The 57,671-nt window shown below is 51.6% G+C and carries 51 protein-coding genes and 1 pseudogene (2 of these 52 running past the window's edge); 10 read left to right on the top strand and 42 right to left on the bottom strand.

The genetic code is table 11. The annotated features are described in order from the left end of the window. A protein-coding gene (locus tag H9Q79_RS02515) for an ABC transporter permease (RefSeq protein WP_118642286.1) crosses the window boundary here: on the top strand, positions 1-601 show its 3' portion. The gene continues 188 nt to the left of window position 1, outside the view; 601 of the gene's 789 nt are visible here — the last part of the coding sequence; its start codon lies off the left edge, out of view; its stop codon occupies positions 599-601. Between the two features lie 63 nt (positions 602-664). On the opposite strand, the gene H9Q79_RS02510 is transcribed toward H9Q79_RS02515, so the two are convergent. The 12 genes from H9Q79_RS02510 to pta form a co-directional block, all read right to left on the bottom strand. Next, positions 665-1,774, bottom strand: coding sequence for a DUF362 domain-containing protein (locus H9Q79_RS02510; protein WP_118642288.1), 1,110 nt, complete (start codon positions 1,772-1,774; stop codon positions 665-667). A 131-nt stretch (positions 1,775-1,905) separates the two neighbouring features. Beyond that, positions 1,906-3,117, bottom strand: a complete 1,212-nt coding sequence (gene ilvA / locus H9Q79_RS02505; protein WP_118642290.1) for a threonine ammonia-lyase — start codon at positions 3,115-3,117, stop codon at positions 1,906-1,908. Between the two features lie 40 nt (positions 3,118-3,157). Next, the gene (gene ftsY / locus H9Q79_RS02500; protein ID WP_118642292.1) at positions 3,158-4,099 is read right to left on the bottom strand and encodes a signal recognition particle-docking protein FtsY; all 942 of its coding nucleotides are present in this window, start codon (positions 4,097-4,099) and stop codon (positions 3,158-3,160) included. A gap of 12 nt (positions 4,100-4,111) precedes the next feature. After that, a complete protein-coding gene (smc, locus tag H9Q79_RS02495; protein ID WP_118642294.1) occupies positions 4,112-7,666 on the bottom strand; it encodes a chromosome segregation protein SMC in 3,555 nt (1,184 codons plus the stop codon). 7 nt (positions 7,667-7,673) lie between these two features. After that, positions 7,674-8,369 (bottom strand): ribonuclease III, encoded by a 696-nt coding sequence (gene rnc / locus H9Q79_RS02490; protein WP_118642296.1) that lies wholly within the window; start codon positions 8,367-8,369, stop codon positions 7,674-7,676. A 75-nt stretch (positions 8,370-8,444) separates the two neighbouring features. Then, complete coding sequence (gene acpP / locus H9Q79_RS02485; protein WP_118642298.1) at positions 8,445-8,675, bottom strand: acyl carrier protein; 231 nt, start codon at positions 8,673-8,675, stop codon at positions 8,445-8,447. Positions 8,676-8,693: 18 nt separating this feature from the next. Then, the gene (gene plsX / locus H9Q79_RS02480) at positions 8,694-9,704 is read right to left on the bottom strand and encodes a phosphate acyltransferase PlsX (RefSeq protein WP_118642300.1); all 1,011 of its coding nucleotides are present in this window, start codon (positions 9,702-9,704) and stop codon (positions 8,694-8,696) included. Between the two features lie 179 nt (positions 9,705-9,883). Continuing rightward, positions 9,884-10,612 carry a hypothetical protein gene (locus tag H9Q79_RS02475; protein WP_118642302.1) on the bottom strand — a complete coding sequence of 243 codons (729 nt, stop codon included), beginning with the start codon at positions 10,610-10,612 and terminating at the stop codon, positions 9,884-9,886. A gap of 153 nt (positions 10,613-10,765) precedes the next feature. Further along, on the bottom strand, positions 10,766-10,948 hold the full coding sequence (gene rpmF / locus H9Q79_RS02470) for a 50S ribosomal protein L32 (RefSeq protein WP_118642304.1): 183 nt from the start codon (positions 10,946-10,948) through the stop codon (positions 10,766-10,768). 2 nt (positions 10,949-10,950) lie between these two features. Further along, complete coding sequence (locus H9Q79_RS02465; protein ID WP_118642306.1) at positions 10,951-11,478, bottom strand: YceD family protein; 528 nt, start codon at positions 11,476-11,478, stop codon at positions 10,951-10,953. A gap of 64 nt (positions 11,479-11,542) precedes the next feature. Beyond that, positions 11,543-12,736, bottom strand: a complete 1,194-nt coding sequence (locus H9Q79_RS02460) for an acetate/propionate family kinase (protein WP_118642308.1) — start codon at positions 12,734-12,736, stop codon at positions 11,543-11,545. A gap of 27 nt (positions 12,737-12,763) precedes the next feature. Beyond that, positions 12,764-13,759 (bottom strand): phosphate acetyltransferase, encoded by a 996-nt coding sequence (pta, locus tag H9Q79_RS02455; RefSeq protein ID WP_118642310.1) that lies wholly within the window; start codon positions 13,757-13,759, stop codon positions 12,764-12,766. Positions 13,760-14,068: 309 nt separating this feature from the next. Between pta and H9Q79_RS02450 the strand changes: the two genes are divergently transcribed. After that, positions 14,069-15,292, top strand: coding sequence for a tRNA(Met) cytidine acetate ligase (locus tag H9Q79_RS02450; protein ID WP_118642312.1), 1,224 nt, complete (start codon positions 14,069-14,071; stop codon positions 15,290-15,292). Here the strand turns inward: H9Q79_RS02450 and H9Q79_RS02445 are convergent. From H9Q79_RS02445 to H9Q79_RS02390, 12 genes are all read right to left on the bottom strand, one after another. Then, positions 15,271-15,966: a response regulator gene (locus H9Q79_RS02445; protein ID WP_249329129.1), complete on the bottom strand. Its 696-nt coding sequence runs from the start codon at positions 15,964-15,966 to the stop codon at positions 15,271-15,273. The genes H9Q79_RS02450 and H9Q79_RS02445 overlap by 22 nt on opposite strands. Beyond that, positions 15,959-18,583 carry an ATP-binding protein gene (locus H9Q79_RS02440; protein ID WP_118642314.1) on the bottom strand — a complete coding sequence of 875 codons (2,625 nt, stop codon included), beginning with the start codon at positions 18,581-18,583 and terminating at the stop codon, positions 15,959-15,961. The genes H9Q79_RS02445 and H9Q79_RS02440 overlap by 8 nt, the downstream gene beginning before the upstream one ends. Before the next feature lie 139 nt (positions 18,584-18,722). Beyond that, on the bottom strand, positions 18,723-19,121 hold the full coding sequence (locus H9Q79_RS02435) for a hypothetical protein (protein WP_118642316.1): 399 nt from the start codon (positions 19,119-19,121) through the stop codon (positions 18,723-18,725). A gap of 105 nt (positions 19,122-19,226) precedes the next feature. Next, positions 19,227-19,922, bottom strand: a complete 696-nt coding sequence (locus H9Q79_RS02430) for a response regulator (RefSeq protein ID WP_118642514.1) — start codon at positions 19,920-19,922, stop codon at positions 19,227-19,229. A 14-nt stretch (positions 19,923-19,936) separates the two neighbouring features. Further along, on the bottom strand, positions 19,937-21,340 hold the full coding sequence (locus H9Q79_RS02425) for a DUF4118 domain-containing protein (protein ID WP_118642318.1): 1,404 nt from the start codon (positions 21,338-21,340) through the stop codon (positions 19,937-19,939). After that, positions 21,312-23,582, bottom strand: coding sequence for a DUF4118 domain-containing protein (locus tag H9Q79_RS02420; RefSeq protein ID WP_118642320.1), 2,271 nt, complete (start codon positions 23,580-23,582; stop codon positions 21,312-21,314). The genes H9Q79_RS02425 and H9Q79_RS02420 overlap by 29 nt, the downstream gene beginning before the upstream one ends. Before the next feature lie 2 nt (positions 23,583-23,584). Continuing rightward, positions 23,585-24,187, bottom strand: coding sequence for a potassium-transporting ATPase subunit KdpC (kdpC, locus tag H9Q79_RS02415; protein WP_118642322.1), 603 nt, complete (start codon positions 24,185-24,187; stop codon positions 23,585-23,587). A gap of 22 nt (positions 24,188-24,209) precedes the next feature. Next, complete coding sequence (gene kdpB, locus H9Q79_RS02410) at positions 24,210-26,288, bottom strand: potassium-transporting ATPase subunit KdpB (RefSeq protein WP_118642324.1); 2,079 nt, start codon at positions 26,286-26,288, stop codon at positions 24,210-24,212. Between the two features lie 15 nt (positions 26,289-26,303). Then, positions 26,304-28,124 (bottom strand): potassium-transporting ATPase subunit KdpA, encoded by a 1,821-nt coding sequence (kdpA, locus tag H9Q79_RS02405; RefSeq protein WP_249329684.1) that lies wholly within the window; start codon positions 28,122-28,124, stop codon positions 26,304-26,306. A 205-nt stretch (positions 28,125-28,329) separates the two neighbouring features. Beyond that, positions 28,330-29,295 carry a 4-hydroxy-tetrahydrodipicolinate synthase gene (gene dapA / locus H9Q79_RS02400; RefSeq protein WP_249329128.1) on the bottom strand — a complete coding sequence of 322 codons (966 nt, stop codon included), beginning with the start codon at positions 29,293-29,295 and terminating at the stop codon, positions 28,330-28,332. 14 nt (positions 29,296-29,309) lie between these two features. Beyond that, entirely contained in the window at positions 29,310-29,648 is a 339-nt protein-coding gene (locus H9Q79_RS02395) for a cyclic-di-AMP receptor (protein WP_118642328.1), read from the bottom strand. Between the two features lie 144 nt (positions 29,649-29,792). Beyond that, positions 29,793-30,437 carry a potassium channel family protein gene (locus H9Q79_RS02390; protein ID WP_118642330.1) on the bottom strand — a complete coding sequence of 215 codons (645 nt, stop codon included), beginning with the start codon at positions 30,435-30,437 and terminating at the stop codon, positions 29,793-29,795. A gap of 190 nt (positions 30,438-30,627) precedes the next feature. On the opposite strand from H9Q79_RS02390, the gene H9Q79_RS18260 reads away from it, so the two are divergent. Continuing rightward, complete coding sequence (locus H9Q79_RS18260) at positions 30,628-30,759, top strand: hypothetical protein (protein WP_283245093.1); 132 nt, start codon at positions 30,628-30,630, stop codon at positions 30,757-30,759. Between the two features lie 90 nt (positions 30,760-30,849). On the opposite strand, the gene H9Q79_RS02385 is transcribed toward H9Q79_RS18260, so the two are convergent. From H9Q79_RS02385 to H9Q79_RS02325, 13 genes and pseudogenes are all read right to left on the bottom strand, one after another. Next, positions 30,850-32,214, bottom strand: a complete 1,365-nt coding sequence (locus H9Q79_RS02385) for a PFL family protein (protein WP_118642332.1) — start codon at positions 32,212-32,214, stop codon at positions 30,850-30,852. A 25-nt stretch (positions 32,215-32,239) separates the two neighbouring features. Further along, a complete protein-coding gene (locus H9Q79_RS02380) occupies positions 32,240-32,512 on the bottom strand; it encodes an ACT domain-containing protein (RefSeq protein ID WP_118642334.1) in 273 nt (90 codons plus the stop codon). 29 nt (positions 32,513-32,541) lie between these two features. Then, positions 32,542-33,339 (bottom strand): MBL fold metallo-hydrolase, encoded by a 798-nt coding sequence (locus H9Q79_RS02375; RefSeq protein ID WP_118642336.1) that lies wholly within the window; start codon positions 33,337-33,339, stop codon positions 32,542-32,544. Continuing rightward, positions 33,326-33,925: a dephospho-CoA kinase gene (gene coaE, locus H9Q79_RS02370; protein WP_118642338.1), complete on the bottom strand. Its 600-nt coding sequence runs from the start codon at positions 33,923-33,925 to the stop codon at positions 33,326-33,328. The genes H9Q79_RS02375 and coaE overlap by 14 nt, the downstream gene beginning before the upstream one ends. A 23-nt stretch (positions 33,926-33,948) precedes the next feature. After that, positions 33,949-36,585 (bottom strand): DNA polymerase I, encoded by a 2,637-nt coding sequence (polA, locus tag H9Q79_RS02365; RefSeq protein WP_249329127.1) that lies wholly within the window; start codon positions 36,583-36,585, stop codon positions 33,949-33,951. A gap of 19 nt (positions 36,586-36,604) precedes the next feature. Beyond that, entirely contained in the window at positions 36,605-36,955 is a 351-nt protein-coding gene (locus tag H9Q79_RS02360) for a zf-HC2 domain-containing protein (RefSeq protein ID WP_249329126.1), read from the bottom strand. 5 nt (positions 36,956-36,960) lie between these two features. Beyond that, positions 36,961-38,349, bottom strand: coding sequence for an alanine/glycine:cation symporter family protein (locus H9Q79_RS02355; RefSeq protein WP_249329125.1), 1,389 nt, complete (start codon positions 38,347-38,349; stop codon positions 36,961-36,963). A 128-nt stretch (positions 38,350-38,477) separates the two neighbouring features. Beyond that, positions 38,478-39,464, bottom strand: coding sequence for a 2-hydroxyacid dehydrogenase (locus tag H9Q79_RS02350; protein ID WP_118642346.1), 987 nt, complete (start codon positions 39,462-39,464; stop codon positions 38,478-38,480). Positions 39,465-39,532: 68 nt separating this feature from the next. Continuing rightward, entirely contained in the window at positions 39,533-41,362 is a 1,830-nt protein-coding gene (locus H9Q79_RS02345; RefSeq protein ID WP_118642518.1) for an ATP-dependent helicase, read from the bottom strand. Next, positions 41,352-42,809: a glutamate--tRNA ligase gene (gene gltX / locus H9Q79_RS02340; protein ID WP_249329682.1), complete on the bottom strand. Its 1,458-nt coding sequence runs from the start codon at positions 42,807-42,809 to the stop codon at positions 41,352-41,354. The genes H9Q79_RS02345 and gltX overlap by 11 nt, the downstream gene beginning before the upstream one ends. A 216-nt stretch (positions 42,810-43,025) precedes the next feature. Beyond that, a pseudogene (locus H9Q79_RS18460) lies at positions 43,026-43,589 on the bottom strand (Sir2 family NAD-dependent protein deacetylase); the annotation flags it as partial. A 36-nt stretch (positions 43,590-43,625) separates the two neighbouring features. Beyond that, a complete protein-coding gene (gene acpP / locus H9Q79_RS02330; protein ID WP_118642350.1) occupies positions 43,626-43,859 on the bottom strand; it encodes an acyl carrier protein in 234 nt (77 codons plus the stop codon). A 100-nt stretch (positions 43,860-43,959) separates the two neighbouring features. After that, a complete protein-coding gene (locus tag H9Q79_RS02325) occupies positions 43,960-45,168 on the bottom strand; it encodes an FtsW/RodA/SpoVE family cell cycle protein (protein WP_118642520.1) in 1,209 nt (402 codons plus the stop codon). 230 nt (positions 45,169-45,398) lie between these two features. On the opposite strand from H9Q79_RS02325, the gene H9Q79_RS02320 reads away from it, so the two are divergent. After that, complete coding sequence (locus H9Q79_RS02320) at positions 45,399-46,244, top strand: YitT family protein (protein ID WP_118642352.1); 846 nt, start codon at positions 45,399-45,401, stop codon at positions 46,242-46,244. Positions 46,245-46,264: 20 nt separating this feature from the next. On the opposite strand, the gene H9Q79_RS02315 is transcribed toward H9Q79_RS02320, so the two are convergent. Then, positions 46,265-48,070: a glycerophosphodiester phosphodiesterase gene (locus H9Q79_RS02315; RefSeq protein WP_249329124.1), complete on the bottom strand. Its 1,806-nt coding sequence runs from the start codon at positions 48,068-48,070 to the stop codon at positions 46,265-46,267. Positions 48,071-48,514: 444 nt separating this feature from the next. Here H9Q79_RS02315 and H9Q79_RS02310 point away from each other — a divergent pair, with 444 nt between their 5' ends. The 6 genes from H9Q79_RS02310 (at position 48,515) to H9Q79_RS02290 (ending at position 53,561) form a co-directional block, all read left to right on the top strand. Beyond that, on the top strand, positions 48,515-49,567 hold the full coding sequence (locus H9Q79_RS02310) for an inorganic phosphate transporter (RefSeq protein ID WP_249329123.1): 1,053 nt from the start codon (positions 48,515-48,517) through the stop codon (positions 49,565-49,567). A gap of 27 nt (positions 49,568-49,594) precedes the next feature. Continuing rightward, positions 49,595-50,218 carry a DUF47 domain-containing protein gene (locus tag H9Q79_RS02305; protein ID WP_118642358.1) on the top strand — a complete coding sequence of 208 codons (624 nt, stop codon included), beginning with the start codon at positions 49,595-49,597 and terminating at the stop codon, positions 50,216-50,218. Between the two features lie 242 nt (positions 50,219-50,460). Further along, positions 50,461-50,754, top strand: a complete 294-nt coding sequence (locus H9Q79_RS18315; RefSeq protein ID WP_330596890.1) for a spore coat associated protein CotJA — start codon at positions 50,461-50,463, stop codon at positions 50,752-50,754. After that, positions 50,751-51,035 carry a spore coat protein CotJB gene (locus tag H9Q79_RS02300; RefSeq protein ID WP_118642364.1) on the top strand — a complete coding sequence of 95 codons (285 nt, stop codon included), beginning with the start codon at positions 50,751-50,753 and terminating at the stop codon, positions 51,033-51,035. Before H9Q79_RS18315 ends, H9Q79_RS02300 begins: the two co-directional genes overlap by 4 nt. Then, positions 51,036-51,665, top strand: coding sequence for a manganese catalase family protein (locus H9Q79_RS02295; RefSeq protein WP_118642366.1), 630 nt, complete (start codon positions 51,036-51,038; stop codon positions 51,663-51,665). It abuts the gene before it with no gap. Positions 51,666-51,827: 162 nt separating this feature from the next. Continuing rightward, entirely contained in the window at positions 51,828-53,561 is a 1,734-nt protein-coding gene (locus H9Q79_RS02290) for a glycoside hydrolase family 2 protein (protein ID WP_249329122.1), read from the top strand. Between the two features lie 58 nt (positions 53,562-53,619). Here the strand turns inward: H9Q79_RS02290 and H9Q79_RS02285 are convergent, their stop codons facing one another. The 4 genes from H9Q79_RS02285 to H9Q79_RS02270 form a co-directional block, all read right to left on the bottom strand. Further along, entirely contained in the window at positions 53,620-55,383 is a 1,764-nt protein-coding gene (locus H9Q79_RS02285) for a L,D-transpeptidase family protein (protein WP_118642368.1), read from the bottom strand. A 74-nt stretch (positions 55,384-55,457) separates the two neighbouring features. Then, positions 55,458-56,324 (bottom strand): EamA family transporter, encoded by an 867-nt coding sequence (locus H9Q79_RS02280; protein WP_118642370.1) that lies wholly within the window; start codon positions 56,322-56,324, stop codon positions 55,458-55,460. A gap of 156 nt (positions 56,325-56,480) precedes the next feature. Next, the gene (locus H9Q79_RS02275) at positions 56,481-56,888 is read right to left on the bottom strand and encodes a DUF6483 family protein (RefSeq protein WP_118642372.1); all 408 of its coding nucleotides are present in this window, start codon (positions 56,886-56,888) and stop codon (positions 56,481-56,483) included. 24 nt (positions 56,889-56,912) lie between these two features. Next, positions 56,913-57,671 carry the 3' portion of a ZIP family metal transporter gene (locus tag H9Q79_RS02270; protein WP_118642522.1) on the bottom strand. 24 nt of this gene lie beyond the right edge of the window, so 759 of the gene's 783 nt are visible here — the last part of the coding sequence; its start codon lies beyond the right edge, outside the window; its stop codon occupies positions 56,913-56,915.

Genomic DNA, 57,671 nt, shown 5'->3' with positions numbered 1-57,671 from the left:
GTGCCGGGATCAGGCGCTCTTTTCCCACATCGGTATCACAGTTGCAGAAACAGCGCTGAGCTTTCTTCTGGTGCTGGTTTTCTCCGTTCTGTTTTCTGTGCTGCTATGGATGTTCCCTAAATTCGCCGCAGTCATGGAACCCTATATGGTAGTTCTGAACAGCCTTCCGAAATCAGCGCTGGCTCCCCTCCTGATCGTATGGCTGGGCGCCAACATGAAAACGATCATCGTCGCCGGCATGTCCGTTGCCATCTTCGGCTCCATCATCAGCCTGGACGCCGGTTTTCACGCTGTGGATCCTGATATGCTGAAGCTGATCCACACCCTGGGCGGCAAGAAAAAAGACTGCCTGACCAAGGTAGTCCTTCCCTCTTCCATACCATATCTTCTGAGTACGTTTAAAGTCAACATCGGTCTCTGCCTGGTTGGCGTCGTCATCGGAGAATTCATCGGGGCCCGCAGCGGGCTGGGATACCTGATCATCTATGGCTCACAGGTATTCAAACTGAATATGGTAATCATGTCCATTGTAATACTGTGCGTGATAGCAACCATGTTCTACGGGATTCTCAACATTATCGAAAAAAAATATAAATATTAAAAAAAGATCTGAGGCTGCAGCGGGGGGATCATCTAACCGGATGCTCCCCCGCCGCCAACAGATCTATTTTACTGTTACCAGTTCATATTCCATAGTGCCTAACCCCAGCTTTTCTGCGTGTCCCAGGCAAACCTTCCAGTTAGTAACTGGAAATACGGCGCTGAAATGATCGTGTCCCTCATGATCTGCCTCTCCCAGCACACTGTTCTGAATTGCCGGCTGGGCGTTCACAGCGTCTGCGCAGGCTTTATCCAGCGCTACAGGATCAAAAGAAGCAAACATGCCCACGTCCGGCACAATGGCCGCGTCATTCTCCGGATGACAGTCACAGTAGGGAGACACGTCCGCAACAATACTGATGTGGAAGCAGGGACGGCCGTCCAATACCGCTTTGGAATACTCCGCAATCTTCCTGTTCAGGATATCCAGAGACTCATCGGAAGCCGGAAGAATGGCGTCCTGATGACAGACTCCGATACATCTCCCGCAGCCCACGCATTTGCTGTGATCAATGGACGCTTTTTTATCCTCAACGGTAATGGCATCATGGGCGCATACCTTTGTGCACAGTTTACAGCCAATACACCGTTTCTGGCTTACATGGGGCTTTCCGGCGCTGTGCATCTCCATCTTTCCAGCCCTGGAGCCGCACCCCATTCCAATATTCTTCAGTGTCCCGCCGAATCCTGTACCTTCGTGGCCCTTGAAATGCGTCAGGCTGATAAACACGTCCGCGTCCATGATGGCCCGCCCGATTTTCGCGCTCTTCACATATTCGCCGCCCTCCACAGGGACTTCAATATCATCGGTACCCTTCAGGCCGTCGCCGATCAGGATATGACAGCCTGTGGAGAAAGGCGAAAAACCATTAACATAAGCGCTGTCCAGGTGATCCAGCGCATTCTTTCTTCCGCCCACGTACAGCGTATTGCAGTCTGTCAGATAGGGGTTCCCTCCCATGGATTTTACCACATCCACAACTGTCCTGGCATAGTTCGGACGCAGGTAAGCCAGATTGCCCGGCTCTCCGAAATGTATCTTTATCGCCGCATACTTCCTGTCAAAATCAATGGTTTCTATTCCTGCCTTCAGCATCAGGCGCTCCAATTTTTTCTGTATGTTGGTTCCGGTGCCCGTTCTGAAATCTGTAAAATAAACTTTAGCTCGTTCCATCCTTTCAACCCGCCTTTCTGCAGCCCTCCCTCCGAATGGCCGCTAAAACCTGCCCTGTAAACTACACTGTCTATACCGGAATTTCCCTCTGCCTATTTTCCGCAGCCAGGCCTGCGCATGGCTGAATCGGATTACAGGTTCGCACGCACCTGTTTGGGCCGGTATCCTGCTTCTTCCAGGGCTTTTATGATCTGTTTCTTGTGCTCTGTTCCAAATGCTTCCATTGTGATCCGCAGCTCTACAGCCGCATTCCGGTTTGTGCTGTAGAACTGGTTATGCTCCAGCTTTACCACATTGCCTTTCTGCTCTGCAATGACGGAGGATACTCTCACCAGCTCACCCGGCTTGTCGGGAAGCAGTACGGATATCGTAAATATCCTGTCTCTGGCTATCAGGCCGTTCTGCACCACGGAAGACATGATGATGACGTCCATGTTGCCGCCGCTTAAGATGGAGACAATCTTTTTCCCCTTCACATCCATATGCTTCAGGGCAGCTACCGTCAGAAGCCCGGAGTTCTCCACGATCATCTTGTGATTCTCCACCATATCCAGGAATGCCACGATCAGTTCGCTGTCTTCCACGGTAATGATGCCGTCCAGATTCTCCTGGAGATAAGGGAACGTCTTCTCGCCGGGACGTTTGACGGCGGTGCCATCGGCAATGGTATTAACCTCCGGGAGAGTGGTCACTTCGCCTTTTTCCATGGATACCTGCATACAGTTGGCTCCCGCAGGCTCCACTCCGATCACCTTGATCTTGGGATTCAGAAGCTTGGCCAGGGTGGAGACGCCTGTGGCCAGGCCGCCGCCGCCTACAGGAACCAGAATGTAGTCCACCAGCGGCAGCTCCTGGAAGATTTCCATGGCGATCGTACCCTGCCCCGTGGCTACCGTCAGGTCATCGAAGGGGTGGATAAAGGTATAGCCCTTTTCATCAGCCAGCTTCAGCGCATATTCACAGGCCTCGTCATATACATCGCCGTACAGGACAACCTCCGCCCCGTAATTTTTAGTCCTTTCCACCTTGATCAAAGGGGTGGTGGTCGGCATTACGATCACTGATTTCGCTCCAAAGCATTTTGCCGCATAGGCCACTCCCTGGGCGTGATTGCCGGCGGATGCGGTGATCAGTCCCCTGGACCGCTCCTCCTCGCTGAGCGTGCTGATCTTGTAATAAGCTCCCCTCAGCTTATAGGCCCCGGTAAACTGCATGTTCTCTGGCTTCAGATATACCTTGTTTCCCGTCTGCTCACTGAAATAATCACTGTAGATCAGTTTCGTCTCCTGGGTTACTTTTTTCACAGCTTCTGAGGCTTCTTCAAATTTATCTAATGTCAGCATCTTTTTTCTTCCTTTCACCTTTGCGTTTTATTTTTTACATCTATTCATGATCCGGAGAAACGTCAAAAAGTGCATTGACAAATTGGTCTGAATCAAATTTCTGTAAATCGTCGATAGACTCGCCCACCCCGATATATTTTACCGGAATGTCCAGCTCAGACTGGATAGCTACGGCAATGCCGCCCTTTGCAGTCCCGTCCAGCTTGGTCAGGATGATTCCTGTCACATTGGCTACCTCGTTAAACTGCCGGGCCTGGGCCAGAGCGTTCTGCCCCGTGGTTCCGTCCAGAACCACCAAAGTTTCCAGATATGCTTCCGGATATTCTTTTTCCAGAATCCGGTAGATCTTTCTCAGCTCTTCCATAAGATTCTTTTTATTGTGCAGGCGTCCGGCCGTATCGCACAGAAGCACGTCGGCATTCCTGGCCTTGGCGGCGGCTACCGCATCGTAGACCACAGACGCCGGATCCGCCCCGGACTGGCCGCCGATGATCTCAACGCCCGCCCGGTTGGCCCATTGGGCCAGTTGTTCTCCGGCCGCGGCGCGGAACGTGTCCGCCGCCGCCAGGATCACTTTTTTCCCCTGGTCCTTCAGCTTACCTGCCAGCTTACCGACGGAGGTTGTCTTGCCCACGCCATTCACGCCGATCACCAGCACCACTGATTTTCTGTTCTCAAATTCATAGGCGGTGTCCCCTACGGCCATCTGCTTCTTGATGCTGTCAATCAGCAACTGTTTGCACTCTGACGGTTCCTTGATATGGCGGTCCGCCACTTCCATCTTCAGGTTCGAGATGATCGCCGTTGTGGTATTAATCCCGATATCTCCCATCACAAGGATTTCTTCAATCTCTTCGTAAAAATCGTCATCGATGCTGGAAAAGCCTCTGAAAATAGAGTCAATTCCGGATACAATGCTCGCTCTGGTCTTGGATAGTCCATTTACCAATCTTTTAAAAAAGCCAACTTTCTCCTCCGCCAATCAGGCCACCTCCTATTTGTCCAGTTCACCCTCAATCAGATTCACCGAAACCAGAGTGGAAACGCCTTTTTCCTGCATCGTGATGCCATACAGGCGGTCCGCCGCGGTCATGGTTCCTCTTCTATGTGTAATAATAATAAATTGCGTATTCTTTGTCAACTTGTGCAGATACTTTGCGAAGCGCCCTACATTCGAATCATCCAGCGCCGCTTCAATCTCATCCAGCAGGCAGAAGGGCGACGGCTTCAGGTTCTGTATGGCAAACAGCAGCGCGATGGCTGTCAGCGCTTTTTCACCGCCGGAGAGCTGCATCATGTTCTGAAGCTTTTTGCCGGGCGGCTGGGATATGATCTTAATTCCTGCTTCCAGGATGTCTTCATCCTCCATCAGCTCCAGCGTGCCCCGTCCGCCGCCGAACAGCTGCTTAAAGGCCTTGTCAAATTCTGTGCGGATTTCTTCAAATTTTTCCGCAAATTGCCGGCGCATTCCCTGGTCCAGTTCGTCGATGATCCCTTGCAGAGTTTCTGCCGCCTTCACCAGGTCCCTGTGCTGGGTAGACAGGAAGGTATGACGTTCCTGCAGCCCCTTAAAATCTTCTATGGCATTGACATTTACGTCTCCAAGCCCTTTGATCTCATCCTTCAGGCCTGAAATCTGCTTTTTCAGCCCGGCCCTCTCCGGACGTTCTTCACTGGCATAGCACTCTGTCTGATCGGGCGTGATCTGGTATTCATCCCACAGGTAGGCGACAGCGGCCTCCTTTGTCTCTTCCAGCTTCTCCAATTGGGCGTTCAGTCGGAAGCACTCTTTGTCCATCCGGTTCCTGTGTTCAGACAGCTCGTCTCTTTTCTGGAAGAATGCCTTATGGCTCCTGCCCATCTCTTCCTTCTGCCGCAGATAACCGTTCATGTCCACTTCGGCCGCCTCCATGGTCCTGCCGGCTGCTTCTATGGTTTTCTGAATCTCAAGGATATCTGCCTCTTTTTTGCCCACAGCTCCGCTCTCTTCCAACAGGCTTTGACTGACAGTTTCCTTCTCGTTTTTCAGCCTCTCCAGCTCGTCTCTGACAGAACGTATATTCATCTCCAGGAACTCGCATTTCTGCTGCAAATTCGCATAGGCAAGCCGTTCCCTGTCCTGGGACGCGGCCGCCTCCTGCTCCTGGCTGTGAAGGGCCTCCAGCTCTGCCGTAACGTCAGAAATCATCTGTTCCAGACTGGATTCCTGTTCTCTGGAATGATCCATTTCCCTGCGGATTTCCTGCCTGTTTTGATGAATCTCCCCGATCTGTTTTTCAATCTCACGCCCTTCGCCCTGCAGGCTCTGATAGTCCATCCGCAGGTTTTCTGTTTTTTCCCGGATGGCTTCCAGATTCATTCTGGCTGTATTCTGTTTCAGATACAGGCTCTGTAAGATCTCTGACAGCTCATTCTGCTGGCCGCGAAGTTTGTTCCGGCGGCTCCGGTCTTCCTCAATGGCGGCCTGCATGGCTGTCATGTCCTTTTTCAGGGAACGTACACTGCTCTCCAGCTCCTCAATCTCCCTCCGGCGGCCCAAAAGATTGCTGTTATTCCTGAAAGAGCCGCCGGTCATGGAACCTCCGGGGCTCAGCAGCTCTCCTTCCAGCGTGACCATCCGCAGTCTCTGATGGTACTTCCGTCCAATGCGGATCGCGTGGTCGATCGTATCCACCACCAGCGTGCGCCCCAACAGTTTCCCAACCAAGCCCCGGTAAATGCGGTCGCACTCCACCAGGTCCCCTGCCGAACCGATAACCCCTTCCTCCGCAACTACTTCCGCAGCCGGTGCTTCCCGGCTCATGCTGGTCAGCGGCAGAAAGGTCGCACGGCCGAATCTTCCGCGCTTCAGGTATTCAATCAGATATTTTGCCGTATTTTCATTATCTGTGACAATATTCTGCAGGCTGCCGCCAAGTGCTGTCTCAATGGCTGTTTCATATTTCTTCTGTGTCTTAATCAGGTCTGCCACCACGCCATGGATTCCCGGATTCTGCTCCTTCTGCTCCATGACCTTCTTGATGCTATTTCCGTAGCCCTCATATCGTTCGGTGATATTCTTCAGAGATTCCAGCCGGGATTCCTCTCTGTGATACGCGGTTTGCCCGATTTCCATCTGCCGGTTTTCTTCCTCAATCTTCCGCTGCAGGGCAGAGATCTGGTGCTGGTTCCTGTCCATCTGCTGTTTTTTTTCTTCGGCTTCCCTGCTGACCGCTTCGTATTCCTCCTGATATCTGGCCAAATCCCCCATCTGTTGGGCTTCATCGCTTTTCAGATGCAGCATTTTCTGTGACAGCTCAGACTTCCGGATGCCGATCTGCTCCAGCATGGTATCGTATCTCTGGATCTTCCCTTTAATGGAAGAACGGCGGTTCAGCAGTTCTATGATCTCATTTTTTCCCTGTTCTGCCGCCTGGGTCTTATCCCCGATCTGCGACTGCAGTGCCTGGACGGCTGCCTCGGCCGCTTCCTTCCGCTCTTCTGCTTCCTGAAGCTCCAGCTTCAGCTGAATTTTTTCCTTCTCGTAGCCCTGCTTTACGCCTTCCCGCCGCTCCATATCCTCTGTGACCGCAGCGATGCGGTTCTGATAATGCTCGCTGTTCTGCTCAGCAGCGTGAATCTGCTCCTTCAGCACATCAATCTGGCCTTCCAGCTGCTGCTTCTGCAGCGCGTTCCGGGAAGCTTCTTCCCGGGCGGCCAGAATGGTAGCGTCCAGCGCCTCCATCTGCCGCTCGATTTCCTCGTATTCCTGCTTGGTGCGTTCAAAGGCCTCCGCCGTCCCGCGAAGCTCTTCTTCCGCCGCTTCTTTTTTCCTGCCTGTCTCCTGAAGCTGTTCCTCAATTCGTTCCGATTCCACCAGAAAAAGATTGATGTCCAACGCCTTCAGCTCTTCCTTCTTCTTCAGATAAATTCTTGCCTTCTCCGCCTGCTTTTCCAGCGGGCTCAGCTGTCTCGTCAGCTCTGACAGAATGTCCGTCACACGGACCAGGTTTTGCTGCTCTTCGTCCAGCTTCTTCAGGGTAGCCGCTTTTCTCCGCTTGAACTTCACGATCCCGGCTGCCTCGTCAAAAAGCTCTCTCCGCTCTTCAGGCTTGCCGTTCAGGATCTTATCAATCTGTCCCTGGCCGATGATGGAATAGCCTTCTTTGCCTATTCCCGTATCATAAAAGAGCTCATTGATATCTTTCAGCCTGCAGTTCCTGCCGTTCAGAAGGTATTCGCTCTCTCCTGACCGATAAAGCCGCCTGGTTACAGTCACCTCTTCAAAATCAATGTTCAGCTGATGGTCAGAATTGTCCAGTGTAATCGCTACAGAAGCAAAGCCCAGAGGCTTCCGGGTCTCAGTTCCTGAAAATATGACGTCCTGCATATTGCCGCCCCTGAGCTGCTTCGCGCTCTGTTCGCCCAGCACCCACCGGACGGCGTCGCCAACATTGCTCTTACCGCTGCCGTTGGGCCCTACGATCCCGGTGATCCCGTCATGAAATTCCAATAGAATCTTATTGGCAAAGGACTTGAATCCCTGCATCTCAATGCTCTTTAAATACATAAGCCACCTACTTGTTCTTTATCTGACAGATCGCATGGTATGCCGCTTTCTGCTCTGCCGATTTTTTCGTCCGTCCGGTTCCCTCGCCCAGGGGCCTATCCCCCACGCACACCTGTGCCCGGAAGCTTTTATCGTGATCCGGCCCGATTTCTTCCAGGATCTCATAACGGATTTCTTCCTCCGAGTCCCTGTGTATCAGTTCCTGGAGAAGCGTCTTGCTGTCATGGAACAGCTGCTTATGCTCCACATCATCGAGAATATACCGCAGTATAAACTTTTTGGCCTCTTCAAAGCCTCCGTCCATGAAAATAGCGCCGATGACCGCTTCCATCGCGTCGGATATAACCGAATCCCTCTGCCTTCCGCCCGTGGCCTCTTCGCCTTTTCCCAGGAGCAGATAAACTCCCAGATCCAGCTCCCGGGCATCATACGCCAACGTAGGTTCACATACCAGGCTGGCCCTCAGCTTCGTCAGTTCACCTTCCGCGAGTTCCGGATAGTTTTTATACAGAAACTCACTGGACACCAGTTCCAGAACCGCGTCCCCCAAAAACTCCAGCCGTTCGTTACACTCCAGCCGTGCCATGTGGTGCTCATTCGTATAGGAGCTGTGACGCATGGCCAGTTCCAGCCATTCAAATTTCCTGAACCGGTAGCCCGACTTCTGTTCCAGTTCTCTTAATCTCGCTAATTCCTTCATCATAAACCTCTTTCAATATATGCCGGCAGAAAATAAGGCTGTTCCAGAAGTCCCCCTCTCAGAACAGCCCCACAAATATTATCCGATTGCCAGTTTGATCTGTTCCACTGCATCCCCCACAGACACAATTTTTTCAACTACCTTCGTCGAAATTTCAATATCGAACTCTTCCTCGATTCCCATAATAATCTGGAACAAATCCAGAGAATCTGCCCCCAGATCTTCCAAAAAAGTAGTCTCCGGTGTGATCTCATCGATATCTACATTCAGGACTCCGGCAATCACTGCCTTTAACTTTTCCAGTTCCATAGCTTCTCTCCCCTAGTTTCATTCCTTTTCGGATAAGTGCTCCTGTATCTTACCGCTCAGGTCCTGCTCCTTAAACTGGATGCACTGCAGAATCGAATTTTTGAATTCCACAGCCTTTGAGCTGCCATGCGTCTTGACCACAAGCCCCCGCAGGCCCAGCAACGGCGCACCACCGTATTCGCTCACGTCAAAGCTTTTCAACGTCTGCTTCAGGGCCGGCTTCACCAGAAGGGCGCCGATTTTGCTGCGCAGGGAAGCCATCATACCCGATTTCACCTTGCTGATCAGCACTGCCCCCACACCTTCGTACAGCTTGAGAATGACATTACCGACGAACGCCTCTGTCACAACTACGTCAGCGGCGCCCTTGGGGATGTCTCTCGCCTCTATATTACCAATAAAATTAATATTCTTGTTCTCCTTCAGAAGCGGGAAGGTCTCTTTTACCAACTCATTGCCCTTTTCTTCTTCCGCGCCGATGTTCACCAGAGCAACTCTGGGCTTCTTCACTCCCATGACCGATTCCATGTAGATAGATCCCATCACAGCGAACTGTACAAGATGCGACGGCCGCGCATCTACAGTGGCGCCGCAGTCAATCAGCAGGGCAACGCCTTTCTCTGTGGGAATCAATGGGGCCAGCGGAGCACGCTCCACCCCCTTCACCTTCCGGACGATAGCCTGGCCTCCCACCAGCACGGCTCCAGTGCTCCCGGAAGAAACAATGGCGTCGGCCATGCCCTTGCGCACCATCGTTAGCCCGGCCACCAGAGAAGAGTTCTTCTTGCTCTGAATCGCTTTCACCGGAGGCTCACCGGTCTCAATGACTTCATCGGCCGGAACAATCTCCAGTCTGTCCTTCGGATACGTATATTTAGACAGTTCCTGGCGGATCAGCTCTTCCTTACCCGCCAGATATACAAATATATGATCATTTTCATTCAATGCATCTACAGCGCCCTTAACCGGTTCTGCCGGCGCATAGTCTCCGCCCATGGCATCCACTACAACCCTGACCAGCTCTCCCATCTTCTCTACCTGCTTTCCTGTCAAAATTAATCACGTTCTTCATTCAACAAATCTACTATTTAATATACTAGACATGCGGACAAAATGCAAGCAAAAAGAAGGCATATCCGAAGATACGCCCTCCGCTGTTATCCGGCTGGAAATCATTCAATTTCTTCCGAAACACTTTTTATATATCCTCAGGAAATCATCACTCCGTTCTCATTTACGGTATGTCCGTCAGGTGTGGTTGTATTTCTCTGAAGCTCCCCGCCTTCGTTGAAATAGAACATGTAGTCCCCTTCCTGATACCATCCCACGGCCCGATGGCCTTCACTGTCCATGTGATAGGTAAATCCTTCGATGTCTATCCACATATCCGCCGGATACGTGCCATCTTCCATCACATATTTAAATCCCACCTCATCCTGCTGCCAGGTGCCCAGAGGCCAAACCGTGATTTCCCGCACGGCGCTTGTGGATTTAGCAATCCGGTCACCGTGATTATTAGTGGCTACCGCATAGTAATAGGTAGTTCCTGCTTCCGAAGTATCCACATCATACGATTCTTCTTCCGCCCCTGCTATGATTGTCCCGCCTCCGTTGGAATTCACGTTGTTTTTATACCACTGGTAGGTGACCGTGCCCCCGTCTGATACGGCAGCCGGGGCAGATAACGTACACACGGAACCTGCCGTAACCTGCGTCGTTCCAGTAAGATCCACTGTAAATGCCGGCAGCTCAAGAGTCGGATCTACCGTCTTTACTTCTGCGCTCTCCTGCTTGGAGCTGCTGGAGGAAGAACTTGTCTCCGGCTCGCTTACATTGCCCAGCACCTTATCAAAAAAATCCGAAAAAGAACAACCTGTTAACAGCATCGCACTGCACAGGCAGACCGCAAGTACTGCAGATATTTTTTTCACCTTCATATCAATTACCCCTTTTATATTTTATTACAAATCTTTTGCAATTCCATTTCATAAATCATACGTATTATAGCATGTACCTAATATTCTTGTCAAACGCTTCTAAAGACAAAAAGAGCCGCCACTTCATGTGACGGCCCTCTCATCGTTCACTTATTATTCGTCTACGGCAATAACCTGTTTTTTATTATAAGTGCCGCAAGCCTTGCATACTCTGTGAGGCATCATCAGTGCGCCACATTTGCTGCATTTTACCAAGTTCGGAGCGGACATCTTCCAGTTTGCTCTTCTCTGGTCTCTTCTTGCCTTGGATGATTTATTCTTTGGACAGATGGACATTATTACACCTCCTTATACTTACTGAATATATCTCTGATAGCAGCCATTCGCGGGTCGGCCTGCTCTGTATCACAGTTACAGGCGGTAACGTTCAGGTTCGCACCACAACGGCTGCAGATTCCCTTACAGTCATCTTTACACAGCACTCGAATCGGCCAATTGATTAAAAGCTCATTACGCACCAGCACCTCCGGATTCAACTGCTCTCCTTCCATGAAATTGGTCTCCTCCAGCCGTTCTTCCCGCTCCTCCTCCGACAGCTTCATATCCGCAGTCCGTTCAAAATCCAGAACCATCGGATATTCCACCGGAGTCAGACATCTCGCACAGGGAATCAAAAGCATTACTTCTCCATGGCCTCTGATCTCCAGCACGCGGTCGCCGGTATTGGTCACAGCAACCTGAAGCGGGCTTTTTCTGGCTATGGAAAATTTTCCCATCTGGAAGACAAGCTCATTCATCTCCAGCTCTACGCTGGTTTCGAGAGCTTTTCCATCCTGTAACAGCACTTTTGACAGATCCAGTAACATAATTGTCTCCTAATCACACTTTATATAGTATACATATGGAGATGCCATTTGTCAAGACTTTCTTTTACTTCAACAGTGCGACGGTTTCGCGGCAGATCGCCAGTTCCTCATTGGTCGGAATAACGCAGACAGCCACCTTGGAGTCCTCAGCGGAAATCTTGGTATTTTTGCCGCGAAGCTGATTCTGTTCCTCATCCAGCTTGACTCCCAGATATTCCAGATTCTTGACGACTGCTTCGCGCACGATCGGCGCATTCTCCCCGATTCCTGCTGTAAACGCGATGGCGTCCACTCCGTTCATAGCCGCCACATATGCTCCAATGGTCTTGGTCACATGGTAGCAGAATACATCCAACGCTTTGGTTGCATATACATTGCCGGAGGCAGATGCTTCCTCTAAATCTCTGAAATCGCTGGAAAGCCCTTTGGACAATCCGTATACACCGGACTTCTTATTCAATACATTCATCACGCCTGCCAGATCCAGGTTCTCTTTTTTAGCAATGAACTCCAGGATCGCCGGGTCCACATTGCCGGAACGGGTTCCCATGACCAAACCTTCCAGCGGCGTCATCCCCATGCTGGTGTCCACACATTTACCATCCACCACTGCGCTGACAGAAGCACCGTTGCCCAGATGACATACGATCAGCTTGGAATGATTGATATCTATTCCCAGGAATTTGGCCAGCTCTTTGGATACAAAGCTGTGGGAGGTACCGTGGAAACCATATCTTCTCACCTTGTATTTCTCATAGTATTCATAGGGAAGGCCGTACAGATACGCCTTTTCCGGCATCGTCTGGTGGAAAGCGGTATCGAATACGCCAACCATCGGAACTCCCGGCATCAGCTCCTGGCATACGTGTATGCCGATCAGGTTAGCCGGATTATGAAGAGGAGCGAGCTCCGTGCACTCTTCCAGGGCATCAATCATTGCCGTATCTACGATTGCAGAGCAGGCGAATTTTTCACCGCCATGCACTACACGGTGGCCGATCGCATCGATCTCCGACAGGCTGCTGATCGCGCCGGTTTTCTCATTGGTCAGGGCATCCAGCACCATCTGAATTCCCTCTTTATGAGTCGGCATAGGGGCTTCTGTAATCTCCTTGTCACAGCCGGCTTTCTGATATACCAGCCTTCCGTCGATTCCGATTCTCTCGCAGAGTCCTTTTGCCAGGACTTCTTCTGTATCAGAATCAATCAACTGATATTTCAGAGATGAGCTTCCGCAATTTATGATTAAAACTTTCATGATTTGTTCCCTCCCAACATTCTTTTCTTAATTTGCCGCGCACTGGACTGCGGTAATTGCTACAGCGCCTACGATATCTTCAGCAGAACAACCTCTGGACAGGTCGTTAACAGGGGCTGCGATGCCCTGGGTGATCGGGCCGTAGGCATCTGCCTTGCCCAGCCTCTGAACCAGCTTGTAACCGATATTACCGGCATCCAGATCCGGGAAAATCAGCACATTGGCTTGTCCTGCCACAGGACTTCCCGGCGCTTTGGAGGCTGCTATCTCAGGAACGATTGCCGCATCCAGCTGCAATTCTCCGTCCAGCTGCAGATCCGGATACTGTTCCTTGGCGATTCTTGTCGCCTCCACTACCTTGTCCACATCCGGATGCTTCGCACTTCCTTTGGTGGAATGGGAGAGCATGGCCACCTTCGGCTCCTTCTGTACCAGGAAACGGAAGGTCTCGGCAGATGATCCCGCGATCGCAGCCAGTTCTTCCGGATTCGGATTCTGGTTCAGCCCTGCGTCGGAAAAAATAAACACGCCGTCTTCACCGTATTCACAATCCGGAACAGCTACCAGGAAAAACGCAGATACCAGCTTGGTTCCGGGCTTTGTCTTCAGAATCTGCAGGCAGGGCCTTAAGGTATCTGCAGAAGAATGGCAGGCTCCGGAAACCATTCCGTCGGCGTCTCCCATCTTAACCATCATGCAGCCATAATACGGATAATCATTCAGAAGGATCTCCTTTGCCTTCTCAGGAGTCATTCCCTTCTTTGCACGCAGCTCTACAAATTTATCAATGTATGCTGACGTTCTGTCGGAGGTGGCGGGGTCCACAATTGCAGCGCCGGAAATATCCAGTCCCTCGCTTCCTTTTTTAACTGCCTCTTCGCTTCCGATCAGAACAATGTCCGCAATTCCTTCTTTCAAGATCTGCTCAGCAGCCAAATAAGTTCTTCTGTCTTCTGTCTCCGGAAGTACAATTGTTTTCTTATTTTCTCTCGCTCTCGCTTTAATTGTGTCAATAAATCCCATTGATATTGACTCCTTTCGATATTTATCATTAGACAAATTATATTACGATTATTTTTCATCGACAAGATAAGTTAATTTTTTAACACCGAAATCCTGTATTTTTTAATGTACAATTTGCCAAACCAAAAAAATCCCCTTTTTTTAATGCGAAAACTGGAAATTTCTGCTCTTTTACCTGTTCAACCGACAGAATGAGATGTATAATTATGGGCATAAAATCATAAAAGTCATGTTTTATATCATAGATTGTGATACTTTTGGCAATTATGGAAGGACTAGTCCCTAACCGGCAGATTTCAGGAGGAATTTATGAGAACGGCTGCTATTATCACAGAATACAACCCATTTCACAACGGGCATGCTTATCAGCTGGACAGAGTGCGGCAGCTTTCCGGCGCTGATTTTATTCTCGTCGTAATGAGCGGGGATTTTGTCCAGCGGGGGACTCCTGCCATCTTCGACAAATATCTCCGGGCAGAGATGGCCCTGCGCTGCGGAGCCGATCTGGTCCTGGAACTGCCCTGTGCCGCCGCTTCCGGAAGCGCCCCCCGGTTTGCTTCAGGCGCGGCTGCGCTCCTGGATGGATTGAACGTTGTGGACGAGCTCTGGTTCGGAAGTGAGGAAGGGCGCATGGAGCCTTTCGCGGCTCTGGCAGATTTCCTCTCCCATGAGCCTGAGAATTTCCGGCTGAAGCTGAAGGACTGCCTGAGGTCAGGCGTCTCCTTTCCTTCCGCCCGAATGCAGGCTCTGCTCGCCTTATTTCCTGAGCTTAACCTTCCTTTTGACTCCGCAGAAGCACTGAGAGCTTTCCTCACCTCTCCCAATAACATCCTGGGCCTGGAATACTGTCTGGCCCTGAGACGGCTGAACAGCCCGATCTGTCCCCGAACGCTGAAGCGCGTCGGAAGCGGATATCACCAGGAAGAACTGTCGGCCCGTTTCAGCTCTGCATCTGCCATCCGCCGTTCTCTTCTCCGCCTGGGTCCCGAATCCGTCCGCCGCCAGGTTCCGGAGCAGGTGTATTCTCTGCTGGCTGAAGCATGGAACTCTTCCATCGCCCTGCAGGAGGACGATTTTTCCCTGCCCCTGAGATACCAGTTATTGAAAGAAACCGAATCTTCACTCCGCCAGTACCTGGATGTCCCGGAGGATCTGGCCAGAAGGATTCTGCGGCTCCAGAATGAATATGTCTCTTATTCACAATTTGCCGCACTTCTGAAAACCAGGAATAACACCCGCACCAACATGAACCGGGCTCTGCTCCACATTTTGCTGGGGCTGACTTTACAGGACGCAGAGGCCAGCGTTTCACCCTCCTGCGCCCGTATTCTGGGTCTCGGCTCCTGCAGTGGGCTTCTGACCGCAATCAAGGCAAACGGCAGTCTCCCGCTGATCTCTAAAACAGCGGACCTGCCCGCCGGGCTTTACGAAAAAGAGCTGTTCGCCTCCAACCTGTACGAAACCGTACGTGCCTGGAAAAGCGGACAGCCCTTCATTCATGAGTATTCCCGTCAGATCCGGATCATCCGGTAGCCGACTCCCACATGGGTCTGAATATACTGGGGATGGGTGGTGTCTGTCTCTATTTTTTTCCGCAGGGTCGCCATAAAGACCCGCAGGGACGCCACATCGCTTTCAAAGGCGCTTCCCCAGATCTCTCTGGTTAGATAGGTGTGTGTCAGCACCTTTCCCACATTTTTCGCCAGAAGACACAGCAGCTTATATTCTATCGGCGTCAGGTGCAACTCTTCCTCCTTCAGGTAAGCGCAGCCTGAAGCATAGTCAATTTTCAGCTCTCCATTTACGAACACAGGGTTTTCTTCTGTCAGCCCCTGATTATAGCTGATTCTCCGGATAGATACCCTGAGCCTCGCAAGCAGCTCCTCCACGGAGAAGGGCTTTGTCAGATAATCATCAGCTCCGGCGTCCAGCGCTTCTATTTTATCGGAATCCTCACTTCGGGCACTGACCACGATGATCGGCATGGTAGACCAGGTCCTGATCTTCCGTATGATGTCCACACCGTCCAGATCCGGCAAGCCCAGATCCAGCAGCAAAATATCCGGATTGTGGGTAGCCGCCTCCATGAGGGCTTCTTTTCCTGAGACAGCCGTTTTATAACGGTATCCCTGAGTCTCCAGCGTTGTAACGATCAGGTTGCGTATCGCCGCATCATCCTCCACCACCAGAATCATATATTTATTCATGAATCTTTACCTCCTCAGCCGTCAATGAAAATGTGAAGACCGCCCCGTGAGGACTGTTGTCTGTCACTGTAATCTGTCCTCCGTGAGCCGTTATGATCGATTTGCACAGCGCCAGCCCCAGTCCCATTCCTCTCCTGGAATCAGCCACCGTATTCCCGGCAGTATAAAACATTTCAAACACTCTGCTCTTTTGTTCATCAGGTATACCCGGACCGTCGTCGGCCACAGAAATCAGCACCCGGCCGCCTTCCGCCCGGGAACGGATCACGATCTCTGAGCCCCCGGGCGTATATTTGATCGCATTATCGACCAGATTGATCAGTACCTGTACAATCAGCTTGGAATCCACCCGCACCAGCTGCAGGTCGTCCGGCAGCTCCGCCCGGATCACGTGCTCTTTGCTTTTCCTGCTTACATGTCTCAGAGCCTCCATGACCAATTCCTCCAGCAGCTCCGCCTGCATATTGATATGCATGGTGCCATCTTCCATCCGGGTCACAGACAGCAGGTTTTCCACCAGATTGTACAGCCACATGGAATCGTCATAGATGTCTGTATAAAGCCTCTTTCTGGTTATCTCATCCAGAGGATTGCTCATGAGGATTCCCGCATTTCCGGATATAGACGTCAGTGGGGTCCGCAGGTCATGGGAAATTGACCTGAGGAGATTAGCCCTCAGCTGTTCATTCTTCGCCTGGGCCTGGGCCTCCTCCCGTTTCTGGCGCAGCTGTTCCTTTTCCAGCGCAACCGCGCATTCCAGAAGGATGGACAGCACCAGGTTATTCTCGAATGCGCTCAGGCTTTCTCCCTGTTCCAGTGCAATTCCGACGACCCCATAGACGGCCCCCTGGCTTCTGATGGCCAGGTACAGGCATTTGGCACTTCCCAGCGTACTGGTGGACGCCCCGGCACGTTTGTTGTTCCTGTACACCCAGGCTGCAACTGCTTTCTCATTATCATCCAGATAACCAAACCTCCCCCTGCCGTCTTCTCCTGCGGGGCAGATCAGAGGTTCTTCCAGGCTTCCGCCGGACGCGCCATAGTAAATGATGTCTCTCTTCAGCAGCTTCATCAACTGACGGACCGCAGTCTTGGCAATGCCTGCCCCATCTTTTTCCTGCTGCAGCAGCTGATTCGTATCCAGGAGCACCTGTGTGCGGTAAGCCGTTTTCGCTGACTGCCGGGCCTGCTTCTTGATTTTCAGAGCCAGAGAGCTGGCCAGAAAAGCGGCCGTGAACATGATCAGGAATGTGACTGGATAACTGGCGTCATAAGCTTTCAGCGTATATTCTGGCTTCGTGAAGAAGAAGTTAAAGGCCAGCACGCTGACCAGTGAAGAACACAGGCTGAATACCCGGTGAGAGGTTGCCACGGCTGTCACCAGTACCCCCAGGATATAAACCATGATAATGTTCGCCTCTCCGAAGCCCAGGCTCTGAAACGCTTTTCCTATGATCGTGGCTCCCACCAAAATCAGCAGGGACTTCACAAAATCCCCGCTGGTCAGCTTTTCATTCAATACTTTCTTCCGGTGCAGGACGGCTTCTGCCGTCTCCTGTTCCGGAATAATATAAATATCTATATCAGGCAGATAAAAGGTCAGCTTCTCTGAAAACGAAGCCTTCAGCGAGAACCTGTTCTTTTTCACTCCGCTTCTGCCCACCACAACCTTGGTTGTGCCGGAGATCCTCGCGTATTCAGCAATCTGGAAGGCCACATCCTCTCCATATACCGTCTCAATCACAGCTCCCAGTTGTTCAGCCAGATGCATATGATTCCGCAGCCTTTCCTTATTCTCCCGATTCATTGCCTCTGTCTCAGGCGTTTCCACAAACAGGGCTGTCAGCCTTCCTCCGAAAGCCCCGGCCATTCTGGCTGCCGCCCGTAATATCTTTTCATTAGAAGGAGAGGAAGACAGTCCTACGAGAATGCTCTCCTCCGTCCGGAATTCACCGGCACCCTTTCTCCGCTCCGGCTTTCCTGCATGTCCGGACCTCTCTGCACAGCGCCTGAGGGCCAGCTTCCTGAGAGCAGTCAGCTTTTCAAGAGTAAAATAATTTTGCAGCGCAGTTTCTATCTGGCTCTCCCGGACCACATCCCCTTCCCGGATCCTCCTCCTCAGCTCTTCTGGCTCCAGGTCCACCAGTTCCACCTGGGCAGCTCTGTCGAATATCTTATCAGGAATCCGTTCTCTGACAATCGTTCCTGTGATGGACGCCGCCACATCACAGAGGCTTTCGAGGTGCTGTACGTTCAGCGTCGTATAGACATCAATTCCGCTGTTCAGCAGCTCTTCAATATCCTGATACCTCTTCTCATGGCGTCCGCCGGGACGGTTGGTATGAGCCAGTTCATCCACGACCGCCAGTTCCGGCCTTCTGGCCATCAGGCCGTCCAGATCCAGCTCCCTGTTCTCTTTCTCCGGAACCTGCGGCAGCTCCGCCGCCATCTCCAGCACTGACGCCCGGCTGTGCTGCTCCACATGGCCGCAGACTACATCCCGCCCCTTCTCAAGCTGTTCCCAGGCCGACTTCAGCATGGCACTGGTCTTGCCGACCCCTGCCGCATAGCCAAAAAAGATCTTTAATTCTCCGCGTCTCTCTCTGTGTGTCTCCATCCTTCATTCATCAGACCCCGCAAGGCAGAATTCCTTCCTTTTTATTGATCTGAATTATTATAACACAAAATCTGTAAACTTAAAATTAAGTCATCTGCCTTCCCGTAAAGATTTTATAAAGATTCTTGTGATATAAGTTTTATAATGAGGATACCTTTTTAACAAACACTGGAAACATTAATTTTTTTAAAGCAAACCCCTTTTCCTTTCTTTCTATGCAGTCCTCTTCTGTATAGTATATTTTTTCATCTCTTTCAAAACTTCCGAACCGCTCCAGGTTCTTCCTGGCCGGCAGATAAGTGGGATCCAGTGCGGCCGCAGCGCGGAAATGCTTCATGGCGCCCGTATGGTTTCCCGCTTCTTCCAGAAGGATTCCATACAGATTGTGGGGCTCTGCTGCGTTTGGATATTGCTCCATTGCCCCGCAGACTATTTCCCGGCATTTTCCCCATTGATCTTCACTGTTGGATTTATTCTTTTCCACCATCTCACGAATTTTCATCGAAAGCTGAAATAATGCTTTTCTTTCTTCTGACATATGATACACTTCCTTTCCTCTTCATGGTTACAGTATAGCTTTTTTTCTGTGAAGGAAGTGTTAGGAATCCGTAAGTGCCTGTGAGAATTGTGTGAGAATCACTGTTTATTCATCTGCCATCCGGTATCCAACTCCTACTTCTGTGAACAGATATCTGGGATTGGCCGGGTTTTTCTCTATCTTTCTGCGCAGGGCGGCCATCAGCGCCCTGAGGGCCTGGGTGTCGGAATCGGCGCTTCCCCAGATCTCCTTCAGAATATAAGTGCTCGTCAGGACTTTCCCGGCATTTTTCATGAAGAGGCTCATCAGCCGGAATTCCATGGGAGTCAGGTGAAGAGATTCTCCATCCAGGCTGAACTGGCGCTTTTCCAGATCCAGAACCAGGCTCCCCACCTGGTAACTGCTTTTCATCCTCACCATCCCCTCCCGGTACAGGTGACGGAAGGCTACGCGGATTCTCGCGGTCAGTTCTGTGGCTGAAAACGGCTTTGTCAGATAGTCGTCAGCTCCGGCATCCAGAGCTGCCGCCTTCTCTCGATCCTGGTCTCTGGCGGACACCACGAGGATTGGCACCTCCGACCATTCCCTGACTCTGCCGATCACCTCCATCCCATCTCTGTCGGGCAGGCCGAGATCCAGAAGCACCAGATCCACCGGATGCGCCACCAGCTTCTTAAGGGCATCTCCGGCATTCCCTGCCGTGATCCCATTCAGACCCTCCTGCTTCAGAATATATAGAATAAAGTTTCTGATCTGAGGATCGTCCTCAACAATTAATACTAATTCTCCATGAAATTCCATATCTGTCACCTGCCTCACTGCAGCGGAAGTGTAAAGGTGAATTCTGCTCCCGGACCGTCCTGACGGTTTGCCGCCCATATCCGGCCTCCATGGGCCCTGACGACCGATTCGCAGATGGACAGACCCAGCCCGATCCCTCTCCTGACATCCGCCATATTTACTTTTGATGTATAAAATGCCTGGAAGATCTGGTCCAGATCCTGCTCTGCTATACCCTCTCCCCGGTCTCTCACCCGGAATACTGCAAACCTTTTGTCGCCGCTCTTTTCCACTGATACTGAAACCGGTTCCTCCGGCTTCGAATGCTTTACCGCATTATCCATGAGGTTCACCAGCACCTGCATAATCAGTTTCCCATCCATGGGTATCACCAGCACCTCCTCTGGAACACGCACATCAAACTGATATCCCGGGGCGCGTGATCTCATCTGTCCGGCAGCTCCTCCGATGATCTCCTCCACCGCTTCCGGCTGCCGGTTCAGAAGCTGTCTCCCCTCCTGCAGACGGGTGAGGCTCAGGATGTTTTCCACCAGCCCGTGCAGCCAGTGAGCGTCCTTGTTAATCCCTCTCGCCAGTTCATACCGCGGATCTGCTTTTTCCGTCATATCCATAATCATCTCTGAAGTGCCCATAATCCCTGTAAGGGGTGTCCGCAGGTCATGGGAAATGGCCCGTAACAGATCCCCCCTGTACCGCTCCCGTTCGGCCTCTTCCCTGCTTTTCTGCTGCTGCTCCACAGATAGCACCCTGGACATGGCCAGGGCGGCACATTCAGCAACAGCCTGCAGAAACCGCTGCTGCCGGCGGTCCAGCTCCTCACGGCTCTTTCCCGGCACGGTGATCGTGCCAATCACCTGGCCCCCCTGGCTGATGGGACAGCAGCAGGAGGTTTCTCCACTCTCAGTGTTCAGATCCGCAAAGGCCCGGCAGCTTCCGCTGTATCCCAAAAACCTCTGCAGAGATGCCTCTACCTGTTCTTCAATCTGCCTCATGTTTTCTGCCTGAGCCAGCCGTCCGGTCAATTGGTACAGTGCCGTAGCCTCTTTTTCCCTCTCGGTCGCCTCCATGGCTCCTCTCTTTACTCTGGAGGTCAGAGTGCCGGTCATCAGCGCAACCGCAGCCATCACGCAAAATGTGACCAGATACCCAGGGTTATATACATTCAGGGTGTAGCGCGGCTCTGTGAAAAAGTAATTAAAGGCCAGCAGGGCTGCCACAGACATGCAGATACCATAGAGATATCCCTCTGTCAGCGCCGACGCGAAGAACACCGCGAGGATATACAGCAGGACGATGTTGGTTTCCAGAACGTCCGCTCTCCGGAAAACCAGGCCCAGTGCTGTGGCCGCCGTCAGCAGCCCCAGGGAAATCCCGGCCCCTTTCCAGAGTTTAATTCTGTTTTTTCTGGCTGTTTTCATATATCTTCTTCCCCTCTTTTTCCGCTGACAGGATTTCCAGCAGATGGCCGGCCAGTTCAGAGAGACTGGCCGAATTCTCATATAATTCGTCATACAGCTCCCGTCGCTTTTCCTCCGGCAACTCCTCTCCGCATCTTCGCAGCTCTGCCGAATCCCGGCACACATTCTCCACCGGCTGGCGCAGCCTGTGGAACACACCGCTCAGCAGATTCAGGCGCGTTTCCTCCTGCTTCATCCGGATCAGGGCGATATTCTTTTCCTCCTGCGTCCTTTCCCTTTCCATTGCCAGAGCTGCATCGCCTAATATCCCGTTCAGAAGGCTTTCATCAAATATAGAGAGCTGGCGCTCTCCCATCCGGATTCCCACAACGCCGAATACCCGCCTGTCGCTTCGGATCGCAAGATACAGTCCTTTGGCCCCCGGGAGTGTCGTCGTCATGGCTCCTGCATGTTTGTTGTTTTTATAGGACCAGGCGGCTACGGCCACCTCTTCCTCACCAGTCAACAGCTCAGCCTGGCTTCCGGATTCCAGCGGATAGAGCTTTGCCTTCACCCGGTCCGGCTCGCCCGGAAAATAGATGATATCTCTTCCCAGCAGGCGGCAGAGCTGGCTGCAGACCACATCCGCAATCTTGTCCTCTCCCTCTGCCATCTGAAGCTGCTGGTTTGTCTCCAGCAGGGTTTCCATTCTCCAGGAGCGCCTCACCGCCTGACGGCCGTACCTTTTCACCTTCTTGGCCAGCAGTGCCGTAGTAGAGCCAACGGCAAACATAACTCCAAAGGTAACAAAGTATCCCGGCTGGCTGACCAGCAGTGTACCTATCGGTTCTGTGAACAGCAGGTTAAAGCAAACCACGCCTCCCAGTACCGAAAACAGGCTGTAGATCTGCTTTTCCGTAATCAGCGCTGTCAGAAGTATGCCCAATATATAGATCATAATGCTGTTTGAGTCATCCAGCCCCAGCGCGCGGAAGCATACCGCAGCTGCTGTAGATATGGCCAGAATTGCCGCCAGAACCGCCAGGTCCCGCATCATATGCGTCTGCCGCTCCTCTTTATTCTTGACAACAGCCGTACGTCCCTTCCTGGAATATTTTCCCCTGTACGCACTGGAGTATGTATCAGGGATCAGATAGATTTCCAGCTTCGGCAGCAGCTTTGCCAGTTGTTCAGAAAAACTGGATTTCTTATGTTTCGTATAGCTGCGTCCCAACACAATTTTTGATACTCCGGCAACCCTGGCGTATTCCGCGATCTGCCCGGTGATGGATTCTCCAAACAGAGTGATAATCCTGGCTTCCAGCTGCTCCGCCAGTTTTTCATTCATCTGAAGCCGCATGAGGTCCTCGCTGTTCAGCGGCTTGTTCCTGCCGCTGTCCACATATACGGCTGAAAACCTGGCTTTAAAGGCTTTGACCATTCTGGCGGCCGCCCGTATGACCTTCGCATTGGACGGCGAAGGTGAAAGACAGACCAGGATATGCTCATCGGTGCAGTATTCACTGCCTCTGTTCTGTTCACGCATCCGTTCAGTTTTCAGATTCACCTGGTCTGCCGTCCGGCGGAGGGCGATTTCCCGCAGGGCCTGCAGATTATCAATTGTAAAGAAATGATCCATCGCCCTTCCTGCCTGCTGCTTCCGGTAAACCTTCCCTTCCTGGAAACGGGCTAGCAGCTCCTCCGGCTCGATATCCACCAGCTCGATTTTATCGGCGCCGTCAAATACAAAATCAGGAATCCTCTCATGGATTACAATTCCTGTGAAGGACGCCACAATGTCCGTCAGGCTTTCCAGATGCTGGACGTTGACCGTCGTATAGACAGTAATCCCCGCGGCCAGCAGCTCCTGTATATCCTGGTACCGTTTCGTATGACGGGAACCGGGCGCATTGGTATGGGCCAGCTCATCCACCAGAATCAGCTGCGGATTCCTCGCCAGAGCCGCATCCAGATCAAATTCCTTCAGCAAGATATTTTTATATGGAATTTCTCTGACAGGAAGCACTTCAAGCCCGTCCAGGAGAGCAGTTGTCTCCGGGCGGGCATGAGGTTCCACATATCCTGCCACGGTATCGGTTCCTTCCGCCGCGGCCTGGCGGGCGGCCTGCAGCATGGCGTAGGTCTTGCCCACGCCTGCGGCATAGCCGAAAAAAATTTTCAGTTTTCCCTTTTTCCTGTTCTGTTCTTCCGATTCCACCTGCTTCAGCAGCCGGTCAGGATCGGGACGGTTATCCATCTCCATAATTACAGGATTCCCTCCAGCGCCAGATTTACTTCCAGAACGTTCACCGTTTCTTCTCCGAAAATCCCGAGAAACCTTCCGGTTGTATACTTTTTGATGATGCTGCGGACTTCCTCCTCAGTCATTCCATTGGCTTTGGCAAGCCGGGGCACCTGGTATTCTGCCGCTGCCGGCGAAATATGGGGGTCCAGCCCACTGCCGGAAGCCGTAACCAGCTCTACCGGCACCTGCTCCATCTCTGCATCCGGATTGGCTTCTTTTATCATAGCCACCCGCTCGCCGATGGTTTCCCGGTATTCCTCACTGGCCGGGCTTTTATTTGAGGGACCTGCGTACATCAGAGCATTTCCATCCTCGTCCGTATAGGTGCTCACATCCAGATTCATGATCCTCCCCCACATATGGGATTCATCGTTAAACTGCTGGGCCAGCAGCTCGCTTCCGTACTTCACGCCATTCACTTCTATAATGCTCCCGTTGGCTTTCCGTCCGAAAAACAGCTGTGAAAGGCCTGTGCAGACCACTGTATAGATCAGCCCGCAAAGGATCATCATAATGAAAAACAAAAGCAAAGCTCTGGAAAATGTGCTCTTTTTTTTAGTCATACCTGCTCATTCCTTTCCTCAATCAGAATAACCCGAATAACACCAGAAGCATATCAATCACCTTAATACAGATAAATGGGGCGATAATACCTCCCAGCCCGTAGATCAGAAGGTTCCTGGACAGCAGCTTACCTGCGGAAACCTCCCGGTACTTTACTCCCTTCAGCGCCAGCGGTATCAGCGCGATGATGATCAGCGCGTTGTATATGATGGCTGAGAAGATGGCGCTCTCCGCGCTGTGAAGCTTCATGATATTCAGAGTGGCCAGCCCCGGATAAAGGCTCATAAACAACGCCGGGATGATGGCGAAATATTTAGCCACATCATTGGCAATGCTGAAAGTGGTCAGGCTGCCCCTGGTCATTAACAGCTGCTTTCCGATTCTCACGATATCAATCAGCTTCGTCGGCGATGAATCCAGATCCACCATGTTTCCGGCCTCTTTGGCCGCCTGCGTGCCGGTGTTCATGGCTACCGCCACATCTGCCTGGGCCAGGGCGGGCGCGTCGTTGGTACCGTCTCCCGTCATCGCAACCATATGGCCTTTATTCTGCAGCTCCCGGATTTTTTCCAGCTTTGTTTCCGGGGTGGCTTCAGAGATAAAATCGTCCACGCCTGCCTCCGCTGCGATTGCGGCGGCGGTCAGCGGGTTATCTCCTGTCACCATTACGGTCCGTATACCCATTTTTCTAAGATCGGCAAATTTTTCTTTTACTCCGGATTTGATGATATCCTTCAGATAAATCACGCCCAGGATGATATGGTTTTTGGCCACAACTAGCGGCGTGCCTCCTTGATTGGCAATTTTCGTAACTACATCCTCGCATTCCCTGCTGTAAATCCCTCCTGAGCTTTCCACGTAGGCCTTCATGGCGTCTGCGGCGCCTTTGCGGATCTGGAATTCATTGGTGTCCACTCCGCTCATTCTGGTTTTAGCCGTAAAGGGGATAAATTTCATATCTGTGCCTTCCAGGCTGCGCTGGCGGATATTAAATTTCTCTTTAGCCAGAATCACAACACTCCGCCCTTCCGGCGTCTCATCCGGCAGAGAAGAAAGCTGCGCAGCGTCCGCCAGTTCTCTCACACTGTGGCCGTCCACTGCGATGAATTCGCTGGCCTGCCGGTTCCCCAGAGTGATGGTGCCAGTCTTATCCAGCAGCAGAGTATCCACATCCCCGGCTGCTTCAATGGCGCGGCCGCTCATGGCCAGCACATTGGCCTCGTTCAGACGGCTCATACCTGCAATGCCGATGGCAGAGAGCAAGGCTCCAATGGTGGTCGGCGCCAGGCAGACCAGAAGGGCCACCAGTGCAGTTACGGAAGTGGGATTGGGCACACCCATCTGATTAGCAGAAAACAGTGAATAGGCGTACAGCGACATGGTTACCAATATAAATATGATAGACAGCGCTACCAGGAAGATTTCCAGTGCGATTTCATTGGGCGTCTTTTTTCGCGCTGCGCCTTCCACCATGGAAATCATTTTATCCAGGAAGCTTTCGCCCGGATCGCTGGTGATTCTGATCACGATCCAGTCTGACAGCACCATGGTGCCTCCGGTGACCGCGCTCCGGTCACCTCCCGCTTCACGGATGACCGGCGCCGACTCTCCGGTGATGGCACTCTCGTCCACACTGGCCGCTCCTTCCACAACCTCTCCGTCGCCTGGGATTTGTTCCCCGGCCGTTACGATTACAAAGTCACCCTTTTTCAGATCTGCTGAAAGGACCTTCGTGATCTCATCTCTCCTGCCCGGAGCTGGAATCCTGTGGGCTTCCACCTCTCTTTTCGCGGCACGCAGGGTATCTGCCTGGGCCTTCCCCCGCCCTTCTGCAATAGCCTCCGCAAAGTTAGCGAACAGCACCGTGAACCAGAGGATCACCGCAATGCCCAGGATGAATCCCGGCTGGGCGTCACGTATCCCAAACAGGGATACGATAAATAATATAGACGTCAGAATTGCTGACACAAACACCAGAAACATGACCGGATTTTTCACCTGTGTCCGGGGCGCCAGCTTGCGGAAGGCATCTCCGACTGCACGCAGCAGCATCTTCCTGTCTTTCAGCACGCCGGCTGTTGTTGTTTTATTACTGCTCATTCTATTAGAACCTCCTTACGATATCATCTGGAAGAACTCCGCTACCGGGCCCAGCGACAATGCCGGGAAGAAGCTCAGTGCTCCTACCAGCAAGACTACAAAGATCAGAAGGAAGATAAACAGGCCGTTGCTTGTGGAAAGCGTTCCCGCTGTAACAGCCACCTTCTTTTTAGCCGCCATGTGGCCCGCGATCGACAGCATCGCCAGGATTGGCACGAAGCGCACAAACAGCATAACCAGTCCGATGCTCACGTTCAGGAACGGGGTATTGGCGTTAAAGCCCGCAAAGGCCGAACCATTATTCCCTCCTGCAGATGAATAGGCATACATAACCTCTGACAGCCCATGTGCTCCTCCATTGTTCAAACTGTCCGCGGTGGCAGGCAAAAGCGTCGCTATTCCGCTCCCGACCAATATGGCGATGGGTGTTGCAAGGCAGGTCAGCACTGCCATTTTCATCTCATAGCTTCCAACCTTCTTGCCCAGATATTCCGGCGTCCGACCGACCATCAATCCTGCTATGAATACCGCCAGGATCGCAAAGGCCAGCATACCATAGAGGCCACAGCCCACGCCTCCGAAGATGACCTCGCCCAGCATCATCTGCAGCATTGTGATCATTCCTCCCAATGGAGTATAGGAATCGTGCATAGAGTTCACGGACCCGTTGGACGCAGCCGTCGTAAACCCTGCCCAGGTAACAGAAGTTGCGATGCCGAACCTGGTTTCTTTACCTTCCATATTGCCGCCCGCGGTTCCGTCTGTGCTTTCAACAGCCACCGCCCCGTCATTGGAAAGCTGCGGCGTCCCGGCATGTTCGTTGACCGCTATGATCGCAAGGGCTGCCACCAGCAGGATCAGCATGGCCAGGAAAATCGCTCTTCCCTGCTTCTTATCCTTGATATTTCTGCCGAAGGTGAAGCAGCAGGCCACCGGAATCAGCAGAAGGGAAATCATTTCAATCAGATTAGAAAATATGGTCGGATTTTCATAAGGATGTGCCGAGTTTACGCCAAAGAACCCTCCGCCGTTGGTTCCCAGTTGTTTGATGGCGACCTGGCTGGCAGCCGGTCCCATGGGCAGCAGCTGTTCTGTCACGATTTTTGCGTCCGGCACCGCGATGCCATCCACGGTAACCGTCCCGGTCTCCTGATCGATCACGGCATTCTCCAGGATCTCCCCTTCGGCGCTGACCGCCACGGGCTCTGCCAGCTGTGCTTTATCATAAGACGAAAAGTTCTGTACGACGCCCTGGGAAGCCAGCAGCAGTGTTACAATGATCGCCAGCGGCATCAGTATGTAAATCACACTTTTTGTCAGGTCAGCCCAGAAGTTTCCGATTCCTTTCGCCTTCACCCTCAGGAATCCCCGGATTACTGCGAACAACACTGCAATTCCTGTGGCAGCAGATACAAAGTTCTGAACCGTCAGCCCCATGCTCTGTGAAAAATAGCTCAGAGCCGATTCTCCGCTGTACGCCTGCCAGTTAGTGTTTGTCACAAAGCTGGCCGCCGTATTAAATGCCAGATGCCAGGAATTTCCTTCGATGTGTTCCGGATTCAGTGGAAGTATCCCCTGGAGCATCAGGATCAGGAACAATATCCCGAATCCGATAGCGTTAAAAAGCACAACGCTCAAAATATATTTTTTTGCGGACATGTTCTCATTCGGGTCGATGCGCATGATCCGGTAAATGAACCGTTCACAGGGCGTTCCTATCTTGCTCATGAATACTCTCTCGCCGTTCATGACCTTTCCGATATAACGGCCGAGCGGTATGGCAAGGGCGACGAGGATCGCCACATATAAAACGTACTGTAGTACCGACTGCATTATCTGTCATCTCCTTTCAGCAATATCACGGAATAATAGCCCAGCAGCCCGATGCCCGCCGCTGCTATGATCCAAATCAGAATATCCATAATTTTCTCCTCTCTTCCTATCTGTCAGCGCTGATTTACTACGCTGTTAGAATATCAAAGGCCGTGTAAAATAAGTATTAAGTTGACGCAGCGCCCATAAAGATTTTATAAATAATTCTTTATACGTTGCTCCGGATCACATGGCCCGCATTTTTCGCCCGCTGTACCGTTACTGATCCCGCCCTGACGCCGTCTCTGAGCAGGCCGTACTGCTTCAGCACCTGATAGAGCCGTTCGGCGTTGGTCGGGTCCATATCGCACAGCGGAAGCCTGCACCCTCCCACCTGGTAGCCCATGGCGCGCATGGCTTGCTTGACGGGGATCGGATTGACGTCCATGAACAAGGCCTCGATCAGTTCCAGATATTTCATCTGAAGGCTGTCGCTTCTTTCACTGTCACCCCGGAAATATGCCTCACAGATCTCATGTGTTTCTGCCGGCAGGATATTGGACATGACAGAGATCACCCCTTGGGCGCCCAGTGCCAGTGCGGACGTCACCTGGTCATCGTTGCCGGAATAGATCGTCAGTTCATCCTTACACAGAGAGGCGATTTTCGCAAGCTGTGAAAAATTCCCGCTGGCCTCTTTACACGCCGTGATATTGTCTATTTCACTGAGTCGTTTGTAGGTTGCCGGATAGATATTCACACCGGTCCTGGAGGGGACGTTATACAGAATCACCGGAAGCGATGTGACCTCCGCGCAGGCTTTAAAATGAAGATACAGGCCCTGCTGAGAGGCTTTATTATAATAAGGAGTCACATGTAAAAGCGCATCAGCCCCTGCCCGCTCACATTCCCTTGACAGATAGACCGCATGGGCCGTATTATTGCTGCCGGCTCCTGCGATGACCGGTATCCTCCCCCGGATCTCGTGCACTGCGAATTTCACCAATTCTATATGTTCCTGGTCTGAGAGTGTGGAGCCTTCGCCAGTGGTTCCTGCGATCACCACAGCATCCGCTTTATTCTCCACCTGCATCTCCAGCAATTCCCGAAACACCGGATAGTTTACAGCTCCGTCCTCTTTCATCGGCGTCACCATTGCCGTTCCAACTCCCCTGAAAATTACCTTTTTATTCATAATCTTTAATCTCCTTATATTTTTTCATAATAGCTGACATCTAACACGAAAATCACTGCGCCGCCTACTTCCATTCTCTGCGGTACCGAGCTGCAGTACATGGGAGCCCCGCCGGAGGGACTTATAAAGGGCATATTCACCTCTATATTTTTCCGTTCTCCGCAGACCTCCCGGATTATCGCAGTGGCTTTCTGCACATTTTCATCTTCCGTGCCTATCATCAGGGTCGTATTTCCCCGTTTTAGAAATCCTCCGGTGGAAGAAAGTTTCGTCGCCTGGAAGCCCCGGGCACTCAGTTCTGAAATCAGCAGTTCTGAATTCTCATTTCCGATAATTGCATAAACCAGCTTCATAACAGTCTCCTTTCATATGGCGTATCATACCATGTCTGATATAAATCCCCTGTAAAGATCTGCACCCAGACATTAAAAAAGGATAAAAAAAAGAGAAGAACCTCTGCAGTTCTTCTCCTCAGCCTTTCCTGGTCAAATGCCCTCCTACTGGGTCAGCTTCTTAATATCATCGTGGCCGCCCATCACCATCAGAGTTTCTTTCGCCTGGAATACATGATCCGGCTGCGGCAGGGGATAAATCTTCCCTCCCTCTTTGGTTGCCAGTATACTGATATGGTATTTAGTCCTGATAGATTTCTCAATAATGCTCTTCCCGTACCAGCTTTCCGGCACGGCCACTTCATATATAGCCACCTCAGGCGTCAGTTCAATATAATCAAATACGTTTTTGGACCCGTATTTGACCGCCAGACGCTCCGCCATCTCCCGTTCCGCATAAACCACATGGTCGGCTCCATTCCGCAGCAGCAGCTTTCTATGAACATCCCTGCTGGCTCTGGCCAAAATGTACTTCGCCCCATGGTCCTTCAGAAGAACGGTGATCTCCAGCGCCGTCTGAAAGTTGTCGCCTATGGCCACCACACAGAGATCAAAATTACCCACTCCCAGCGATGCGATGAAAGTTTCATCAGTGGCGTCGCCAATCTCTATATCCTTAATCCGGTCGACAACTGTTTCGGCCCTCTCTTCTCTCTTATCCACAGCCAGGACTTCATTATGCTCTTCCAGAAATTTATAGGCCATATGCCGGCCAAAACGTCCCAGCCCTATAATCAATATTGATTTCACACAAACCCCTCCTACTGTCCATTCATTTTACATCAGACACGATTAATTCCGGATTAAGAAATATGCTGTAGTATTAAGATTGTATAAAGAATTCTGGTTCTTTACAAAATCTTTATATGAGCTCTCAAGCCATAATCCTTTCTTTAGGCTGCTTCTGGTATAGTAAAAGTAAGAAAGAAGGGGTGATATTATGGAAATAGCCGGAATAATTCTCATCTTATCCATAATCGCGGCGGTCGGATACCGGATCGCAAAAAAGGCCGATGAATTCGTTGAACGGGGCGGATTTCTCATTGAATCCCCCCATGAGGAAGAAGAATAGTTATCCCTTTTAGCCCATAATAAAATCCGGGAAAGTACCTTTAGTTCAAGGTACTTTCCCGGATTTTTCCATGCGCCCGCAGGCCGCTTCTCAGTTTTTAAAACTGTGGATCGGAGCGGGGATTCTCCCTGTGCGGTTAACAAAGGCCTCGCAGGAGAACTGATTCACCGGCATAATGGGGGCATAGCCCAGCAGGCCGCCGAATTCAACGGTCTCCCCCACGCCCTTCCCGATTACGGGAATCAGGCGGACGGCCGTCGTCTTCTGGTTGATCATCCCAATGGCCATCTCATCAGCAATGATGCCCGAAATGGTGGAAGCCTTCGTATCGCCCGGAATGGCGATCATATCCAGTCCCACGGAACAGACGCAGGTCATGGCCTCCAGCTTCTCCAGGGTAAGGGCGCCCTCATTCACCGCGTCAATCATCCCCTGATCCTCGCTGACTGGTATAAAAGCGCCGCTCAGGCCTCCCACATAGGAGGACGCCATAACGCCCCCTTTCTTCACCTGGTCATTCAGCAGTGCCAGCGCGGCGGTCGTGCCCGGCGCTCCTGCTGCTTCCAGGCCGATCTCTTCCAGAATCTCCGCCACGGAATCACCGATGGCCGGCGTCGGGGCCAGGGAAAGGTCAATGATTCCAAAGGGCACGTCCAGCCGCCGGGACGCCTCACGGGCCACCAGCTGTCCGACTCTTGTCACCTTGAAGGCCGTCTTCTTAATGGTCTCGCAGAGCACCTCGAAGCTTTCTCCGCGCACCTTTTCCAACGCATGCTTCACAACGCCCGGTCCGGAAACGCCCACGTTAATGATGGCGTCCGCCTCAGTCACTCCGTGGAAGGCTCCCGCCATAAAGGGGTTATCATCCGGCGCATTGCAGAAAACTACCAGCTTCGCACAGCCCATACAGCTGTTATCTTTCGTGCTTTCTGCCGTCATTTTCACTATCTCACCCATCAGCTTGACCGCATCCATATTGATCCCGCTCTTCGTGGAACCTACGTTAACGGAGCTGCAGACACGCTCTGTCCGGGCCAGAGCCATGGGAATTGAACGGATCAGCAGCTCATCTGCCCTGGTCATGCCCTTGGATACCAGCGCAGAATAACCGCCGATGAAGTTCACTCCCACCTCATGGGCCGCCCTGTCCAGCGTCTCCGCCACAGTCACGAAATCCTCCGGCGTCCGGCAGGCCGCGCCTCCCACCAGAGCGGCAGGAGTCACAGAAATCCTCTTATTCACAATGGGGATTCCGAATTCCGCTTCTATCTCTCTTCCCGTCTCCACCAGATGGCGGGCCTGGGTTGTAATCTTGTCATAAATCTTGCGGTTTACCTTGTCCAGGCTGGAATCGATACAATCCAGCAGACTGATGCCAAGGGTGATCGTCCGCACGTCCAGATTCTCCTGTTCGATCATCTGGTTGGTTTCGTTCACTTCAAACATATTAATCATAGGTTTCAGCCCCTTCCCTACGCGCTTATATCCGGTGCATCATGTTGAAAATATCTTCATGCTGGCAGCGGATCACAACTCCGATTTTCTCGCCCAGCTCTTTTAAGTCCTCCGCCAGCTCACCGCCGGATTTGGATGCTTTGGAAGTGTCTGTCACCATCATCATATTAAAATATCCCTGCAGGATCGTCTGGGTGATATCTTCAATATTCACCTGATTCTCCGCCAGATAGTTGCAGACTTTGGCGATAATTCCCACCGTGTCACGGCCTACCACTGTTATGATTGTCTTTTTCATCTGTCTCCTCCTTATTCACTCCACACCTTTTAAAACTCAATAACCTCACAGACCTCGTCCCGTTTTGCCACACTGATATGGAAATCCCTGGAACGATAGGGGTTGTCTCCCATAGTCACCTCCGCGCACACGGTCTCATAGGCCAACGCAGGATAATTATTTTCTTTGCTTAAATGGCCCAGAACAACCTGCTTCATATTGTCGTGGAGCAGCTCACATAGCAGCTGCCCTGCCATCTCATTGGACAGATGCCCTCTGTTCCCCAGTATTCTCCGCTTGAGATAGTAAGGATAAACGCCTACCTCCAGCATATGGACATCATGGTTCGCTTCCAGCAGAAGCACATCCAGAGACTGCAGGTGGTTGATGATATATGTATCGTAAACTCCCAGGTCCGTCGCCACCGCCGCGGACCGCTTGCCGCTGCTGATCCGGTATCCCACCGGATTGGCAGCGTCATGGGAGATTGAAAACGGATCGATCTTCATATCCCCGATCTCTACCTGCCGGTCCGGCTCTATCTCATGATACAGTCCCTCCGGTATCTGCCCCAGTGTAGGGCAGGCCAGGATCGCGTCATAAGTCTCTTTCGTGGCGTAGATGGGAATCCCCTGCTTTCGCGCCAGGACGCCCAGTCCCTTGATGTGGTCGGAATGTTCATGCGTGATCATCACCGCGTCTAAGTCTTTTCCTGTAATTCCTATGGAATTCAACCCCTGCTCAATCCGTTTGCCGCTGATTCCCGCGTCAATTAATACATTTGTCGTACCGCTTCCAGCATAGATGCAGTTCCCGCTGCTGCCGCTGGCTATGCTACATAATCTCATACTGTCTCATCCTCTGATCAATCTGCCTGGCTGTGTGCTGAAAATCCCCGCTGTTGTCCAGGACAAAGCAGCAGGCCTTCCGGAATTCCTCCTCTGTCAGCTGGCTGGCCATCATATTCCGTATCTTTTCCTCTGAATACTGCCGGCTTTTCCTCAGCCGCTCCACCCGCACAGGCTCCTCTGCATAAACATACCACAATTCATCGCAGATTACATCATATTTTTCTTCAACAAGCAAAGCCGCCTCCAGAAATACAAATTTCCTGCCCTTTTTACGCTCCTGTTCAAAGGCATGCAGGACATATGCTTTCACCGCCGGATGAACTATATCGTTCAGCGCCTTCAAAAGCTCCGGTTCCCGGAACACCCGTCCTGCAATCGCCTTCCGATCCAGTTCCCCGTCCCCGGACAGCACCGCCCGCCCAAAAAGTCCCAGAATCCTGTCATAACAGGTATTTCCTCTCTCCATCAGCAGATGCCCCACATCATCCGCCCGGATGACGGCGGCCTCATACTGTCTCTGGAGGTATGCCATCACCTCACTTTTTCCGGCGCCGACTCCCCCTGTAATCCCTATGGTTCTCATCTGTATACTTCCTCTGCCTCCACCTATTTCGCTTCATACCAGTTCTTACCGGTGTGCATGTCAACCTCCAGCTCCACTGCCAGACTGGCGGCCCCTCTCATCTCTTCCTCCAGAAGAGCGCATACCTGATCCACTTCCTCCATGGGACATTCAATCAGCAGCTCATCGTGAACCTGCAGCAGGAGACGTGCCTTCCGCTGTTCCCTCTTCAGTCGTTCGTTGACGCGGATCATCGCAATCTTGATAATGTCGGCAGCCGTTCCCTGGATCGGCGAATTCATGGCAACCCGTTCCCCAAAGGAACGCTGCATGTAATTGCTGGATTTCAGCTCCGGCACCGGACGGCGGCGCCCAAACATGGTGTCCACATACCCCTTATCCTTCGCTTCCTTCACCGTCCTGTCCAGGAATTCCTTGATCTTCGGGTAAGTCTGGAAATACTTTTCGATGTAATCCGCGGCTTCCTTCCGGCTGATGCTCAGATCCTGGCTCAGGCCGAAGGAGCTGATCCCATAGACAATGCCGAAGTTAACAGCCTTGGCATTCCGCCTCTGCAATGGCGTGACCTGGTCAAAGGGCACATGGAACACCTCTGAAGCCGTGATCCTGTGGATATCGCTGGCCTCCCGGTAAGCCTGGATCAGCTTCTCATCACCAGAGAGATGTGCCAGCACCCGCAGTTCGATCTGAGAATAATCCGCGTCAATAAAGACGCAGCCCTCTTTCGCCACAAAAACCTTCCGGATCTGCCGTCCCAGCTCCATTCTGACCGGAATGTTCTGCAGGTTCGGATCTGTGCTGCTGATCCGCCCCGTGGCTGTGATCGTCTGGTTAAAGCTCGAATGAATCCTGCCGTCCGCCGCCACGTAATTCATCAGCCCATCCGCGTAGGTAGACTTCAGCTTGGTTAACTGCCGGTATTCCAGGATATCAGCCACAACCGGCGCATCCGGCGCCAGACGCTCCAGCACGTCAGCGGCTGTAGAATAGCCGCTCTTCGTCTTCTTTCCGCCGGTCAGCTTCAGCTTCTCAAAGAGGATCACTCCCAGCTGCTTGGGCGAGTTGATGTTAAAGGTCTCTCCCGCCTGCTCATAGATCTTCTTCTCCACCTCGTCAATTCTGACCTGCAGGTTCCTTCCATATTCCTGAAGCTCTTCCGCATGCACCTCAATTCCGGCCTCTTCCATATCTGCCAGGGTGAAGACCAGGGGCATTTCAATTTCCAGAAACAGCTGTTTCATATGCTGCTCCTCCAGCGCACCGCTTAAGGGTTCCCTGGCCGCCAGCGACACAAAAGCAGTCTGCCCCGCATAGCAGGCCGCCTGCTCCGGCGTCATCACAGATGCCCCCGGAAGCTTCACGCTGCCGAAAATATCCTCCGCCGATGGAATGACCGCACCCAGATATTCCTTCGCTATGTCGTCATAGGTGTAGACAGATTTCAGCGGATTCAGGAGATAGGCGGCGATCTGGATATCAAAGAACCCTTCCTGCCGCGGCGCTCTCGCGTACTTCATCAGGCCCTTCAACCCGAAGGTGCTGACCTCCGGCACCTCTGCCATGATACGCTCCGCCACTGTCTTCAGATAATCTGGTGTGAGGAAGCCGCCGGCCGGTATATAAAATGTATCCTCTGCCGAAAGGGACACCGCAAGCCCGGCAATCTGCCCCTGCTCCGGCAAAATACAGATTCCTGCCCTCCGGGCGGCGGCCGCCCTCCGGCACGCCTCTTCCGCTTCCTGGAATTCCTCCAGGAGCTTCACCTCCGGCCCCTTCAGGCTCTCCGCCTTCTGGCTGTCAAAACGGGTCAGCAGATTCTTAAAATCCAGCCTCCGGAATATGTCGTATGCCTCCGGCGTGTACAGGCTGCCGATTCTGGCCGATTCATAATCCCAGTCGATGGGACTGTCCGTATCAATCGTGGCCAGCTTCTTGGACAGCTCTGCCAGATCGTAATGATCTCTCAGGGATTCCATGGCCTTTTTCGGCTTGATCTCTTCCAGATGCTCATGGGCGTTTTCCACAGAGCCATATTCTGCGATGATCTTTGTTGCCGTCTTCTCCCCGACTCCCGGTATGCCCGGTATGTTGTCAGAAGTATCTCCCATCAGCGCCTTCAGATCAATGATCTGAGGCGGCGTCACCTGATATTTTTCCAGAACCTCAGCCGTATGGTAATCTTCAATCACAGTCTTGCCCATGCGCGTCTTTGGAATCCGTACCAGAATGGTGTCCGTTGCCAGCTGCAGCAGATCCCTGTCCCCGGACACGATGGTCACGTCGCGCCCTTCCCGTTCTCCGCGCCTGGCCAGAGTTCCCAGAATATCATCGGCCTCATAGCCTTCCTGCTCTGCGATTTTCACCCCCATGGCCTCCAGCACCTGCTTCATCAGAGGCACCTGTTCCCGCAGCTCCTCCGGCATGGGCTTTCTCGTCCCTTTATATTCCGCATACATTTCATGGCGGAAGGTGGGCGCATGCAGGTCGAAAGCCACAGTCAGATACTGTGGCTTCTCTTCCTCTAAAATTTTAAACAGGATGTTCAGGAATCCGTAGACCGCATTGGTATGCAGCCCCTCTGAATTCGTCAGATTCGGAAGGCCGTAAAAGGCCCTGTTCAGAATGCTGTGCCCGTCAATCAGTACAATTTTTTCTTTCATGAAAAATTTTTCCTTTCTTTCAAAACAGCCGGGAAATCTGGAATATTCCAAACGCGTCCAGAAGCAGCAGGCACATGAGAACAATCACAAGGACCGCCAGGCAGATAATCGCCCATTTACTCCTTCTCTTCCGGGCCAGAGCATGTTCTTTTTCCTTCAGATCCTTTTCCAGCAGCGTTTTAAGATTAAAAGAATGCTCTGTTTCCTCATCCAGGTACCGGACCGCCCGGTCAATCATGAAGAATGTCTCCAGCTCTTCATAGCAATTCCCGCAGCCTCTGACGTGCTCAATAAACCGCTCCAGCTCCTTTGGCGGCAGTTCACCGGCTATGTATTCCCGAACCATGCTCTGGGCCTCTTTACAAGTCACTGCACTCATCTCCCATTCCGTTTGATGTACTTTCTCTGATATTCAAAACACTCTTTTGCCACTTCCCGGCTCAGGACAATCAGGCAGATCAGGTTAGGGATCGCCATCAGGCCGTTCATCACGTCTGAAAACGCCCAAACCATCTTCAGCGCCGTCGTCGCGCCCAGATAAGAGATCAGGCAGAAGATCAGGCGGTAGCATTTACAGGCCGCCGGCGACTTCACCAGATACTCCAGCGCCTTCTCCCCATAATATTCCCAGCCAAGAATCGTTGAAAAGGCAAACAGCGCGATGCCCACCGTTATGATATATCCTCCATATTTACCAAGGACTGTGGAAAAAGCCGCAATCGTCAGGGCGACTCCCGTAACCGGCTCCCCGCTGCCGTCCAGAACTCCCAGCATGCCCGAAGAAGCGATCACCAGCCCTGTGATCGTACACACGATCAGTGTGTCAAAGAATGTTCCTGTCATATTGATGTAGCCCTGGCGCGACGGATGGTCTGTCTTCGCCGCAGCCGCCGCGATCGGAGCGGAACCCAGCCCGGCTTCATTGGAAAAAACGCCCCGGGCCACGCCCCACTTGACCGCCTGCATGACCACTGTACCCGCGACGCCTCCACCCACAGACTCCACTGAAAAAGCCATGGAGAAGATATCCGCAAGCCCGGACGGCACATTGGAAAAATTACAGATAATCACAATCAGAGCGAACAGCACATACATGACGGCCATAGCGGGCACCAGCTTCTCGCAGACCTTCCCGATGCTCCTGATCCCGCCCATAAGCACGATCAGCGTCAATACGATCAGCGCAATCCCCGTCACCCAGGAAGGCACATAGAAGGTGTCCTCCATGGCCCCGGCAATGGAATTTGCCTGGGTGATATTGCCGATCCCAAAAGACGCCAGCACTGTGAACAGAGCAAAACAGAAGCCCAGCAGGCTGCCCAGCCATTGATTGCGGAACCCGTTTTTCATGGCGTACATCGGGCCGCCTGCGTACTCACCCGCAGCGTTCTTCTCCCTGTACTTGACTGCCAGTACGCTTTCCGCGTACTTCGTGGACAGCCCGAACAGCGCGCTGATCCACATCCAAAACAGCGCTCCCGGCCCGCCGGAAACCAGCGCAGTGGCCACACCCACAATATTTCCGGTGCCGATGGTGGCCGCCAGCGCCGTCATCAGCGACTGAAACGGCGTGATATCCCCATCCGCTCTTCCTTTCCTGCCATCCTCCTTCTGAAAAACAGCCTTCAGAGCATGAGGCAGGTTCCTCCATGGCAGGAATTTCAGCCGGAACGTCAGAAATACCCCGGTCCCAACCAGCAGCACCAGCATCACCGGCCCCCAGAGAAAATCCCGCATCGCGTATATGATAGTCGTTAACGTCATCCATTCACCCCTCGTCACTATTCTACCGCTGCCCATACAGGCGCCTTACACTACCATCCGCTTATTAAAACTGTTACTATTTTATCATGTGTCCTCCCCAGACGCAACCGAAAGCTCACCGTAATTGATCAGGCTTCGTTCCCCGTCGTCTCACCTTTTTCCCACGCCTTCGCATTTTCAAAGGTCGTCTCCGCGATCGCCGCCAGCGCTTCTCTCGTGAAAAAGCCCTGATGTGAGGTAATCATCACATTGGGAAATGACAGCAGCCTTGCGGTTATGGAATGCTCCAGGATCTGCTCTGAGCGGTCTTCAAATACGTTCGGAGTCTCTTCCTCATACACGTCCAGACCTACCCCAAAAAATTTATGCGCCCGGATGCCGTCGATCAGATCCTCTGTCTTCACCAGAGCTCCCCTCGAAGTATTCACAAGAATGACCCCGTCCTTCATCTTTGCAATCGTATCCTTATTGACCAGATGATAGGTGTTTTCCAGGAGCGGGCAGTGGAGAGAAATTAAATCACTTTCCGAAAGCAGCTCCTCCAGGGAAACATAGGTGATAAATTCTTTCAGAGACGGATTTTCATAGAGGTCATAAGCCAGCACCCGCATTCCGAAGCCCCGGCAAATCTTGGCCATGGCCGCGCCAATCTTTCCGGTTCCAATGATCCCGGCTGTTTTCTGATAGAAATTAAAGCCCATGAGCCCGCTCAGGGAAAAATCATTTTCACGTACCTTCACATAAGCTTTATGAAGCCTCCGGTTCACGCCCAGGGCCAGAGCCATCGCATGCTCCGCCACTGCCTCCGGGGAATACCCGGGCACGCGGAGCACCGGAATCCCATATCTGCCGGCAGCTTCCACATCTACGTTATTAAACCCGGCGCAGCGCATCAGGATCACCTTCACGCCAAACTCATGGAGCGCTTTCACCGTCTCTGTGCCTACGTCAGAATTCACAAAAGCGCAGACAGCGTCATACCCCTGAGCCAGGGACGCTGTCCTGGGAGCCAGATCTGTCTTCAGGTAATCAATGGCAATGTCCGGATACCGTTTCCCCGCCTCGTCAAAGGACGCACGGTCATAGCTTTTTGTATCGTAAAATAATAGTTTCATCCTGTTACCTCCACAAAATATTTTCCCATTCAGCTGTAATCAACTGCACCTTTTTGATACAGAAAGTATTACCGGATCTCCGGAAAGATATCCGAGACGAAGCGTGAAACCTCTGTTTTCTTTTCGTACCGTTCTTTCACTGCATAGAGGTAAAGCTTTTTTCTGGCCCTCGTCATCCCCACATACAGCATCCGCCGTTCCTCTTCCAGATCAGCATCCAGCACAGCTTTGTGATAGGGGATCACTCCCTCGTTTACATCAAGTATGTAGACAGAATCATATTCCATGCCTTTGGACGCATGCAGGGTTGATATCATCACCCCCTCTTTCTCCGGTTCCCGGCGGCTTCGCCGCTGAAGCTGCTCCCGGTACGCGGCGATATGCTCCTGCCAGACTTCCAGGCTGGAAAAGCCTCTGGCGCTTTCAGACAGCTCATCCAGAATCTGAATCAGTTCTTCTTCCGGAATATTCCTGGACAGGGCGTATTCCTTCACATAACCCTCATAGCCGATGCCCCGGCGGATATACTGTACCGCGCCGTATGGAGCCAGGCAGCTCAAGGCTTTCAGATCTGCCTCCAGCCTTTCAACCCGTTCACACATCCACTCTTTATCTCCGTAATACTGATAGAGGTGTTCAAAGGACACCGCCGGCTCATAGAAAGCATCGCGAGAGAGATAACGGTTGGGACGGTTGCAGATCTGCAGGAAATCTCCCCGTTTTCTACTGCCTGCCGCAATCTGAAGATAAGTCATCACATTTCTGGCTATCCAGTGGTCGTAGAGGCAGGGGATCACATCTCCGGCCCTGAAAGGGATCTGCCAGGCCATCAGCTGTTCCACCGCGCTGCGGCAGCCGGTATTGGTCCGGAAGAGAACCGCCATTTCTCTGTAAGGCATTCCCTCCGCGGCAGCCTTCCGGATATTTGCGGCCAGCTGCGCCGTCTCCTCTCTCACATGGCCGAACAGACGGAATTCCACAGGACTGCCGTTTTCCCGGTCCGCCCGGATTTTTTTTGGAAACCTCTTTTTATTCTCAACGATCAGCCGTCCTGCGCATTCCAGGATCTGAGGCGTGCTCCGGTAATTCGTTTCCAGAGCCACCACAGCCGCCGACGGATAGTCTTTCGGAAAACCCAGCATGATTTCAGGATTGGCGCCCCGGAACCTGTAGATCGACTGGTCATCATCGCCCACAATAAACAGGTTATGCTCCGGCTCAGCCAGCATTTTCACGATATCATACTGCAGAGGGCTGATGTCCTGAAATTCGTCAACCAGAAGATACTGAAACTTTTGCTGCCACAGCTCCAGGACGTCCGGCCTCCGGGTGAACAACCGGTGGCACCAGATCATGATATCATCGAAATCCAACTTTTTATTTTCCTTCATCCACAACTCGTATTCCCGGTATATGTTCCGAAATACTTCCTGGGGCAGGACAGTGGAATAGAAATGGGAAATATCCATCCGGGCACTCTTGACCGTACTGATCTCCCGGCTGACGGAGGCCGGAAGATCTGCCTCACTCTCCGCCCCGCTGTAGCAATGACCGGTAATTTCCCTCAGAAGCTTGTTCTTCTGTTCTTCACTTATGATATTCTGCCCGGAAATATGATATGCATGACGGAGAATCCCGTAGAATACACCATGAAAGGTGCCAAAAGTCGCCTGCGTGGAAGAAATGCCCATTTGAGACAAAAATCTCCCCTTCATTTCAGCGGCTGCCGTCCGAGTGAACGTCACCACCAAAATTGAAGAAGGAGAGATTCCATTCTGCATCAGCCTGCAGAGCCGTCCGGTTATGACTGCCGTCTTGCCGGACCCGGGGCCTGCCAGTACCAGCATAGGCCCCTCTCCGTGTTCAATTGCCTGTTTTTGTGCCTGATTATAATGAATCATTGATTTTTTCGATTGCACTCCGGATCCTCTTCACAGTTTCTTCTCTTCCGATGACCGCCAGGATCTCCGTCGCTCCGGCCGGAGTCGTCTGTCTGCCGGAAGCTGCCACCCGGACCGGCCACATGACCTGGTTAATCTTATAGCCCTTTTTGCCGGCATACCCGGAAAGCACCTGGAACAGACCGTCGTTGCTGTAATCCTCCAAAGTCTCCAGCAAAGGCAGTACCTCCTGGAGCACGGCCAACGACGTCTCTATGGTAGATTTGGACTTCTTGTGCACATACATCTGCACGTCGTAATCCGGAACCTCCTCAAAGAAATCAATCATCTCTCCGATCTCCGGAAATACAGAAATCCTAGTCTTGACCATCCCGGCGATCCTGCGCAGGTCATAATCCTTTGTGATCACTTTCTGAATATAGGGAAGAGCCATTTCATAAAATTTCTCATCGTCCATAGCTTTCATGTATTCGCTGTTCATCCACTTCAGCTTCACCATGTCAAAAACTGCCGATGACTTGCTGATCCGGCGGTAATCAAATGCCTTCACCAGCTCCGGTAAAGTGTAAATTTCCCGTTCTTCGGCGGGGCTCCAGCCCAGCAGGGCGACAAAGTTCACGATGGCCTCTGTCAGGAAGCCCTGCTCAACCAGATCCTCATAAGAGGAATGGCCGCAGCGCTTGCTCAGCTTCTGGCCGTCTTCATTATTGATCAGCGGGCAGTGGATATAGACCGGGATCTCCCATCCGAATGCTTCATACAGCCTGTTATATTTCGGTGTGGAGGACAGATATTCGTTCCCCCGCACCACATGGGTGATCCCCATCAGATGGTCGTCAATAACGTTGGCAAAATTATAGGTGGGATATCCATCCGATTTGATCAGGATCATATCATCCAATTCAGCATTTTCAACTGTAATATTCCCATAGATTTCATCATGGAAGGTAGTTGTCCCCTCCGTTGGCATGTTCATGCGGATGACATATGGTTTACCCGCCGCGAGATTCGCTTCTATCTCCTCTTTGGAAAGATGCAGGCAGTGCTTGTCATAGACAGCAATTTCCTTACCTGCCACCATAGTCTTCAGAGATTCCAGCCGTTCCTTATCACAGAAGCAGTAATAGGCGTCGCCCTGGTCAATGAGCTGCTTCGCATATTTCAGATAAAGACCCATGGCATTCCTCTCGCTCTGCACATAGGGTCCGAAGCCGCCGTCTTTATCAGGGCCCTCGTCATGCACCAGGCCGGTCTCTTTCAGCGTATGGTAAATGATGTCCAGAGCGCCGTCCATGAACCGCTCCTGATCCGTATCCTCAATCCGGAGCATAAAACTACCGCCCTCGTGCTTTGCGATCAGATACGCATATAACGCCGTGCGCAGATTCCCCACATGCATTCTGCCCGTGGGACTGGGCGCAAATCTGGTTTTCACTTTTTTCATTCTCTTCTCTCCTGTTTCCTTATTCTCAAACTTTACGGAACAGCTCTGCTGTCCGGCCTCTGCCGGATAAACCTGTTTCATGATATCACTGATATTTCCAATACAGATGCAGTCTGCTTTATGATCGGAATAATGGGCCTCATTATTAATCAGCGCCACAATCCGTCCGTTAAAATACTTCACCAGAGAGCCCAGCGAAGACATCAGATTGCATCCCACAACCAGCAGCGTATCCGCTCTGGAAACCAGATCGGCCGCCTGAGTCATGATCAGGTTGTCCAGTATCTCGCCTTTCAGGGCCACGCCAGGGTGTATGACTGCTCCGCACGCCTCACAGAGTGGCAGCGGTGTGTGGCCCAGTATATAGTCCGCATCATATTTCTTCCCGCAGCGCGGGCAGGCATTCTCATCGATATTCCCATAAAGCTGTATCACATTCCGGCAGCCGGCCCGCCGGGACAGATTCAGGAACCCTCTGGTCACAATACCCAGAAGCCGTCCATCCTCTTCCATGCGTTTCAGAGCAAAATTACACTCGTCCGGCTCGCCTCTTTTCTTCAGTATTTCTTCCCGGTAAAATTTGTAAAAAGTCTTGGGCCGGTTCTGATAGAAAGTGCTGGAAAAAATTTCATCCGTAGAATATCCGTATTTTAATTCAATTTCGCCGCTGTATTCATCCCTGTAGAAATCGCTGCCATGTTCAACAGCCGGAGCCCGGCCCAGCAGGCAGACGACGCTTCTGCTTGTTTCCAAAATACTCTTCAAATACTCAATACTCATCTTCCGTCCCCTCCCCAATTTACAAAAGGTGTGGAATTAAGCCTCCACACCTTTGTCCTTTAAATAATCTATTACGGAACCAACTGTTGTCAGGTTCGTCAGGTCATCAGCCGGTATCTCAATGGAATACTCTTCCTCAAGGGCCATGACCAGTTCAAACAAATCCAGTGAATCGGCACCCAGATCATCCTTAAAATTAGTTTCTTCCGTAATAGTATCCTCCTCACAGTTAAACTGCTCAGCAAGGATCTGCCTCATTTTCTCTAACATAAAACTTGTCTCCTCCGATTTTTTACATTGCGGAACGGCTCAGGCTGTTCCCACTCCCTGCCAGGGCCATAAAGTAATTTGACAATCAAAGTGTAATTGCTTATCCATGATTTGTCAATATGTTTTCGCCATTTTTTTGTGGAGATACTTCATCCTGAAAACGTATCCTCCTGGAAACACTCAGCGCGATACCAATCTCAGCCATCAGGAACAAGACCGAAGTACCTCCGTAACTGACGAAGGGAAGCGTGACTCCCGTAGTAGGTATCACATTCAACACGACACAGATGTTCAGAATAACCTGCAGGGATATATGAACGAATATGCCGCTGACCATCAGTGTCCCGTACAGATCCGGAGCATTCTGCGCGATGAAAAACAGCCTGTACAGCAGATACCCGAACAGCAGCAGCACCAGAATCGCTCCAAACAGCCCCAGCTCCTCACAGATAATGGAAAAGATCATATCGTTCTGGGCCTCAGGGATCGTAGCCAGCTTCTGTGTGCTGTTGCCAAGCCCCTTGCCGAAAAATCCCCCCGATCCGATAGCGTACAGCCCCTGAAGCACCTGATAACCGCCCATGGCAGAATATTTCTCCGGGTCCAGCCAGGCCAGAACCCTTCGAATCCGGAAATGTGAGCTCCCGTCCATATTCTGTGAAAGATAAAAAATACCTGCAGCCACGATCAACGCAATCACAACTACCGCGATCAGAAACGGCCTGGTCTTCGGGTGAGCCAGAAAAATCATGACACAGGAAATCCCCAGGATGATCAGGGCGGTACTCAGATTCTCTGTAAAATAGTAGGCTCCTACTGCCTGAACCCCCCCCAGAAATAGGAGGAAGATCACCGCCTTTTTTGAATTCACCTGTTTTCCCATCTTCAGTATGATATAAGACAGGAACAGGATTACCGCAATCTTGGCAATCTCCGACGGCTGGAACTGGATGCCCAGCTTCAGCCATCGTTTTGCGCCTCCCGCCTCCACTCCGAAGCTGGTATACTTTACCATCGCCATCAGAACCAGTGACAGCCCAAACAGATAGGGCGACCATTTCAAAAACAGATGATAGTCCATTCTGGAAATCAGAAGGGCAACCGCCACTGACCCCAGGCTGATCAAAGCCTGGCGCCTGAAATAATACATATCATCGCCAAGTTTGGTTGCTGCCTCATAAGAACTGGCACTGTAAAGCATCACAAGTCCAAAACAAATTAATATAATCACGACGGCCAACAGATTGTAATCATAAAAATCTGCCTTCCGCCGTTCCCTTCTTCTCTTGCCCGCAGAACGGTTCTGCATATACTCACTCCCCGTATTGATCCTCCGCCGGCCTGTCCGGCAGAGATTTACCTGATTATAACATATCCCTTCCAGATTGTGAACCCTAAGCTTTTCCACAGGGCCGGAGCTGGCCCCGCTGCCGCTCCCCTTTGCGGATATTCTTTTCGTCTTTTAATGTATGAACATCTATGCTATACTGAGGCTAAAGGCTGCCCGTCCCGAAGCGGCCGGCAAGGGAGGATAAAAAAATGTGGAAACGGGAAGTTAAATCGATCATTCTGGTTGCGCTGTCTGCCGCCTGCATGGCTTTTAACATCAATAGCTTTGTCAACGTGGTAGGACTCTACCCCGGAGGCTTTAACGGCATCGCGCTTCTCGTACAGAGGGCCGGATCATCTTTTTTCCAGGTGGGAATCGCATTCTCTCTGATCAGCTATCCTCTGAACATACTTGCGCTGCTTTTGAGCTATAAATCCCTCGGCAGGAGATTCCTGATCTATACCTGCCTTTCCGTAGGGCTCTGCGGCCTGCTGACCGACATCATCCCTGCCCTCCCCATAACCGACGATGTGCTTCTTGCCAGCGTATTCGGCGGCATCATCAACGGGGTCTGCATCAGCCTGGCCATGATTGTAGGCGGTTCCACCGGAGGCCTGGACATACTGGCTAACGTATACGGCCACAAGCTCAACAAAGATCCCTGGAACATAACTCTCGGCGTCAACTGCCTGATCCTTCTGGCCGCCGGGCTGCTGTTCGGCTGGGATAAAGCTCTGTATTCCATCATTTTCCAGTATGCCTCCACCCAGATTATCCATCTGTTATATAAGAAATACCAGCAGGCCACCCTGTTCATCATCAGCGACCAGTATCAGCAGATATACCAGACGATCATGGAGCACACCCATCACAGTGCCACCGTTCTGGACGGTACCGGCTGTTTTACGAATGAAGAAAAGAAATTAATCTACTCTGTAGTCTCCGGCCAGCAGGTCAAAAGCCTGATCCGGGAAATACGTAAGGTGGACGGGAAAGCCTTTATCAATATTGTGAAAACCACAGAGCTGGATGGAAGGTTCATCTACAAAGACTAAATGGGCTAAACCCTTGCCAGTTATTTCATGGCATATTTCAGCAGTGTGAAGAAGGAGGGATTCTGCTCCAGCTCTCCCAGTATCACTTTACGGACCAGCTCCGGGTCGTCGGTAATGATATTATCAGCTCCGCAGTCCACCATCCGCTGCATGTCTCCCTGATAATTCAGTGTCCACGCGCAGACTTCTTTTCCTAACGCATGGGCTCTCCGCACAAACCCCTGATTCAGATACGTATACTTAACACTGAAAAAGTCTGCCGCAGTCAGCTTTGACAGATCCCCATAGATCATGGACATGGTATATCCGGTCGTGATCTTTGGATTCAGCTCTTTTGCCTGCTCAAGGAATTTATAATTCATAGAAGTAAGAACACAGCTGTCTTCGAATCCCTGGTCTTCTATAATCTTAACCACCTTTTTAACGATCTGGCTGTTATGGCCGTTATATTTGATCTCAATGTTCAGGCGGATCTTTCCCTTACAGCATTCAATGACCTCATTCAGGGTGGGTATTTTCTCTCCTCGGAACTTTTTGTGGAATTTGATTCCTGCATCCAGCTGGCTCACCTCGTCATAGGTCAGGTTCCAAATATTGGCGTTCAGTCCGGTCACCCTTTTCAGGTTGTTGTCATGGAGCAGGACAATTTCTCCATCCTTTGTCTCCTGGACGTCTATTTCCGCATAATCAGCCATGGCCTCTATCGCATATTCCATAGCGCTGATGGTGTTCTCCGGCGCCATTCTCGCTCCGCCCCGGTGGGCCGTTACAGCTACGTAATTCTGAGCAGCCGCCTTGTTCGGCACGCTGGTCCCGGCAAAATAAAGGATCAGAATCGATTCCAGGGCAAAGATCAGCACCGTCACCATGAATGTCATGTACCGTCCTGTCATCACAGCGAGGAATCTGCCCCGCGGCTGCGGCGACTGCCTGATAACCACCGGCTTTTCCGACCTTGCAAAAAATGTATACATGAAAAGCAGGCCGGCCACAGTCCCCATGGCGCCCGCCAGGACTCCTGCCCCCACCTGGATCCAGTTCCCATAGATCAGCACCGCACTGACAAGGCTTCCGGAATCTCTGGTGAGCTTCACTGCCGCCACCATCACTACCAGCATAATAAAATAGATTACCAGCACCGCCACCAGGACAAAGAGCTGCAGCAAAAAGGAATACAGCACATCTCTCTTCCATCTGCCCTTCAGCATCTGTCCCGTATGCTCTCTCACCTCTCTGCCGTCCTCCAGCCTCAACAGCCGAAAAGGCATTGTGAAAGAAAAGAACATCGAGCCCACCAGCATCAATACCAGCAACAGGACAAAAAACCATTTCGGCAAAAATTCATAGACCTTCTGCAGGGTAACCATCGCCAGCTTGGCCTGAGAAAATTCCCATATAATCAGATGGAAGTACAGATACGGCGCACAGCCTGCCATATACAGAATCCAGCGCAGCGGATATCTTCGGACAAAATGGCCGCATCCTGCAAACCCTGCACGGATCATTCCAGGCATTGTGATCCGTTCCCTCTTCCAGCTCCTTTCAAAGCAGCTCAGTATCCCGTAGCTTTCAAAAAGGATCAGAAAAAAAGCGGCGAGAAGGACTGCCGCCATAGCCAGAACCGTCAGCGGATGCGAGATAAAATTGCTGTAGTTGTCCAGCGTCATATAACTGTAGCCTTGATATTCCAGCAGCCGGTTTACCAGCCACCCGCCTCCCTTCAGGAGAAGCAGTGAGGTAAACACCCGGTACGCAATCTCAAACAACACCAGGCTTTTCCAGTTTTCTTTAATAATTTCAAATACAGATTTAAAATATTCTTTCATTTGTACGTCCTGTTTTTGTTCATATTTCGTCTACAAAGTTTTCACAAAACTTTCAAAGCCAACTCATACTTTCCTCATACTTTTTCTATATCATAGAATCAAACAAAGGCAAACAGACTTTTTCATATATAATTTTCTTTTTCATATGCCAGCACTCCGTCAGGAGCGCTGGCCCTCCTTTTGCTATGACACTTCTAGTATCTCACCATTCTCACGCTATTATTTCTATTATAATTGATCCCCTGTCTTCGTCAACCGTTTCTTAATGCTGATTTTCTCTGATATTTCTTCATCCCATACAAAAAATTTACATATATTTACGGTTTTCTTTGCCTATCTTTTACATACTATGTTATAATAAAAATGTCTGCGGGTCAAAGGTTATTTCAGGCACCGCATAAACAAAATAGAAAGCAAATATTTTAAACAGGGAGATTAACTGACATGGACATTTCATTTGCTGCTTTCTGGGGACAGGTCACCTCAAATCCGATGTTGATGGTTTCTGTTATTCTGACTCTTGCCGTCATTTTCGTCAACGGCTGGACAGATGCCCCAAATGCGATTGCCACCTGCGTTACTACCCGATGCATGGAGGCAAAACCAGCGATTCTGCTGGCTGCTGTATTCAATTTCCTGGGTGTGTCAGTCATGACATTACTCAACTCCTCAGTTGCAATGACAATCAAAGATATGGTCAATTTCCAGGGGAATAACGAAGACGCTCTCGTGGCGCTGTGTGCCGCTCTGGTCGCCATCGTCGTCTGGGCCGTCGCCGCATGGTACTTCGGCATCCCTACCAGCGAGAGCCATGCCTTAATCGCCGGCCTTTCAGGCGCCGCTATCGCCCTGCAGAACAGTTTCCGGGGTATTAACGGCAGCGAATGGATCAAGGTCATCTATGGCCTCGTGCTTTCTGCCGTTCTGGGCTTTATCCTAGGCTTCCTGGTCTGCCGGCTGACCACTTTCCTATGCCGTAACATGGACCGGAGGAAAACAGACGGATTTTTCAAATCCGCCCAGATCGTCGGCGCCTCGATGACAGCATTCATGCACGGCGCCCAGGACGGCCAGAAATTCATGGGAGTCCTGATCCTGGGAGTCTTCCTGATGAATGGACAGGACACTACCGCGGGGGTTGCACTACCCGTCTGGATGATGCTGCTGTGCTCAGTCGTCATGGGCATAGGAACCAGCGTGGGCGGCAAGAAAATCATTAAATCTGTGGGTATGGATATGGTGAAGCTGGAGAAATATCAGGGCTTTTCAGCCGATATCGCCGCATCTGCCTGCCTGCTTCTGTCCTCACTGTTCGGAATACCGGTCAGCACAACCCATACCAAGACCACGGCCATCATGGGCGTAGGCGCGGTTAAGCGGATCTCAGCCATTAATATGAGAGTCGTTAAGGATATGGTTCTGACCTGGGTGCTCACCTTCCCGGGCTGCGGGATCATTGGTTTTCTGATGGCCAAGCTGTTTATGGCAATATTTTAACGATAAACAAAGGAAAGAGGTATTCATATGTCGAAGAAAAGTGATATGATTTATTTTGATAATTTCGTGGCCTGTGCGGACTGTGCCGTGCGGGCTGCCAAAATCCTGGAACGGGTTGTCGAAAATTTTAATCCCGAACGGCTCAGTGAGAGCATTGACGAGATCCATGAGATTGAGCACGAAGCTGATGTGAAAAAGCATTCACTGATGGAAGAACTGATGAAGGCTTTCATCACTCCCATCGAACGTGAAGATATTATGGCCATCAGCCAATATCTGGACGATATCACCGATAAGATCGAAGACGTGGTCCTGCGCATCTACATCTGCAATGTCCAGTCCATCCGTCCAGAATCTGTCCGTTTCGCAAAGCTGGCCATCCGCTGTTGTGAAATGGTTAAAAAAACCATGCAGGAGTTCCCGGAATTCAAGAAATCCAAAGAACTTCTCCAGAGTTTGATTGAAATCAACCGTCTGGAAGAAGAAGGCGACAGGCTCTATCTGGATTCCATGCGGACGCTTCACACCGGCACCACCGACCCTGTGGAAATCATTGTCTGGCGCGATATTTTCAAATATCTGGAGGATTGTATCGACGCCTGTGAACATACTTCCGATATCGTAGAGACAGTTATCATGAAAAACACCTGATTCAAATGACAGGTATCTTCAGAGATACCAGGCATCCGGACATGCAGTCAGCTCTTATGGGAGACAGGCTGCATGTCTTTTTTATTTTCATAATTTTTTCTTCTTTACCGTACATTACCGCCAGCTTCATACATCCACATAGTTTTCCAGCATAACAGATTCAATTTAGAAAAAACTATTAATGACACTTTTAAACCTTTTTCATAAAATAATATTGAAGCTATTTCAAAGAAAGGAATCGTATGGATAATTATCGTATGAATCGGGGCGGATGCCGTCAAAACATGCCAAATAACTGTCAGCCGCAACAGCAGCCCCGCCGGAATAACTGCCAGCAGCCTTCCGGCTGTTCCAACACTAGAGATTTTTCTGAAATGTTCCGGCACCTGGACGATCACTTGCCTGTTGCTATGGGATATGTCCCCTATCAGAAATGGGGTAAAACTTTCGAATTATGCAAAGCTCTTCAGGTGGGGACTATTTTCCCTGACCTCTGCAAACCGTTTTGTGGGAAAGGAGGTGGCGTTTGTCGATGATGCAGAATAAAATGTCTAAGGAACAGCTTTTATGCTGGATCAATCAGGTTAGTTTCGCTGTCAGCGATATGATCCTGTTTCTGGATACCCATCCGGAAGATGAAGAGGCCCGCGCCTACTTCGAAGAAAAATCTGCCCTGCGCAATGAGGCTCTGGATGAATATGCACATTGCTATGGCCCTCTCACTATTGATACTGCCAACGACACCTGCTCCCGTTCCTGGGAATGGGTAAACCAGCCCTGGCCCTGGGAGCTGAATAAGAAGGGAGGCTGCCGTTAAATGTGGAATTATGAGAAAAGACTTCAGTATCCTGTAAATATTACAAAACCGAACGCTATGCTGGCGCAGGTTATCATCAGCCAGTACGGTGGTCCTGACGGAGAAATGGGCGCTTCCATGCGTTATCTCTCTCAGCGTTTTGCAGCCCCGAACCGGATGGCCATGGGCGTTTTAAACGACGTCGGAACAGAGGAGCTTGCTCATCTGGAAATGGTATCCACCATCGTACACCAGTTAACGTGCAACCTGACTATGGAGGAAATTGAAAAATCTGGTTTTGCCAACTACTACGTGGATCATACCACTGGCATATGGCCCCAGGCAGCAGGCGGAATTCCCTTCAATGCCTGTGAATTTCAGAGCAAGGGCGACCCTCTGACCGACTTGTTTGAAGACCTGGCGGCTGAGCAGAAGGCCCGTTCCACTTACGACAACATCCTCCGGCTGGTGAAGGATCCGGAAGTCGCCGACCCGATCCGTTTCCTCCGCGCACGTGAAGTCGTGCATTTCCAGCGTTTCGGAGAAGCAATCCGAAGCGTACAGGAACAGCTTGATTTCAAGAATTTCTACGCCTTCAACCCATCCTTCGACGCTCCTGTCACCTGTCCGCCCTGCGACTGCGACGAATAAAGAGCATGCCGGAGAATGCCGGAATGAAAATGAGCGCACGCCCAATCACGGGCGATGCGCTCTTTCTGATTGATCTTCTTTTTCTTTCTGTCATTCTGTGCTAAAATTGTCTTAGAATACCTGGTTCAGCTATTATGCCGGGTTCAAAGGAGCACAACACGAATGATAACGACACAGCTAATTACTGAGTGGGGAGAACGCCTGGACCCCAACCACGTTCTCGAAGAATATCCCCGGCCCCAGCTCATGAGGGATTCCTGGCTCAGCCTGAATGGCTTCTGGGACTACGCCTTTACGGACACGCCGGATTATCCGGACTTTTTTGAAGGCACCATCCTTGTGCCATTTTCTCCTGAATCTCTGCTTTCACGGGTCCACCGCCAGTTGATGCCGGACGGGTATCTCTGGTATGAACGCACCCTGCCCATCCATTCAATTCTGTCCGAAAAGCGCTGCATCCTGCATTTCGGGGCAGCCGACCAATGCGCCCTGGTCTTATTGAACGGCCGGAAGGCCTGCCGGCATGTGGGCGGATATCTTCCATTTGAGACAGATATCACGAAATATCTGGAAGAAGGGGAAAATACGCTCACCGTGCGCATTCAGGATTTTACAGACCAATCCTATCACAGCCGGGGGAAACAGAGCCTGCGCCCGGACGGCATGTTCTACACTGCCCAGAGCGGACTGTGGCAGACCGTGTGGCTGGAATGGGTGCCCGATACATATATCAGAGACTTCCGGATAACGCCTGACATCGATGCAGAAACCGTCCGCTTTGATCTGGCCTTCTCCGGCGCTCCTGGCAAAGCGGCTGCCTGCCCTGTTCAATACCGGATCTACCAAGACGGGCAGTGTGTTGTCAGTGGTTCCTCTCTCAGGCCCAGTTTCACGGTTTCCCTCCCGGATCCTCATCTCTGGACGCCGGAAGACCCTCATCTCTATCTGGTAAAACTGACAGCCGGGGAAGATACTGTGACCGGCTACTTTGCCATGCGTTCCTATACTATCGAACGCGACGGAGGGAACATCCCCCGCTTCTGTCTGAACCACAGCTCCCTTTTTCTTAACGGCGTCCTGGACCAGGGTTACTGGCCGGACGGCCTGTACACGGCTCCTTCGGATGAGGCGCTCATCTATGATATCCGCAAAATGAAAGAACTGGGGTTTAACCTTCTGAGAAAACACGGAAAAATCGAACCGGCCCGGTGGTATTACCACTGTGACCGGCTGGGCATGATCGTCTGGCAGGATATGGTGAACGGAGGAGGATATTTTAAAGGGCCCCACACCTGGATACCCAATGTGCTGCTTCCATTCCAGAAGGGGATATCCGATACGTCGGGCAATTACTGGTTCTTCGGCCGCAGAAACCAGAAGGGCCGTGAAGAATTTGTTCGTGAGGCTGCCCATACGATGGCGCTGCTGTCACATTTTCCCAGTGTAGCCACCTATGTCCTTTTCAATGAGGGCTGGGGGCAGTTCGAGGCTTCCCGCCTGACCTCCGTCCTGAAACGCCGCTTTCCGGGAAGCCTGATCGATTCCGCCAGCGGCTGGTTCGACCAGGGCTGCGGCGACTACGACAGCCTCCACATTTATTTTCACAAGCTCTCCCTGAGGGGCGGCGGAAAAAGACGGTGTTGTGTCCTGTCTGAGTACGGCGGCTTTGCCTGCCGTATACCGGGCCACATGGCCGTAACTAAGGGCTTCGGCTATCGGGATACGCAGTCCCCCGCTAAATTCCGGCAGGCGTTCCATAGCGCCCTGGAAAAAGAGATGCCCTCCCTGGTGGCCCAGGGGCTTTCCGCTGCCATCTTCACCCAGCTCTCAGACGTGGAGGGCGAATTAAACGGGATTCTGACCTATGACAGAAAAATCTGCAAGCTCGACCCATAAAACGAAACTGCCGCCAAACAGAAACATCTGTTCAGCGGCAGTCTCATTTCATCAATCTTCAATATACAACTACTGGCGTACCCTTCCCAACTATGCCGTAGATCTGCTTCGCCGCTTCATAGGGCGTGTTAATACAGCCATGGGAACCGTTCGTCACATAAATGCTCCCTCCGAATTCCTGACGGCTCGCCAGATCATGTATTCCCACATCCCCGTTAAAAGGCATCCAGTAGTCAACATCTACTTCATACTCATAACTGCCGTCTTCCTGCTTCGGCCCTTTCATGTGATAGGGGTGGGCTTTCCATTTTACACTCCAGATGCCGCCTTTGGGGGTAGCTCTCCCGGATATGGACAAATTCCCTGTAACGACGGGTGTCTCCACCACCAGAACGCCGTTTTGATAACACCACATCTTCTGCTGGTCTATGCTGATTTCCACATAGGTTCCGCCCACATCTTCTCCCGTGTAAGAGGATATCCGGCTGTAAACAGGCTCTATTTCTCCCTGGTATCCTTCACAGACCGCCTGATAGACCGCATCCGCAGTTTTCTCCACATCCAGGCTCCACCCGGTAGTGTCGCCCTTTTCCAAACAGAGAATTTCACCGCCGGTAGTTCTGAAAAAGTTTTTCTTACCGATGATACCGCTGTCGCCAGCCAATTCCTGAACCCAGTTCCCGGCCGCCTCCCTGGAAATCGAGAGATTTCCGGCACCGTCATCAAGAACCCATCCGCTCAGGACGTCACGCCCCAATGCCTCCGGCTCACCTCCGGTCCCCAGCTTCAGCGTAATATTCGCCCGGGTCAGGTTGTGAATCTGATTCAAACGGCCGACCTCCGCATTCAGCCCTTCATCGCTGGAATACACTGCCGGCTTCAGGTAGCACCCGCTGTCCTCCAGCGAAATCTCTGTCTTACCACCCTCAATCGCTTCCTTTATCAGCGCATACACTTGGTCCCGGTTCACCTGGCTCCCTTCCGTTTCCGGAACTATGGTCCAGCTTCCGTCAGCCTCCTGCGCCTTATATGCGTCAGCCGGGGCCGTATATTCAGTCACACACAGAAGCCCATCCACCAGACCGCTCAGCCCATCCACATCATAGACGAACCCGGCCGTTACCTCAAAGACCTTGTGGCCGTCCAGCTTTACGAACCAGAGCCAGGGGTCCTGCTGCACCATCAGTTCATGGACCTTTCCATCATCAAGATACTCCATCCGAAGCTGTCCTGCCGTTAACGCTTCTGTGCGCCCGCCCCTCTCGTGAATCGTAAGGGTATATTCGTTAATTTTCTTCTGTATGGTCGCTTCCGCTTCTTCCACCGTCATATCCGAACAGTCAACTCCGTTGATCCGGGTGCCTTCATAGAAATGATGCGAAAAATAGTCGGCTTTATAAATATAAATTCCGCCCAGCGTACCTGCTAAGGCTATGCCAAGGCAGGTCAGAACGATCAGCAGCGTTTTATTCTTCTGCCTTCCTGCCGCTTTCTTCCCCGCACGCGGCCTGCCACCCGCACGTCCATCGCCCCGTTTGGTACCGTTCTTTCCTGGCTGCCCGTTCCCGCGCTTTACGCTGCTCTTTCCGGACTGCCCGCTCCCGCGCTTTACGCCGCTCTTCCCGGCCTGCGCACCAGATTTTCCTGCCTGTCCGGCGCCCTGTTTTGTGAGAGTTCCGGCAGGCCGCCTGCTTCCCGGCTTCACACCAGTCCTGGGAGGCTGCCCCGGGTTCTGCTTAGTATTCTTTTTTGTGCCGGCCCCTCCGCTGCCTTTTCCTTTCCTGGAGGGCCTCTGGCCTGTGTCTTTTTTCTTTTCTGCCATTAGCTATATCCCATCTGACGCAAACATTTTGACACAGTATACCATAATCCGACCTGTAAGTGGTTACGATTTTTTTACAATAGGAGAAGTAAAGTTCCGGCCACAATCAGAACGAGGCCTCCGGCAGCTTTTTTTGACAGACGTTCTTTCAGGAAGATCCATGAGAATAAAACGGTCACAACAATGCTCAGTTTGTCAACCGGCACTACTACACTGGCCTGGGCCGCTTCATCGTGGAGCGCACCGTAATAGCAAAGCCAGGACGCCCCTGTCGCAAATCCAGACAAGATTAAAAACAGCCAGCCGGTCCCTTTGATCTCCCGGACCGCTCCCGCCTTTCCTCTTGCCAGCACGATCAGCCAGGCCATAACCAGAACCACACAGGTCCTTATGGCCGTACCCAGGTTAGAATCCACATTTTCAATCCCCAGCTTACCCAGGATCGATTGAAGGCTGGCAAAGACAGCAGACAGCAGCGCATACAGTATCCAGCGCCTTTTCGTTGTTTTCTCACTGTCCGCTTCTTTCTTCTGAATCATTAAAAACGTCCCCGCTCCAATCAGGGCCATACAGACGGCTTTCAGCAGAGTGAGTTTCTCTCCCAGAAAGATCACTGCCAGCAGCATGGTCAGCACTGTACTGGACTTATCAATAGGTGTTACCTTATTGACGTCCCCCAGCTGCAAAGCCCTGTAATAAAAGATCCAGGACGCCCCGGTTGCAGCCCCCGACAGTATCAGAAATACCCAGGTCTGCCCCGGAATCTCACTGATCGTTCCAACAGCCCCACCCAGTCCCGCCATGATCCAGGCAAAAACAAGTACCACACAGGTTCTGACAGCCGTACCCGCATCTGAATCAATATTTCTCATACCGCATTTTGACAGAATAGCAGTCATTCCGGCAAACAGAGCGGAACCAAATGCCAGCAATACCCACATGTATATATTCTCCTCACATCAAATTGTAAACATTGTGGAACAGCGAAGCTGTTCCCCGCCCGCTAGGGCATGCATTACAGGATGCCCTGTGGGTATGCCTACGGCGTAACCAGCCTCTTTGCGTTCTAAAAAACAAAATCTGCCGGAAGCTGTATGTCAGACGCCTGGCATACGGATGGTGAGCCCGGAGACCCCAAACTGTGTGGACAATGACTCCAGTCCCTGATATATTTCTTCCCTGGAATACTCATGTTCATCCAGAAAATCGTTGGACATTTCATTGATATAGACATAAAAACCCAATGCCACCTCCAGCTCTTCTTTGCTTCCGCTCCCCTGGTCCAGATAATCCGTAAGGAGATTTTCAGCCTCATTGATCTCCCCTGCGTCCGCCATCTGTATCAACCGGCGGTAAAAACTGCCGCTATCTCCGTCCAGCCCTTTGTCGTCCGGCTGCGCGTCCGGAAGCATATACTGCGGCGCATCCTTGCCCAGCAGCAGCTTGGCAATCATCCTTGTCATATCCTTAATCATCCGCATGATATAATCCTGTTCATAATCCATAACTTTTCCTGCTCCTTATCCTGTCTACCCCAACGCAACATCTAATATCATCATAATTACAAAGCCCAGCGCAAAGGCCAGCGTTCCTATATTGGAATGCGCTCCTTCCGCTGATTCCGGTATCAGTTCTTCTACCACCACATAGAGCATGGCTCCTGCAGCGAATGCCAGCAGATAGGGAAGCACCGGCGTGATCAGACCTGTCAGAAGAACGGTAATAATTGCAGCCAGCGGCTCCACAACCCCCGACAAAACCCCATACAGAAAGGCTCTCCCCTTCGACAGTCCCACGCTTTTCAGCGGCATAGAAATGATTGCCCCTTCCGGAAAATTCTGAATGGCAATCCCCAGCGCCAGCGTGTAGGCTCCGGCTATGGTAATGTTGCTCTCTCCGGCCTGTATGCCGGCAAACACTACGCCCACCGCCATACCCTCCGGTATGTTGTGCAGCACAACTGCCATCACCATCATCATCGTTTTGCTCAGGCTTTTTTTTGCTGCGTTTCCTTCCGGCTCATCCGCATCCAGATGCAGATGCGGCACTGTTTTATCCATAAACAGCAGAAAAACGATGCCCAGCATCAATCCGACAGCCGCAGGAACCCAGGCAAATTTCCCCATATCTGAAGCCATATCCATAGATGGAATCAGCAACGACCAGACAGACGCCGCCACCATGACACCGGAAGCAAAGCCCAGCAGCGCTTTCTGCACAATGCCCGAAAGATTCTTCTTCATTAAAAAGACACAGGCTGCCCCCGCAGACGTTCCCACCAGGGGAAT

It is taken from the genome of Wansuia hejianensis, assembly GCF_014337215.1.
Classification (GTDB): domain Bacteria; phylum Bacillota; class Clostridia; order Lachnospirales; family Lachnospiraceae; genus Scatomonas; species Scatomonas hejianensis.
The sequence above is the reverse complement of the archived record's forward strand: the minus strand, read 5'-3'. Positions and strand labels throughout refer to the sequence as shown.

Coding starts and splice junctions, on each gene's coding strand:
- H9Q79_RS02395 (WP_118642328.1), bottom strand. CDS start 29,648: ATGAAGCTGGTTTATGCAATTATCGGAAATGAGAATTCAGAACTGCTG.
- acpP (WP_118642298.1), bottom strand. CDS start 8,675: ATGGAACTGGAAAAGTTAAAGGCAGTGATTGCCGGAGTCCTGAATGTA.
- H9Q79_RS02380 (WP_118642334.1), bottom strand. CDS start 32,512: ATGAAAAAGACAATCATAACAGTGGTAGGCCGTGACACGGTGGGAATT.
- H9Q79_RS02325 (WP_118642520.1), bottom strand. CDS start 45,168: ATGCAGAACCGTTCTGCGGGCAAGAGAAGAAGGGAACGGCGGAAGGCA.
- H9Q79_RS02320 (WP_118642352.1), top strand. CDS start 45,399: ATGTGGAAACGGGAAGTTAAATCGATCATTCTGGTTGCGCTGTCTGCC.
- H9Q79_RS02435 (WP_118642316.1), bottom strand. CDS start 19,121: ATGTCAGAAGAAAGAAAAGCATTATTTCAGCTTTCGATGAAAATTCGT.
- smc (WP_118642294.1), bottom strand. CDS start 7,666: ATGTATTTAAAGAGCATTGAGATGCAGGGATTCAAGTCCTTTGCCAAT.
- H9Q79_RS02285 (WP_118642368.1), bottom strand. CDS start 55,383: ATGGCAGAAAAGAAAAAAGACACAGGCCAGAGGCCCTCCAGGAAAGGA.
- H9Q79_RS02430 (WP_118642514.1), bottom strand. CDS start 19,922: ATGGAATTTCATGGAGAATTAGTATTAATTGTTGAGGACGATCCTCAG.
- pta (WP_118642310.1), bottom strand. CDS start 13,759: ATGGGATTTATTGACACAATTAAAGCGAGAGCGAGAGAAAATAAGAAA.
- H9Q79_RS02445 (WP_249329129.1), bottom strand. CDS start 15,966: ATGAATAAATATATGATTCTGGTGGTGGAGGATGATGCGGCGATACGC.
- kdpB (WP_118642324.1), bottom strand. CDS start 26,288: ATGAGCAGTAATAAAACAACAACAGCCGGCGTGCTGAAAGACAGGAAG.
- coaE (WP_118642338.1), bottom strand. CDS start 33,925: ATGAGAACCATAGGGATTACAGGGGGAGTCGGCGCCGGAAAAAGTGAG.
- H9Q79_RS02450 (WP_118642312.1), top strand. CDS start 14,069: ATGAGAACGGCTGCTATTATCACAGAATACAACCCATTTCACAACGGG.
- H9Q79_RS02460 (WP_118642308.1), bottom strand. CDS start 12,736: ATGAAAGTTTTAATCATAAATTGCGGAAGCTCATCTCTGAAATATCAG.
- polA (WP_249329127.1), bottom strand. CDS start 36,585: ATGAAAGAAAAAATTGTACTGATTGACGGGCACAGCATTCTGAACAGG.
- plsX (WP_118642300.1), bottom strand. CDS start 9,704: ATGGGAGAGCTGGTCAGGGTTGTAGTGGATGCCATGGGCGGAGACTAT.
- H9Q79_RS02315 (WP_249329124.1), bottom strand. CDS start 48,070: ATGAAAGAATATTTTAAATCTGTATTTGAAATTATTAAAGAAAACTGG.
- dapA (WP_249329128.1), bottom strand. CDS start 29,295: ATGAATAAAAAGGTAATTTTCAGGGGAGTTGGAACGGCAATGGTGACG.
- H9Q79_RS02440 (WP_118642314.1), bottom strand. CDS start 18,583: ATGGAGACACACAGAGAGAGACGCGGAGAATTAAAGATCTTTTTTGGC.
- H9Q79_RS02385 (WP_118642332.1), bottom strand. CDS start 32,214: ATGATTAATATGTTTGAAGTGAACGAAACCAACCAGATGATCGAACAG.
- H9Q79_RS02310 (WP_249329123.1), top strand. CDS start 48,515: ATGGACATTTCATTTGCTGCTTTCTGGGGACAGGTCACCTCAAATCCG.
- H9Q79_RS02425 (WP_118642318.1), bottom strand. CDS start 21,340: ATGAAAACAGCCAGAAAAAACAGAATTAAACTCTGGAAAGGGGCCGGG.
- H9Q79_RS02420 (WP_118642320.1), bottom strand. CDS start 23,582: ATGGAGATGGATAACCGTCCCGATCCTGACCGGCTGCTGAAGCAGGTG.
- rnc (WP_118642296.1), bottom strand. CDS start 8,369: ATGATGAAGGAATTAGCGAGATTAAGAGAACTGGAACAGAAGTCGGGC.
- H9Q79_RS02475 (WP_118642302.1), bottom strand. CDS start 10,612: ATGAAGGTGAAAAAAATATCTGCAGTACTTGCGGTCTGCCTGTGCAGT.
- H9Q79_RS18260 (WP_283245093.1), top strand. CDS start 30,628: ATGGAAATAGCCGGAATAATTCTCATCTTATCCATAATCGCGGCGGTC.
- H9Q79_RS02305 (WP_118642358.1), top strand. CDS start 49,595: ATGTCGAAGAAAAGTGATATGATTTATTTTGATAATTTCGTGGCCTGT.
- gltX (WP_249329682.1), bottom strand. CDS start 42,809: ATGAAAAAAGTGAAAACCAGATTTGCGCCCAGTCCCACGGGCAGAATG.
- acpP (WP_118642350.1), bottom strand. CDS start 43,859: ATGTTAGAGAAAATGAGGCAGATCCTTGCTGAGCAGTTTAACTGTGAG.
- H9Q79_RS02280 (WP_118642370.1), bottom strand. CDS start 56,324: ATGTGGGTATTGCTGGCATTTGGTTCCGCTCTGTTTGCCGGAATGACT.
- H9Q79_RS02465 (WP_118642306.1), bottom strand. CDS start 11,478: ATGTTACTGGATCTGTCAAAAGTGCTGTTACAGGATGGAAAAGCTCTC.
- H9Q79_RS02295 (WP_118642366.1), top strand. CDS start 51,036: ATGTGGAATTATGAGAAAAGACTTCAGTATCCTGTAAATATTACAAAA.
- H9Q79_RS02355 (WP_249329125.1), bottom strand. CDS start 38,349: ATGACGTTAACGACTATCATATACGCGATGCGGGATTTTCTCTGGGGG.
- H9Q79_RS02375 (WP_118642336.1), bottom strand. CDS start 33,339: ATGAGATTATGTAGCATAGCCAGCGGCAGCAGCGGGAACTGCATCTAT.
- rpmF (WP_118642304.1), bottom strand. CDS start 10,948: ATGTCCATCTGTCCAAAGAATAAATCATCCAAGGCAAGAAGAGACCAG.
- ilvA (WP_118642290.1), bottom strand. CDS start 3,117: ATGCTGACATTAGATAAATTTGAAGAAGCCTCAGAAGCTGTGAAAAAA.
- H9Q79_RS02290 (WP_249329122.1), top strand. CDS start 51,828: ATGATAACGACACAGCTAATTACTGAGTGGGGAGAACGCCTGGACCCC.
- H9Q79_RS02275 (WP_118642372.1), bottom strand. CDS start 56,888: ATGGATTATGAACAGGATTATATCATGCGGATGATTAAGGATATGACA.
- H9Q79_RS02300 (WP_118642364.1), top strand. CDS start 50,751: ATGATGCAGAATAAAATGTCTAAGGAACAGCTTTTATGCTGGATCAAT.
- kdpC (WP_118642322.1), bottom strand. CDS start 24,187: ATGACTAAAAAAAAGAGCACATTTTCCAGAGCTTTGCTTTTGTTTTTC.
- H9Q79_RS02510 (WP_118642288.1), bottom strand. CDS start 1,774: ATGGAACGAGCTAAAGTTTATTTTACAGATTTCAGAACGGGCACCGGA.
- H9Q79_RS18315 (WP_330596890.1), top strand. CDS start 50,461: ATGGATAATTATCGTATGAATCGGGGCGGATGCCGTCAAAACATGCCA.
- H9Q79_RS02350 (WP_118642346.1), bottom strand. CDS start 39,464: ATGAAACTATTATTTTACGATACAAAAAGCTATGACCGTGCGTCCTTT.